Origin of the sequence: Streptomyces sp. NPDC052042 (genome assembly GCF_044548345.1) — a bacterium.
GTDB lineage: Bacteria > Actinomycetota > Actinomycetes > Streptomycetales > Streptomycetaceae > Streptomyces.
This window is the reverse complement of the sequence record NZ_JBIUBU010000037.1, coordinates 1-44,377: the sequence shown is the minus strand read 5'-3', so window position 1 is coordinate 44,377 and position 44,377 is coordinate 1. Positions and strand designations below refer to the sequence as shown.

Here is a 44,377-nt window from a genome sequence, read left to right as displayed (position 1 = left end):
TGACAGCAGGCCCTGTCCCAACTATCCCCATGACCAGGCATCCAGCACCCTGTCCCGCTGACACCCACCCAACGCCACCAACGCGCCCACTCACACCCCGAGACCGGGGAACTCATCTCGGACGCCGAAGTCGCCGAGATGCCCGCCTACACCGCCTTCGCGAGCCGCAAGAAGAGCGAGCAGGTCACTGCCCGGCTGATCGTGCGCCGGGTTCGTGACCTTGCCAGACCCGCCGTCGTGGGTGAGCAGGGCGAGTTGTTTCCCGTCTGGCGCTACCACCCGTTCTTCACCGACAACCCCGCACAAACCCTCCAGGCCGAGCGGGAACACCGCCACCACGCGGTGGTCGAACAGGTCATCGCCGACAGCAAAGCCTCCGCCCTGGCCCACCTGCCCTCCGGGCACTTCCACGCCAACGCGGCCTGGCTCACCCTGTGGGCCATGACCTACAACCTGCTGCGGGCCACTGGCGCGCTCACCTCCGCCTTCCACGCCAAGGCCACCACCGCCACCCTCCGCACCCACCTGGTCCAGATTCCGGCCCGGATCGCCCGCTCCGCACGACGTATCACCCTGCACCTGCCACACAACTGGCCCTGGCAGCAAGCCTGGACACACCTTTTCGACACCGCCCACGACCCACCCGCACCGGCCTGATCCCCCTGCCCGCCCCGCCCGCCAGGGCCCAACGGAACCGAACACGTGGAAACGCTGGGCAGACCAGCGGATACCACCTGCCCGCCCACAATCACCGACCCGAAACTGGCTCAGAATCAGTCAGAAGATCACTTTCAGACCACGTCGGTGGATCAAGGCTCAGCATCCGGCGAATACCCAGATCAGTGACCCAGTTCGAGGCACATGTTCGACGAACAAGCTCACATCGCAGGCCGACGCACCGTTTCGCCTTCGCTGGGGTCTGGGAGACAACGCTGTCGGGTGTGAGTGGTCAGTCTCCCTGGGACCAAGCGGCGCTCGGCAGTGACAGGTAGACGCCGAAGTCGACGAGCCCGGTTGCGGCGCGGATGTCCGCGTGGAGCGCATCCACACGCTTTTGGCGGTTGGCTTCCCTGCTGGCGGACCGCCGCATCTCGCGCCATCCGTACCGCTCGGTTAGCGGCGCGTTGTTGAAGCCCTTGGGCTTCTTGGGCGGCGCGCTGACCTGGTCGGGGAACTCATTAGCCAGGCCGCGGTAGCCCTCGTCGGCCTCGGCTTTCACCGTCGGGTGCAGCCGCAGATGCTCGGCGATGCCCTCGGTGCGGATCGCGGTCTGGTCGTGCATGCGGCCGGGCCGCACGGCGCCGGACCACAGGGTGCGCCCCTGGTGGTCGCTGATCGTGGTTGTCTTGATGATGTTCTGCTTGCGCTTGCCGGAGATAAAGGCCCACCGCCCGGGACAGCGCGCTTTCGGACGGCGCACCTGCGTCTCCGTACCGTCGGTCCGCAGCGTGATGTTTTCGGCCTCGGCGTAGGCGAACACGTCCTCCAGGGTTCGCAGCCGCACCCCAGGCCGGTCAGGCACGGCGAAGCCGCGCTCAGCCAGGAGCGGACGGACCTCGCCGATGGCCCGGCCGATAGTGGACGAACCCACCCTATAGATCACGGCCAGCGCCTCGTAGGTAAGGCCGGTGCGCAGGTGAACCAGAGTGACCAGGACCCGGTCGGTGAAGACCAGTTCGTACTTCGGCCCGGCCCCGGCCCGCCGACCGTGGATGCCCCGGCGCCGATCGTGCCGTCCGGACTCACAGCGTGTCGCCCAACGTGGCGCGAGTTCTTCGATCAACTCGTCGAGGTGCTGGCGTGTCAGGCCACAAAAGGATCGATGAGACATGACCGCGCGAACGTGCTTCTTGATCACACTCGAAGAACCCGCGCGGCCCTTGCCATGTCACGGGCTGCCTCGCGATCAATCGCGGGGCAGCCCGTTATCTCCAGGCGGAACAACGAGTAGCAGAAGTCAAGGATGTACTGACGACAGAACGTCAAAGGTCTCCTGAGCTCGCACACATCAATGCCTTTCGTCAAGACGCCCATGTTGGGTTTGGGGGCGTGTCGCGCTCGGTGGTGAAGTGTTCAGTGGCGGGGCAGCGCCTTGGCCACGGCAGTCTGGGAGGGGTCGATGGTGGTCCGCCCGTCCTCGATGCCCCACAGCGTGTTCTGCAGCAGCCGGGCCAGGGTCCAGGCGGCCGCGCGCTGGCGGTCGAGCCCGAGCGCCTCGGTCAGCAGGTCGAAGCGGCGCCGCATCACTCGGGGAGCGTCCCCGGTGGCGTGGTGCTTCTCCCAGCCGGTGTCCAGTGCCGGCCACAGGTCGAAGCCCGGGTCGCCGACGAGGGGTTCGGGGTCGATGGCCAGCTGGCGCGAGGCTTCCCCGTCCGCCGCACGGCCGACAAGGCGACGCCACTTGGATGGTTCGCCCCTCCTCACCGCTTGATGGCGTATGTCACCCCGGGGTGACACCCTCAAATAATCCTCAGGAAATCCGATAAACATGCTCTGAAATCACGGAAGTTACATACGTTGTGCACAGACCCGCCCAGCCAACTGGGCGTCATTTATAGGGGGAAGCTACGTGAGAAAAGCAACGATGTGGTACATTCTCACCCCGGCCACTGCCTTGGCTCTCACTGCGGCACTGGCTAGCACGGCCGACGCAGTAGAGCCCTCGACCGATGTAGCACCCGAAGTCGTCGCAGCCGACCAAATCGCTACACAGGAGTCAGCTGACAGCGTGCTGGAGGGTGGTTCCAAGTCGCCCGCCGAGACTGCCGCTGACCGCGCCCTTTCCGCTCTGCCCGAGGTGGGCGCCGAGGGGGACGTCGGACCCACGCGCTGCGACAATCCTTACAAAGAGTGGTACCAGGTGAGCAATAAGACGGCCACCCACGTGCCGGCCCGGTGGTTCGGCACGAGTTACAAGGACGGTCCGGGCGGAACGATGACGGTCACTGTCCAGAAGTCGGGCAAGCTCGGGGTCGAGATCAGTGGCACTGTGGGGGCCAGCGCCAGTGTCCTTCTTGCTGAGGTTAAGGCCGAGTACAGCGTCAAGGTGGTCGCGGAAGTGGGGATCACAGTGGGGCACACCTACTCCCACGCCATCCCTGCAAAGAAGTACGGTCACTTGCAGTACGGGTCTTGGGGCTACAAGGTGAATTGGGTGAAGTACAAGACCAGCGCGGACCGTTGCGGCAAGGTGAAGCTTGGCTCAGGCACTGCGAAGCTTCCTACCAAGGAGGTCGGATGGCGTTACTGGACGACAAGCTCATGACGTTGCGACCGCGCCCCTGGCGACGTAGCCTCGTTCGCTACTGTATTCCCGTACTGTCCGTTGTCTTCGCTGTCGGGTGCACGAGCGACTCCGACGAAGCAACCAGTCCGAGCATGCCGGAAAGCAGTCCGGGGCAGCATCGGGAGCCCTCCTCCGAAACGTCCGATCGCGCTGAGAAGAGACTCGGTAAGCAGGTCGAGGAAGCTCTCGGTACAGAGGAGGTGAGCGACGGCGATCCGGTGCTTGTCGAGGCTGGCCTTGAGCGAGTCGGCGACGGATTCCACACCGAACCGGAGTTGACGCGAGGGCGCTCGTACAAGTTGGCGGTCGTCTGCGCCGGACAGGGTAAAATCACCCTGTCCGTATCGCTGAAGGACCCCGTCCGCCAGACTGTGGACTGCGACGGCGTCTCCCACTACCAGCGCATCACGGCTTCCGCGGCCAAGGTCGCGATCGTTGCCGAAGGGATGTCAGGGGCCACGGGCATGGTTGGCTGGCGTCTGGACAAGGCCGACAAGTAAGCCGCAGGCCAACCGAAACGCAGCACTGTGCCTCACATCCACACGGTCGGATGTGGGGCACAGCCCGTTGGTGTCGGCCCTCAGCGCGAGTTGAACGCCCGTTGTGCTGCCCCAATGAGGTGGTGTGCATCTGACAGATCTGTTGTTGATCACTAACGGGCTGCCTCGCGATCAATCGCGGGGCAGCCCGTAAGCGCTGTCCCGCAACTGCTGGTCAGTGTGCCGTGAGAGCCCAAGGGGGCGGTGGATTACCTGCGGACGACTCCATGAGCGTCGTGGCAGACTCGTTGCCATGGTGCACCTGCGGGTTCTCACGACGAACGACTGGCCGTTGTGGCGGGAGGTTCGCCTCGCTGCGCTGAGCGAGGCACCACACGCCTTTAAGTCTCGACTCGCTGACTGGCACAACGGTGGGGAGGAGCGGTGGCGTGCGCGCTTGGCGATGCCCTCCACCTACAACGTTGTCGCGTTGCTGGAGGGTCAAACGGTTGGGGTGGCCGCCGGCCTTCGTGGGGACGCCGACGCATGCGAGCTGAGGTCGGTTTGGGTCAGCCCCCGAGCGCGGGGCCGCAGCGTGGGAGACCGGTTGGTAGCGGCAGTAGAGAAGTGGGCCCGGCAGGCGGGCGCTGCGACTTTGAAACTTGCGGTGATCCCGGACAACGAGCCCGCTGTCGCGCTGTATCAGCGCAATGGATTCTCCGACACGGGAGAACTCGGAGACCTGTTGTCCGACGGCAGGACCAGGGAGCGCCTGAGGGTCAAGGTGCTTCGTTGACGGGACGGTCACGGTTGGGATGATCTCGGTGTGGCTGGTGTGATCACGGCGTCGGAGCCGTCCTGGACAGGCCCCGTCCACGATCAGAACGGTGTCCTTGCGGAACCGCCTGTGCGGCTGAATCGCGAGTGTCGGCCCGAGGCGGCCGATGATGCGGTCGGCAGCCGACTTCGAGACGCCGAACAGCGGAGCCAGTGATTGCTTCGTCGACGGACATGCGCATCCTTGCCTCTCGGGCCGCCTCCGGTTCCAACCGGGCGTCTGGGAAAGGGGATACGAAGGTCCGAACCAGGGTCGGCGAGTGGGGTCGATGGTTCGGCAGGGCATCGGGCCGTGGCCAGGTCCCGTACTCGGCTGGGCGGTGCGGTGATGGGGGAGCTGACGGAAGACCGCGCCGTCGTGCTGCGGTGGAGTCGGCATCCGCGCTGTGTGGGGATGGCGCGGGCGGAGTTGACGTCAGGCCGGTGAGACCGGGGCCGGCCGGTGGGCCTCCGGCCATCGGCCGGCGCGCTCCCGGTCCGTCGGCCGGTTCCCCGGCAGGGCGGGGGCGCGTGGGCGTAGCCGTGCCGCCGGGGCCACCGGCGCGTTAGCATCGGCGCATGACCTACGCACCGTGCCGGAACTGGTGGCGCTCCTCCTAGGAGCGGCCACTCCACACGCACGGAACCAGGGCCGTTCGAAACGGACGGCCCTTCTCTCTGCCTCGTACGGGTGCGGATGCCGGTGATTCCGGCGGGCCGTCCTCCACCCAGTCAGTACCGCAGCACCCGCGAGGAGAGACAGCCCCATGAACCCCATGAACCCCGTGAACGCAGGCACCGCGACCGCCGAGGCGTCCGTCACCGACGCGCCTGCCGTCGACGGGCATGCCGCCGCCGACGACACCGCCCTGCGACGTACCGCTGAGCTGGAGAAGCTGATCCGGCAGGCCCCGGAGCGGTTCCGGGTGATGACCGGTGACCGTCCCACCGGGCCGCTGCACCTCGGGCACTACTTCGGCACCCTTCACAACCGCGTCCGGCTCCAGGACCTCGGTGTGGACGTCTTCGTGATTATCGCCGACTACCAGGTGCTCACCGACCGGGACATCGCCGACCGGCTCACCGAGCACATGGAGGCCATGGTCCTGGATTACCTGGCCATCGGCATCGACCCCGAGCGTTCGACGATCTTCAATCACAGCGCCGTGCCCGCGCTGAACCAGCTCATGCTGCCCTTCCTCAGCCTCGTCTCGGTGGCCGAGCTGAGCCGCAACCCCACCGTCAAGGACGAGATCGCGCACTCCCGGCAGTCGGCGGTGAGCGGGCTGATGTTCACGTATCCGGTGCACCAGGCCGCCGACATCCTGTTCTGCAAGGGCAATCTGGTGCCGGTCGGGCGGGATCAGCTGCCGCACCTCGAAGTGACCCGGACCGTCGCCCGCCGCTTCAACGAGCGGTACGGGCAGGTCTTCCCGGAGCCGGACGCGCTGCTCTCCGCCGCGCCGCTGCTGCTCGGCGCCGACGGCACCAAGATGAGCAAGAGCCGGGGCAACTCCATCGCGCTCGGCGCCACCGCCGACGAGACGGCGCGGCTGATCAAGGGGGCGAAGACGGACGCCGACCGGCACATCACGTACGAACCGGAGATCCGGCCCGGAGTGTCCTCGCTGGTGCTGCTGGCCGCGCTCTGTCTGGGCCGCGACCCGCGCGCTCTGGCCGAGGAGATCGGCGGCGGGGGTGCCGCCGCGCTCAAGCGGACGGTGACCGACGCCGTCAACAGTACGATGGCGCCGATCCGGGCCCGACGCGCCGAGTACGCGCGGGACATGGGCTACGTACGGTCCGTGCTGCGGGCCGGGAACGCGCGCGCCAACGAGATCGCCGGGGCCACGTTGGACGAGGTGCGGGGCGCGATGGGCGGGGTGTTGTAGCCCTCGGCTGTAGGCATCTGATGGGGCGTCACGCTGGTGGGCCACCCGGCGAGTTGGGCCAGGCGCCGCGGGCCATCGTGTCCAGGATCAGGGCCGCGATGTTCCAGGCGTCGTCGGCGCCGCTGTGGTGGCGGCCCTCCAGCGGGAGGCCGGCGATCTGCAGGGCCTGGGCCATGCCGGGGCGCTTGCGCAGGCCGTGGGCGGCGGTGAAGGGAACCTTGGCGTTGGTGTGGTGGTGGCCGAACGGGTAGCGGGTGCCGGTGGCCCGGCACTGGCGGGTGAACTGGTTGCGGTCGTAGTCGCCCCAGCTCGCCCAGGGGCGGACCCCTGCCGCGTGCTCCGACGCCAGCAGCCGGCACGCCTCGGCGAAGGAGACGCCCGTGTCCACCTCGGCCTGGGTCAGGCCGGTCAGCTCCGTGCAGAACGCGCTGACGGCCGACCGGGCCGGGCGGACCAGGATCCGGTGCCGGGCGATCCTTCCCCGAGCTCTCGACTCCGCTCGAGCAGGGGAGACCCCATCGGCCGCGCGCAGATCGACGACGGTCAGCCCGATCTCGATGATCTCGCTGACCGCGCCGGGCGGTGGCTGACCGTCCCAGCACGTCGCTTCGACGTCCACCACGTTCAGGAGATCGGGTTCGGCAGGCTCGGCAGGCATGGGACGAGGGTAACGACCTGGGGGCGATAGGGAGTGGATCAGGAGGCGTCGTCATGGGGCTTCGATTGCAAGGCGGAGGAGGGAGTCGATGCGGTGCATCGAAGACCGACGACAGCGCGGCAAGCGGAGTCGCAGGGCGGCGTGAGCGCGCTCCCTATCGGCCCCCAGGTCGTAAGCGGCGGGGCACGCTCGGGCATCCGGGATCCCCGGTCCTGGTGCCTGGGGTTCGGGGCGGTGTCGGGTGTCCGGGGCTCCGGCAGGGGTGGGCGCTACGGCCGCGGCGTCGGCACCCGGCGTCTGCGCAGCAGTTCGGCCAGGCCGCGCCGGGTCGCGGCGATCACCACGCGGTCCTGCGGTCGCAGCACGTACCCCGGGTGCAGGTCCCACACCAGCCCCGATGGGCGGTCCGGGTCGTCGGCGAGGGGGGAGGCCAGGGCCGGTCGGCGGTCCTCGGGCGGAGTGGCGTCCAGGGCCAGTACCCGCCACGCGCCCGCCTGGAACGCCTGCTCCACCGTGCGGCCCTCCAGTTGTGGATGCCCCGCCACCTCGACCGCCGCGAACAGCATGACCTTGCGCTCCACCGGTATGGCGCCCAGGATCTGACGCCCCATCATGGCGACCGCGAAGGACGGGGCGGCCAGGTGCGAGACGGACCGGGAACGGGTCACCGCCTGGGGGTGGGCGGTGCGCAGGGTGCGGTAGACCGCGGTCGCGAACTCGTCGTCGAACAGCCGCAGCGCCACCCGCAGATCCGGCTTGACCGAACGGGCGTAGAGAGCCGCCTCCAGGTTCGTGGTGTCGATACTGGTCAGCGCCAGCAGGGCGCGGGAGCGGTCGATCTTCGCCGCCTCCAGCACACCCTCCTGTGTGACGTCGCCGATGATCACCGGCACATGCAGCCGCCGGGCCATGGGGATGCCGCGTGCGTCCGGGTCGTCCTCCACGCAGACCACGGGGACGCCCATCTCGCGCAGCCGGACGAGGACCCGTGTACCGATCTTGCCGAGTCCGAGCAGCACCACATGACCCGAAAGGCCCCGGGGCGGGCGGCGCAGCGCCGACACCGTGCGCAGCGAGCCGAAGGCTTCCAGGACGGCCGCCACGAGCAGCGGGAGCAGCATCAACCCGGCGACGCCGGAAAGGAGTTGGATGAGCTGACGGGCCGTCTGTTCACCGGCTGCAGGGTCGCCCATCGCGAGCAGGTCCAGCAGCGTCAGATACGCGGCGTGCAGCGGGTCGTCGCCGGTGGTGAGCGTCGAGGCGACGGCCAGGGCGACGACGGACAGGCCGACGCCCAGCGCGGACCAGCGCAGCCGCCGCGAGAAGATCCGGCTCAGCGGTGCGCCCCTGCCCGCCATCCGGGGCGGCGGTGCCGCCGGGTCGGCTCGGCTCACCGTCTCCAGGACGATGGTGCCGCGACCCGTGGCCGCCTCCACCTGGCGTGCGTCCGGGAGGAGTTGGGGGCCCTCGGCGCCGCTGCTGTCGGAGCCCTCGGTGCCCGCCGGGTCGTGGGTGGTGGAGGACAACAGGGCGAGGGTGCACAGCCCGGGGTCGGCGATCCGGCCGTCCTCGGGCGGGGTGCGTTCGGCGGCGCGCAGCAGCAGGCCCTCCGCCTGGATCACCTTGCTGGAGCCGGTGAGCACGGTCGCGGCGAGGGCGGGCGCGGCGGTGTCGGCATCGGACAGGACGGTGGTGGAGGTGTCCAGCTCCGCCGGGTCGAGGCTAAGCACCCATGCCCCTCAGGGAGCCGGCCTCCCGCCATCTCACCACGAAGGTGCCGGGCAGGCGACCAGACCACCGTTGGGTAGCCGCGAAGCGCCGCGAAGTCTGGACCCGAGCTGTCCCGACCGCGGCTGGGCGGCTTCTGCTGTCGTGTCCGCATCCGCTGAGACCTTGTGTGCTGACAGAAGCCGACGAATGGAGGAGTCAGTGAACCGTGAGGAACGACGGCGTGCCGAGCGTGCCGCACGCCGGAACCGCGCGGGCCGGGAACCGGGACCGTCCTTCCAGATACCAGCCAGCCGGATCGCCCGGGCGGCGGTGTTCTCGCCTGCCGACGAAGAACGGCAACGCCAGGATTTCTTGGCCGGTGGCGTGTTCGTGGACGGTGCCGCAGTGCTGTTCCCCGAGGGTAACGGGCCTCGGCTGAGCCCCGTCTTCGTTGTCTACGTCCATGACGATGAGCGCACGTTCGGGCCAGCCCCCCAGTTGCGGACCGCTTTCGACCTGTTGGACGAGGTGGGATCGGTGGCCCTGCACGAACGGATGCCGGTGGCCACCTCCTGGTCGGGTATGAGCGGCAACAGTCCGTTGGTCAAACTGAAGCTGGGGTTCCCCGGGCCCCAGCCAGCCAAGGGATCGGTGGACCTAGGCCCTGTCCTGAGTCGTGATCAAGGTGTGGGGCGGAGACTGCGTATCCAGATCACCGCGCCGCGCAGGTGGAGGCCGGCGAGGTAGCTCTCGGGTGTCTTGTCGTAGCGGGTCGCGAGGCCGCGCCACGCCTTGATCTTGTTGATGCAGCGTTCAACGCTGTTGCGATCTTTGTAGAGCTCGGCGTCGTGGGAGGGGGGCCGTCCGCCTCGGCTTCCCTTCTTCTTCCGGTTCGCGGCCTGGTCGGCCTTCTCCGGGATGACCGCCTTGATGTTCCGTTTGCGCAGATGGGCGCGGTTGGCGCGGGAGGAGTATGCCTTGTCACCGGCGACCGCGTCGGGACGGGTGCGCGGGCGGCCGACCGGGCCACGGATCTTGATCTTGTCCAGGACCGGGACGAACCGGGGGCTGTCGGCGGCCTGCCCCTCGGTCAGGATGAAGGCGAGCGGGCGGCAGTGGGGGTCGGAGGCGAGATGAACCTTACTGGTCAGGCCGCCGCGCGAGCGCCCGAGCCGGGCGGCCTTCAGCCTTGATCCACCGGCCGGCGCCTTGTGGATAGCAGCTTGGAAAACGAGGAAGTGCCTTGTGACCTGCAATGATGGGAGTTCTTGAGGCTCCACCAGGCACGATCGGCAAGGCACTTCCGAGATGCAAGTTTCCCATACGTCGGCGGCGGTCTCCGCTACGTTCGATGACCCGAATCTGATCGCGCATGCCGGGCTCGTCCCGGTGATGCGGCTGGCCGAGAGATGCGGCCTTTCGCGTCTGGTGGCCAAGAAGGTGAAGCTGACCGGCGCGAGCAACGGCGCGGGTGCGGCGGCGGACGCCAAGGTCACCAGCATCGTCGCGGGCATGGCCTCAGGCGCGGACAGCATCGACGACCTCCACGTCCTGCGTCATGGTGCGATGCCGGCCGTGTTCGCGGGCATTCGTGCCCCGTCCACGCTGGGCACGTTCCTGCGCTCGTTCACCCACGGTCACGCCCTCCAACTCCACGCCGTGCACCGCAGGTTCTTGACCGCGCTGGCCGCACACACCCCGCTTCTACCCGGCGCGGGCGAGAGGGCGTTCATCGATGTCGATTCCACCCACAAACGGGTCTACGGCCGGGCCAAACAGGGCGCCGAGTACGGCCGGTTCAAGGGCATCCGCACCCTCCACCCCCTGCTCGCCACGGTCTGCACCCCCGGCTCCCGCCCGGTGATCGCCGGAGTGCGGATGCGTCGCGGCAAGGCAGCCGACTCCCGCGGCGCCCCGAAGTTTGTCAAGCACCGGGTTTCGTGGAGAGTGAGTTAGCTGGTTTTCTGGAGTGACGGGTGGGGTTCGGTGGCGTAGTGGGCGGCTTCGTGCTCGGCGGGGGTGACGTGTCCGAGCTCGCCGTGGAGCCGCTTCCGGTTGAACCAGTCGATGTATTCGACGACGGCGATCTCGACGTCGTTGATGCCGGTCCACGGTCCCTTGTTGCGGATCAGTTCGGCCTTGAACAGGCTGTTGAACGCCTCGGCGAGGGCATTGTCGTAGGAGTCGCCCCTGGAGCCGACGGAGGCCACGGCGTCGGCCTCGTCGAGACGTTCGGTGTAGCGAATCGCCCGGTATTGGACGCCGCGGTCGGAGTGGTGGACCAGGCCGGTCAGGTCGGCGCCTTCGCGGCGGCGTTTCCATATCGCCATGTCCAGGGCGTCCAGGGCGAGGTCGGTGTAGAGGCTGGTGGCGACCTGCCAGCCGACGACCATGCGGGAGAAGACGTCGATGACGAAGGCCGCGTAGACCCAGCCGGCGAAGGTGCGGATGTAGGTGATGTCGGCCACCCACAGCTGGTTGGGGGCGGTTGCGGTGAACTGTCGATCGACCAGGTCGGCGGGGCGGGCGGTCTCGGGAGCGGGGCGGGTGGTGCGCGGGCTCTTGGCCCGGATCACTCCGCGCAGGCCGGCCGTGCGCATGAGGCGCTCGACGGTGCAGCGGGCCACCTCGACACCCTCGCGGACAAGCGCGGCGTGGACCTTGCGGGCTCCGTAGACGTCGTAGTTGTCGGAGTGGATGCGCTGTATCTCCTTGGTGAGGTGCTCGTCGCGCGGGAGTAGCCCGTGGCCGACGGCTGGTCCTGTGGCGGCAGGACGTGGTCGACGACAGCCTTAAGGATGCGGCGGCATGTCGTGATGGCCTGCGACAGCTCTTCCGCAGTATCCCGGTCGGGAGAAATATCGGATGCTTCCTGGAGCCGCCGGTAGACGGGCATCGTCACCGGCAACCGCGTCACCCCCTCCGTCTACTCACGCTGACCCCGTCACTCGCTCGCCTTCCTGACCCACACCTGACGCGATCACCGCCGCGCCTTTTCCCGCAACGCTCACCACGAACGGCACTTAACCGACGCAGCCTGCGGTGGTTTGGAGCCTCCCCCTGCAGGGCGACCCCGGAGGACCTACCTCCATCTCTCGCACAGCACCGCTTCCGGAAGCTCCTCCATCGACGCCTCCTTCAGCGTTCGTGACACACGACCAGCACAAACACACACCGGACCTTTTAGCCCTGGCGCTACCTTCAACGAGCGCGGCCCCACTCAGCACAAACGGCACAACCCCAGCTCACACACCCCGGCCACCCCACCCGCCCCCCTCACCCTTCCTCTCAACCAATCAGCAACACACCAGGCCAGCCACCACCCCACACACCAACAAACCCCCCTCCGAGCGTCAACACGGCAGCACCTGGAGGAAGCCGGCGGCGAACTGCCTACCGAACCCGGTGTCGTCATGCACCGCGGCGAAGACCTCGGGCGATGGGTCAAGGCGCAGCGGCTGGGCTGGGAGAAGCTGACGACGGTGCAGCAGTGGATGTGCGAGCAGGTCCTCGGGATCACACCCGCAAGCGAGGACGAGAAGCCGAAGCCGCCCCGTACGCAGGCCGACAAGTGGACCGCGAACCTCGCGGCCGCCCGGCAGTTCTTCGTGCGCGAGGGCCATCTGAAGGTGCCTCGAAAGCATGTCGAGACTGTGCTCTGCGAGGACGGCTGGGAGCTCCAGTTCCGTCTGGGGGCATGGGTCAGCAACCAGCGGAGCAGGGCCGCCACGCTGTCCCCGGAGCGGGTGGAGCAGCTGTCCGAGGTCGGGATGCGGTGGTCGTGATGGGCATCGTCGTCACCGCGGCCGCCCTCGATCGCCGCGGACAGCTGGCCTTCCGCCTCGCGCAGGACGACATCGGCGAGCGCCCGGGCCCGCTGCTCTTCGGCAGCTGGTCGTCGCGGCGCCGTACGTCGGAGGCGACCGCGCGGGCGTGACCGGTCAGCTGGAGGCCGATCTGCTCCAGGTCGCGGGCCGTGAGCGTGTCCTCGCCGGTCCACGCGAGGACGGCCTTGACGAGGCACTCGTACGGTTCGCGATCGAGCGGGAGCCCGGCTTCGATCAGGCCGTCGGGGTCGTACAGGACCGTGTGGGAGCTGGTGTGCATGGCGGGCCTCGCTGCCGGAAGCGTCGTGTGCGGGTGGCCGGCGGTCACCGCAGGGGGGCCTCGCCGTTGGCTCCGTCGTCCTGGTCCTCGCCGTGCCGACCGAGGAACCGGGCGAAGCCGCGGTCCGCGCGGGCGAGCAGGGCCGGTAAGGGGACGCCGTAGGCGTGCGGCTGGAGGCCGCGGCCCTCCGGGGCCAGGGCGGTGGAGTCGGTGTGTGCGCGCATGAGGCCTCGCCTCTCCCGCTGGTGGTCCGTCGGTGCCGTCGACGCTACGCAGCTGTGGTCCACGCGCTCAACGAAGTTGCGGAGAATTGCGGAGGTTCACTCCAGGGTGTCGATCGCGGCCTGGATGAGGGCGCGGGCGGCGTCGCCGCAGACGGCCATTTCAGGCACGTTGGAGACCCGCGGGCAGCAGACACAGCCCCGTATCTGCCCTCGGAGCCCTTCCCTGACAGGCCGGCATACATGTTCTGTGGGTCTGGTCCGATCCGCACCTGCATCGCTGACACCGAAAGGCACCCCGTTGCCCTACCAAGGTCCACAGCCTGCAAAGCAGATACGCAGGCAACCCAACCAGACGACCTCGCCAGAACAGACCGTGATGACGCCTGTGGGGCTGATGGCACTCCAGGCCAGTGTCGGCAACGCCGCAGTCATCCAGATGCTCCGCCAGGCCGGCCATCCATGGGCTCAGCCTGAGAAGCACCAGCACACCGCCGAAAGCCGCCACCAACGGATCGGACAGAACACGCCCGCCGTGCAGCGCTCCGCCGTCCACGACGTCCTGCGCACCCCTGGCCGCCCCCTCGACGCCACCACCCGCGCCGACATGGAAGCCCGCCTCGGCGCCGACTTCTCCGACGTCTGCATCCACACCGACAACACAGCGAAGGACTCCGCCGCCGAAGTCGGTGCCCGCGCCTACACAAGCGGCAACCACATCGTCATCGGCGAAAACGGCGCCGACAAACACACCCTCGCCCACGAACTCACCCACGTCATCCAGCAGCGTCAAGGCCCGGTCGCCGGAACCGACAACGGTAACGGTCTAAAAGTGTCTGACCCATCGGACCGTTATGAACGCGAGGCGGAGGCGAACGCGCGCCGTGCGCTGAGCGGCAGTGCTCCCGCGATGGCGACGACCGGCACGGCATCCCCGCACTGCGGCGCCGAGGCCGATGCGGTCGTCCAGCGCCGCATCGACGTGGCCGTCACGCAGAAGGGCGTCGAGCTGCGCCGGGACGGCGACGCCGAGCGCCTGCCCAAAGACTTCAACATAACCGGGAACACCTACCGCCACATGTCACCGAAAGCGACTCGTATCGAGGCCGCCCAGTCGGCGCTGATGGAATTCCTGGCGAACCAGCCGGAGCAGCAGAAGAAGATCAAGGAAGTGGCCGACCTGGTCGCGGCTCTCCAGGCCCGGGCGGCCAGCTGGGAACGCTATACCGAGGACAAGAAAGACCAGTTCATAGGCGACAAGACGCGGAACAGCAAGCTTGCGGGCAAGGGTGACAAGAACCTCTACGACAGCATCTCCTTCGAGGCCCTACAGGCCAAAGGCGCCTACGAGTCCTGGCATCTCATGCAGGACGCCGGGGCACTGACACGGCAGTACGCGTACAAGCAGATCGCCCAGAACGGCGCCCAGCCGGTGCTGGCAAGAGTGCGGGACGAGCAACAAACGGCTCTCATCATGCAAGAAATCGAGCAGGAGGTGGATGTCTCGCTCAACAGCACCGGAGCCAAACTCGGCCTGACCCCGGCACACATCAACCAGACGGCCCACGACATACTGCAAATCCTCGGCGGCCAGGGCCCACAAGTCGTGATCGGGGTGGTGGAGGACGTAGCGAGTATGGCGATCAGAACCATGCACGAAGGGGAGTGGTACGGAAACCTCACGCAGGACGGGGAACCCCATGGCCAACACGTCCCCGATGTGCACGGAACGGCCTGGCCGTCGCCCCCCGGCCCCACAACACCTTGAGTGCGCCCGCCGGAGATCCCTCACCTCGGTGCCGGTCGGGTCGGTGACCGGGTTCACTCGGACGAATGTTCCCTGCCTGATCGGCGATCCGCGGGCCGGGAGGAACCCGTCGGGGTCCGGCGGCCCGTCGTACTCCTGCTGTACCGCCCCCTGTGAGGACCTGGCGGACCTGGTCGCTGCCGACACCCCACTCGGACCCGAACAGGCCGCCGTCTGGTACGCCACATGCACAAGCATGCCGACGCCGGCAACGCCGCGTTTGCCGAGCACATCGCCGCCGGACACGACTCCCTCTACCGCACCGACGCGGCACACATCGCTCGCCACGCACCAACCTTTACGGCAGCGTTGAGGCGAAGTGCCCCATCCACCAGGGGGAATAGCGCACGGTTGGAATAACCCCCTCCCGCCAGTACGCGAGGGGTACATCGAGCGCCTGGAGGCGTTCGTGGAGCAGCACCGCGCCCGTCTGGAAGAGATGCTGCGCACGCGCGGGCCGGGCAGCAGGCCCGCCTCGCACGGCCGGTACACGCTGATCGGGCAGCCCGAGACCCTGGTCATCGTGGAGCGGATGGAGACCAACCCGTTCGGCCTGCGCGGCCAGTGGGAGAAGGAGCTGGAGGACGTCTTGCTGGACGACCTCGAGTTCGCGTGGGGGCCGCGTATCCGCCTCAGCCGGTGAGCAGCCGACAACCAGCAGCGGGCCCGGACGGGGTGATCCTGTCCGGGCCCGCTGTCGTCGGTCAGCCGAAGTCGAGCGTCTCCTGAGCGAAGGCCGGGCTGGGCTGGGGCGGCGGTGCGACGTCCTGGCGGGCGGCCCTCCAGCGATCGGCCAGCTGTTCCTTCCAGCCCTTGGGCGGGGGCCACGAGACGCCCCAGGCGGCGAGCTGGTCGCGCTGCGTGCGGGCTGCTTCGACCTCGTCGGGCGAGGGCAGGGCGGGCATGGTCAGCGGCCGCCCATGAGGAACAGGGCCGACGCAGGGTTGGCGAGGCTCTTGCCCAGCTGCTCGCTGTCGGCCGCGACGGTCCGGAGCGCCGCGGTGGTCGTGGCCACCTCGGTGTTCACGTCGCCCTGCTCGATCGTGACCTTGCCGTTCTTGGCCAGGAGCTCCAGGACGTCGGCGGTCTGCTCGAATGCCTGCGGGAGCCGCTCGACCAACTGCTTGAGTGCCTGGATGGTCTCCGGCAGCTGTGGCGCTGACAGCGTTCGCGCGTCGTCCAGAACCACATGGTTGAGGTCCTCGATCAGGTCTCGGGCCTGACGCGCCAACTTCGCCGGGTCCGTCTTCGCCGCCATGCACTCGCTCCTCGCCGCTGAACTGGTGGCCCCAGTGTTCCAGAGCGGAGACAGCGGCAGGCCCGCGTTGAGGGGGTACGTGGAGGCCCTCGGACAACCCGCCCGCTGTTGCCTCCACGCTCTGCTACTCCTGGATCAGGTGCTCACCTCGGTGATGGTGTCCGCGATCAGGACGGGCAGGTGGTTGATCGCCCGTTCCAAGAGCCGCTCGATCGGGACCGAGTGCGGGCTGTCGTCAACGCTGATGAGCTTGCCCCAGACCGCGGGCTCGTAGCGGGCGAGCATGGACAGCGTGTATAGCACGGCCCACCAGGCCATCAGCGGGTGCAGCTCCCGCTTCATCCGAGGGAGGAGAGGCAGGAAGTACCGCTCCCCGGCGTAGCCGCGGGTCATGGCGCGCAGGTGAGCGAGCCGTTCGGCGCTGGTCGCCATTCCGTCGAATCCCGTGCCCACGCCCTGCGGCATGAGCCAGTTCATCACCAGTTCGCCCCCGCCGTGGTCGTAGCGGGTGTAGTCCGGAAGCGCCGCTGGCCCCTGGCTGAGGGCGCGGTTGGTCACGTAGCTCTCGTGCTGGGCGACGTTCGGGTACGCGGTCAGGAAGTCGTCCAGAGCTTCGCGGGTGCCGGCGTCGATGACTCGGTCCGGGATGCCGCACACGGGGATGCTCAGCAGGGAGTGCTCGTGCGTGCCGACACCGATTTCATCGAGGCGCCAGTCCTCGCCCTTGAGAGACCAGGCCGCCGCCGCGATGGCTCGGCCGGCCTGGCTGAGGCCGTAGAAGACCAGGACCGGGCGGGTGGCCGGCCCCACGACGGCGGCGGCCTGGAACAGCTGCTGAGCCTGCTCCAGGGCTGCCGAGTACGTCTTGCGGCGGGCACCGGTGTTGGCTCTGGCCGGTGGATCGGAGCGGCTGGCCCGCAGCCGCTCCCACGCCTCATCTGCGTCGAGATCGCTGTGCATGACCAAGGACGCTACTCGGCTCCAGAAGCCCGAGCGGGTGAATTTTCCCCTCACGTACGCGGGCGCGGATCTAAGCGAAAAAGTCCAACTTGCCAAGTTTTCAAGGCTCTTGACACCTTTCCAGGTGTTCTGTCACGGTCATGTTCGCCCGCTCCGGGCGGACCACGAGAGAGGAAGATCCCGGACGCGGTGTGGGGCGAGGGCGAGGCAATGGTGCCCATCGGACAGCACATGGCCAACCTCCGCCGGAAAAGCGGCCTCGGGAAGGACCCGAAGCGGGCCGCCGTGCGCGCGCAGCAGCTCGCCGCGGTCGACGAGGACTGGAACTGCCCGTGGCCGCTGAGCTGGCAGCGGCACTACCGCGTCCTGGTCGACGCCGACGGCGTCCTGCCCTACATCGCGCCGGGCGTCACGTTCGAGGGCGACGACATCGGCACCTGGAGGTGGCGGCAGCAGGAACCCGGCACCTGGGCACAGCTCATGCCCGAACAGCGCGAACGGCTGACCGCGCTGGGCGTACGGGGCGCCGCCCTCCCCGTGATAGCCGCCACCCCGGCAGTACGTGGCTCCTCTTCCCACCTCGTCGCGCCGCCTCAGGCGCCGGTAGACGCCCCAACGCCAAGCACCTGTGTGTCGTCGGCACGCCGGAGGTCGTCGGCGAACAACTGCCAGATCACGGAGTAGCCGTCTGCCAGCTCCGACACGGACTCCTTGCAGTGGGCTGGAATACTGGCCACGATACGGTGCCGGTCCCGTGCGACCGCAGCACAAGCGTCCAGCATCCGCAGAACGCTGCGGCCTGCCTCGTTCAGCCGCAGGGACGGATCGCGCCGCAGTGACTCGAAGATGGTCAGCAACTCGGCCGGATGCTTGACGCCGCAGTGCCGCTGGCTGTGGGTGATTGTCTTCGGGACGGACGGGACTGCGCGTAACGGCGGCCGCTCGGGAGGCTCTTCGTCCGGCGTCACGTCGGTTACCTGGACCGCCGTGAGGCGCTGGCGCGCCGGAACCGGGTCATCGCCGCGTCGCAGCCGGTCGCGTACGTCGGCCACGGTGGCCGGGGAGATACCAGCCTGTTTCGCGATCTGTCGCAGCGAAGCTCCGGGATTCTCGCGGATGAGTTTGCCAGCCAGTTCACGGCCGCGAGCGGAACTGAGAGGCCGGGCACGACCGTCGCGACCGATCCGGAGACCGGTCTGCGTGATGTCCGCGGTGTTGTGCCGACGTATCTGGGCCACTTTTCTTGCGGACAGACCCGTCACGGCCGCGACGGCTCTGTCCGACCAGTGTGGGTGAGAGGCGAAGATCTGCTCTGCTGCCGCAGTCCGGTCTTCCAGGGAGAGCGGACGCCCCTGGGCTACGTTGGCCGCCACTGAGAGAAGTGCGGCATCCGTCTCCGTACCGTCGAAGTACCGCACGGCGATGTGCTCACGAGCCTTGAGACTGGCTGCACGTAGCCGGTGAACACCGTCAATGACGGTCATGGTCGGGCGGTGTACGAGGATGGGCGGCAGTTGCGCCTCCGACTCCGCGAGGGTGCGCGCGTATTCCTCGTCCTCCCCTGCGACTCGGGGCATGTATGCCACGGCTAGGCGCTTAACTGGGACGAGTTCCACGGGGGCGTCCCGGAGTCCCTTGTCCCGCAGGGTGATCAGGTAGTCGGAGTTCTCGCTCTCGCTCGGGCTGGGCCCTTCACCGGTGTGCATACGACTCCTTGTCCTTGATCCTCGTGGATCCGCGTGGCCGATGACAGCGGACGCACTGCTCGCCGGCTCACTGCCAACCGGAGTCGTCTTCCTCCGACATGCCGAACGCCTGATGCATGGAGACGGACGCCGCGACCGTCCCGTCGGTAAACGGGCCAGTACCGACTGCGGCGGCGCCCACGCCAGCAAGGGCGAGCACAGTCGCCGCAGCAGCACCCAGGAGTGTCTTGTTGACCGTCATAGCGTCTTCCTCCGGTGTCGTGGTTTCGCTGACACTTCAGAGAGTGCCGTCTCACACGAGGCCTCGGAATGGGAAAATCGCAGGTCAAACCGTCCATGGCCTACTTAGGACACGCTTGACTGAGGTGGGGCGGACGGCTGGAACGATTTACAGCGGCCAGTCCGCGTCGATGGGGATCAGCGGGACTTCGGCTCGCAGCAGCGTCCAGGCGCGCAGCCAGTGGAGGTCGTTCAGGGCACACCGCCAGACGACCAACGCGATCTGCTCCGCTGCCTCCAGAGTGGCGGCACGCACATAGAGGCCGATTACCGGATGCGGGCGTGTGTCGGCATGCACGACGACATGCTCGAGGCCAGCCACGTCGCGCGCGCAGGCGGCCACGTCGTCGGCCGTCCCACTTGGCAGGAGGACGCCGTCCAAACGGGGCTGCAAGAGGACGTGGACGAGGTACATGGATGATTCCTGCCAGCATCGGAACCGTCTGCCGGTACACGCGGCAAACAGTGGGGATTTCACGTGGTTGCAACATGGCACGCCGCCGTTGCGACGTCTAATACGTCTGCCCGTGTTGAACACCGCACCTGAGGTGGCGTCAACGGGGTTGAATTCAGCCACTTCAGTCTTGGACTGGTCAGCCTCGGGTCAAAAGAGTCAAGTATTCAGTCGATCGCAGAAGGATCTCGACTAATCTCCTCCCCCTGCGGGACCGGTAATCGAGTCCGCTTCACCAACTCACTTGGCACGATCGGCCTGTCGGGGGAATACATGCTTGATCTTCTCGGGCTCGACTCCAGAACGGAAGCTGTCTACCGGGCGATGCTCGCCCATCCCCACGACGGGGTGGAGGAGCTGGTCTCCCGGCTGGGGATGCCCGGGAAGGAGATCCGGAAGGCTCTCGATCGGTTGAGCGAGATCGCGCTCGTCCGCGTCTCCACCGAAGACCCCACCCAACTACATGCGGTTAGCCCGCACCTGGGCATGGAAATCCTGCTGGCCCGCCAGCAGGCCGAGCTGGCCGCGCAGCAGCAGCGGGTCGAGGCAAGCCGCGCTGTCGCGGCTCGGCTGATCTCGGAGTTCGCCGACCAGAAGGCAGATGTCCCCGAAGCCGGGGTGCAGTACCTGCGGGGTCTGGAGTCCATACGCGACTACCTGACGGCGCTCAACCATCAGGTCCAACAGGAGTTCCTGACATTCGCGCCGGGCGGGCCGCAGACGGAGGCCAACATGCGGGCCTCCCGTCCGCTCAACCAGCGGCTGCTCGAACGCGGGGTGCAGATGCGGACGATCTACCTGGACAGCATTCGCCGAGATCCCGCCACAGTGGCGCACGCCGAGTGGCTGATGGAGAACGGCGGTCAGGTGCGCATGGTGCCGTCACTCCCGAACCGCATGATCATCTATGACCGGCAGGTGGCGATCATCGCGGCCGACGGCAATGACACCTCCGTGGGAGCCGCCGTGCTCAGCGCACCAGGCCTGATCGCTGCCCTGTGTGCGCTGTTCGAGAGTACCTGGCAGTCAGCGGAGCCCCTGGGTACGCCGGCACGGCGCGAGCAGCACGCCCTGTCCCGGCAGCAGACCGAAGTGCTGCACCTGCTGGCAGAGGGCCACACGGACGACGCGATCGCCAGGAAGCTGGGGGTCTCGACGCGTACCGCACGGCGCATCGCCAATACGCTGATGGCCCATCTGAACGCCCGCAGCCGCTTCCAGGCCGGAGTGCGCGCGGTGCGGTACGGCCATCTGCTGGCGACGCCCGACTAGGCCGTTGCCGCAGCGGGCACCGGGTGTCCGGCGCTGAGCTGGTCGATGGCCTCCTCGGCGTCCTGCGCGACCTGGATGAGACGCCGCTCCTCGGCTCTGAGGAACCCCTCCTCGACCAAGTGGTCCAGCATCTGCAGCATCGGGTCGAAGAAGCCCCTATGGTTGACCACGACGATCGGCTTGCGCATGATCGACAGTTGGTTCCAGGTCGCCACCTCCATCAGCTCGTCGAGCGTCCCGAGCCCACCGGGCAGCACCGCGAAGCCGATGGACAGCCGGTACATCAGGGCCTTGCGCTCGTGCATGGAGCGGACGACGAAGATGGCGCCCTGGGCGTTGTCGGCCCGCTCGCGCTCGTGCAGGCTGCGGGGGATCACCCCGGTGACGCCGCCGCCCGCCGCCAGCACGGCGTCGGCCACCGCGCCCATCACGCCCACACCGCCCGCGCCGTACACCAGGTCCAGGCCTCGGCGCGCCAGGGTGGTGCCGAACTGCTCGGCGAGCAGCAGATGTTCCGGGTGCACGCCGGGGCGCGCGCCGCAGAAGACCGCGATCTTGGCGCTCTTCTCAACTACGGTCTGCATCGAAATCCTCATGGGTCGGGTCACTCCAGGCGAGGGAGTGGCATACCAGGACGTCCGGGACGGTGCGCCCGGCGCTCGCCGGGGAGGGTGCCGACGGGTCAGCGGGTGGGGATGTGCGCAGCCTTGAGCGCGGTGCGCAGCAGGACCTCCGCTCCGACGACCAGGTCGGCGGGGGCGGTGTCTTCGAGCGGGACATGGCTGACTCCTCCGATGCTCGGGACGAAGATCATGGCGACGGGCGTGATGTCTGCGACGACCTGGGCGTCGTGGCCGGCGCCACTGGGCAGCGACCGGTACGGCACACCCAGCTCCAGACAGTTCTCCTCGATCAGGGCGCGCAGTTCGGGGCTGGTGGACACCGGCCCTGAGTGCGTACGGGCGACGACCTCGATCTCGGTGCCGGTCTGCCGGGCGACCTCCCTCAGCTCCTCGCACAGGGCGCTCTCGGCCGCGTGCATCCGTGCGACGACCGTGTCCCGCAGATCTGCGGTCAGCCTCACTGTGTCGGCGATGGTGTTCGGCGAGTTGGGGTGGATGTCGAGCCGACCGACGGTGGCGACCCGGCACAAGTCCCGTGTGCCTGCCAGGTGTTCGACGACTGTGACCGCCCGGGCGGCGGCGGCCAGCGCATCGCGCCGCCCCGTCATCGGGGTGGTGCCCGCGTGGCCGGCCGTGCCGCGGATCTCGACGGTCAGGACGGTACGTCCGGTGATGCCGTCGACGACGCCGATGCGGTTGCCGGTCCGCTCCAGCACCGGCCCCTGCTCGACATGGATCTCCAGATACGCGGCCACCGACTCGGGCAGCCACACCGCACTGCCCAGGGCGTCGAGGTCCCCGCCGGCCTGCGCCAGCGGGCCGCGCAGCGAACGGCCCTCGTGGTCGAGGGGTTCCCGGGGCAGGTCGGAGAGCCGGCCGACCAGCACGGACGACCCGAAGAACGGCTGCGGGAACAGCGCGCCCTCCTCGTTGGTAAAGGCGACGGCCATCGGCTCATACCGGCCGTGGCCACCGGACTCGGCGCACGCCTGTACGACCTCCAGCGCGGCCAGCACACCGTAGGCGCCGTCCAGTCGGCCACCGCCCACGACGGTGTCCAGGTGGGAGCCCATCAGCAGCGCGGGCCGCTCGGCGGTGGTCCCCGCGGGGCGGGCGCGGACGATGATGTTGCCCGCCGCGTCCACCGACACGGCGAGCCCGGCGGCGCGGGCCTCCTCGACGACGTATGCGCGAGCCTCCCGGTCCGCGGGGCTGAAGCCCTCGCGGGTGATGCCGCCGGTGGCCGCATCGCGGCCGATGTTCCCGAGTTTTTCGACACGGCGCAGCAGACGGCCGCCGTTGACGGCCGGTGGTGCCGTCCGGTGTTGGGCCACTGATTGGCTCATGGTTCCTCCAGGACCGGTCAGTTGGGAATGAGTACGTCGGGGCGTCGCGGCCCCGGCGGTGTCCTCGGGACGTGGCCTAGAGGTGGCGGCCCCACCAGTCGAGAATCGCCTCGAACCTCGCCACCCGGTGGCTCGGCAGACCCGAGCGCGACATCTCGTGGCCCTCGCCGGGGAACAGCAGCATCTCCACCGGCACACCACGGGTCTTGAGCGCGACGAACATCCGCTGCGCTTGTTCCATGGGGCAGTGCCGGTCCTCCTCCGACTGGATGAGCATCATCGGGATCCGTATCGAATCCACGTACGTCAGCGGGCTCTTCTCCGCCCAGCGGGACGGATCGGGGCCGTACAGGGCGATGGCGACGTTGACGCCGTCGTCGCTAGAGGCGGCATAGCTGTCCACCGCGTACAGACCGCGTTCGCCGATCGCCGCGCGGAACCGGTCGCCGTGGTGGGCCGCCATCCACGCGGACATGTAGCCGCCGAACGAGCCGCCCATCACACCGACCCGGCCGGCGTCCAGGTCCGGCGCCTGAAGTGCCTTGTCCAGGAGGGCCAGCAGGTCCGGAGCGGACTTGCGCGGCAGGTCGTCGGCGACGTACATGCCATGCGCCTGGCCGTAGCCGGAGCAGCCGCGCGGGTTGCCGAGCACCACGGCGTATCCGGCACTCGCGTACACCTGCGCCTCGTCGAAAGCGGCGGGCCCGTTGAGCGTGTAGCCAAACTGCGTGTACGGGCCGCCCTTGATCTGGAGCAGCACCGGGTGCGGGCCCTCGCCGCGCGGGCGGACGATCCAGCCGTGCAGCTCGTAGCCGTCGGGCGCAGTGGTGGTGAACTCCTCCATCGGCAGCAGGTCGGTCTGCTCGACGAGCCGCCGCCCGAAACCGGTCAGCTCGTGCTCCTCGCCCGCGCGCAGGCTGATCAGGTCGCCGGCGGTGCTGGCGCTGGAGACGACGGCCGCGACCGTCAGTCCGTCCACGCCGTCCACGGCCGCGTACCCGTTGACCTGGCGGGCGCCCGTGATCAGGGGCTTCGGCTCGCCGCCGTCATAGGGCACGAGGACCAGCCGGACCTCGCCGCGGTGGTCGGCAGCGAACAGCACGCCGTCGGCGACGGGGTGGATCATCTGGCTGGCGAAGCTGAGGTGGTAGTCCTCGCCGGTGATCCGGCGGGCGGGCGCCGAGCCGTCGACGGGCGCGGACCACAGCCCGTAACTCATGGTGGCGAAGGCGTTGTTGTTCTCGTCCAGCGGCTCGGCGGCGAAGCACACCGTGGTGCCGTCCGGGGAGAAGCGGGGGCAGCCGAGGATCAGTCCGCCATCGGTGAGGGACCGCAGACCGGTGCCGTCGGGGGCGCACACCCACAGGTCGTTGCGGAGGTCGTCGCCGGCCCCGGCGTGGCGGGCCGCGGTGAACGTCAGCAGCCGGCCGTCGGGGCTCCAGGCGACGTCCGCGTGGTCGTGGTTTCCGCCGGTGATCCGGGTTGTGGCGGCCATCGGGTCGTCGGCGAACGGGTCGGTGACGAAGACATGCCGCGGCCGGTCGACTGTGAAGCCGAACCCGTCGGCCCAGTAGCGGAGTTTGGTGATGCGGCGCGGCCCCTCGCTGTCCGGCGCACCGCGGTAGCGGCCGGGCTCGGGCACCCGTGCCGTGTAGGCGAGGAGCTTGGAGTCCGGGCTCCACACGGGCTGGCCGGCGCCGATCGGATGGCCGGTGACGACGCGGGCCTCGCCGCCGTCCATGGGCAGCAGATGCAGCTGGCCGGGGCCGCCCGGTACGGGTCGCAGAAAGGCGAGGTGGCGGCCGTCGGGCGAGAAGGCTGGGGCGGCGTCGTGCGGCCCGCGGGTCAGCAGCCGGGCCGGTGTGCTGCCGTCGGTCTCGGCGAGCCACAGTTCGGAGACGTATCCCTCGGCGGCGAGGTCGGGCCGGGTGACGGTGACGGCCGCGAACCGGCCGTCACCCGACAGCGTGGGCCGGCCGAGGACGGGAAGAAGGTCGATGTCCGTGGGCTTCATGCAATAAATTTATTTCCGCCACATTCCATAGGTCAACCGTATTCAAATTGAACAAAAATGACGCCAGGAAACCTCCTGGCGTCATTTCGAAAAGGGCACGAGGACACCCCACAAGGCGCTCTCGCGCCCACGTTTTTATCTCACATCAGAGAATTAAGAATTCTGGTCTGGAGAAGTCAACTGACCTTTTCGAGCCGCTGTTCGGTCGCCCTGGCCTCATTCAGCCGCCGTTGCAGCCGGTACAGGCTGAGCGCCTGTGCCCATGCGTCGCGGGCCTCGTCGAGCCGCCCCACCGCCGCATAGCTGTCGCCGAGCCGGTCCAGGGCGCCCGCCTCCTGGTAGGTGTTGCCGAGGTCCCGGCACAGACCGAGCGCGGCACCGTAGCTCGCCAGCGCCTCGTCGTGCCGGCCAGCCCGCTGGGCGAGCAGGCCCAGGCTGTCGAGCGCGGCCGCCTCACCTCCGTGGTAGCGGTGCTCACGGGCGATGCCGAGCGCCCGCGTGCAGTACTCCTTCGCCCGTACGAGGTCGCCGAGCCGGGTGTAGTACCAGCCCGCCGCGTTGAGCGCATCGGCTTCGGCGCCCCGTTCGCCAGCGCGCCGGAACAGCCCGGCCGCGCACACCGCGTGGCCGAGCGCCTCCTCGTCCCGCCCGGCCATCTCCTCGACCCAGGCGAAGATGTAATACGCCCAGGCCTGCGGGCCCGGTTCGCCGTGCCGCTCCGCGATCCGCACCGCCCGGCCCAGTTGGGCGACGGCCGCGGTGTGCCGGCCGGCGCGGCTGGCCGCCTGGCCCGCGTAACGGTGGGCTGTGATCTGCGCCTCCGGGTCGCCCAGGGCGTGAGCGGCGCGCACCGCGTCCGCCCACTGAGCCAGTTGCTCCTCGGTGTGGCCGCGCCGCACGTAGTGCCCGTTGAGACAGTTCGCGAGCTGGAACACCGCGAGGTGCCGGCTGGCATCCCGGGCGAGTCCGCGGACCGCGATCAGGGTGGTGTGCTCCGCGTCTAGCCATTCCAGCGCCGCTTCCCGGGACGCCGGCTCCTCGGGCGCGCAGCCCGCGCCCGCCGACGCAAGGGGCAGCTTGGGGCGGTGGGGGGCGATGATCCGGTCCGCCCGGTACGCGGTGTGCAGATAGTGGTCGACCAGTCGGCGCCGCGCCGCGCCGTCACCGCAGCCCGCGACCGCCCGGTGCGGGGCTTTGGGCCGGACCCGGAACCGGCCCGGCGCGGTCCGCTCGCACAGCCCGTCGGCCACGAAGCGGTCCAGCAGCGCGCCCGTGCGGTCCGCGTCGATGGCCAGCAGCGAGGCAGCCGCGGGCACGGCGATGTCCGGGCCGGGCACGCGGCGCAGCAGATGGAACGCATGCTGATAGGCGTGGCTGGTCGGCCCGTATCCCGGCGGGGTCCCTTCGTCGGCCGGGGTGGTGCCCCGGGACGCGTTCGCCCTCGCGGACACGGTCGTGTGTGCGGCGGCCATGATCTGCCTCCTCGTCGGCCGTCGGCCCTGCCGGGTCACAGCAACGTGAACCGGGCCCCGGGCCGGATGAACATGGGGTCGTTCTCGGTGACGCCGAAGGCCTCGTAGAAGGCCGGCACATGGCCGAGTACTCCATTGCAGCGGAACTGCGGCGGGGCGTGCCGGTCGTTCGCGAGCCGCTCCCGCATCCGCCCGGGCGTGCGCTTGGCCCGCCACATCGTGGCCCACAGGGCGAAGAACCGCCGGGTCCGGTCGGCCCGTTCGGCATCGGAGGCACCGCACACGTCCAGGTGGGCGGCGAACGCCGCGTGCGCGACGGTGAGTCCGGTGATGTCGGCGATGTTCTCGCCCACCGTCCGGGCGCCGCTGACGCTCTGACCGTCCAGGCCCTCAGGGACATAGCGGTCGTACTGCTCCACGAGCAGCGCGGTGAGGCGCGTGTACTCGGCGCGGTCCGCCTCGGTCCACCACTCGCGCAGCCGGCCGTCGCCGTCGTAGCGGGAGCCGCGGCTGTCGAAGGCGTGGGACATCTCGTGGCAGACGATCGAGCCAAACAGGGCGAAGTTCCGCGTCATGTCGCCGCCAGCGTCGAACAGGGGCGGCTGCAGCAGCGCGGCGGGGACGACCACCTGGTTGAGCCCGTGCCGGTAGTAGGCGGTGACCGCCTGCGGCGGGACCTTCCACTCCGTGCGGTCGACGGGCCCGCCGAGCCTGCGCAGTTGGCGGGCGAAGCGCCGGGTCCGGCCGCGGCGTACGTTGCCCAGCAGATCGGCGGGGTCGGTGCGCAGTTCGTCGTATGCGGCGGTGTCGCGCGGGTAGCCGAGCTCGAAGTGCATGGCGTCGAGCTTGGCGAGCGCCGCCGCGCGAGTGCTGCCGGCCATCCAACCGGCCTGCTCCAGGCAGCCGCGGTACGCCTGCACGAGCGCGTCCACCAGATCCTCAGCGGCCTTGCGGGCGCCGGGCGCGAGGTGCTCCTTGAGATAGCGCTCCCCCACCTCGTCGCCGAGGACGGTCTGGACGAAGGAGGTCGCCCGCATCCAGCGGGGCCGGGGCCGACGTGACCCGGTCAGCACCTGCCCGTAGAAGCGGAAGTTCTCCGCGAACGTCGCGCCGGGGCCGAACGGGGCCGCCTCGTGCACCCGCAGCCAGACCAGCCAGAGCTTCAGGTCCTCGAGGTCCGCCGCCGTCCACCACTTGTCAAGGGCGGTACGGAACGGGCCCGGGCGGAGCTGGACGGGTGCGTCGGACGGGATGTCGCCGAGCCCTTCCAGCCATGCGTCCCAGGGAAACGAGCCGCTGCCTGCGGCGAGTTCGGCCGCGGTGCAGACGTATGTCTCGGCCCTGATGCGGCCCGACGCGTCCGGCGGGGTGTGGGCGGCTGCGAGCGCGGTCTCGACGCGCAGGGCGGCGTCCGCCGCGTGCCGGGGCTCCGGCTGTCCGGCCAGTTCCATCATCCGCCGCAGATGCTCGGCGTACTGCTCGCGCAGCGGCGTACGGGCCGCATCAAGGTAGGGGGCCACGCCACCGGGCAGGGCCAGGCCGGACTGGGTGAGGGTGAGCAGATAGCCGCGGGTGCCCGCGGTGTCGGTGGCGACGGTCGCCTCGACGGGCCCGCCGACGCCCTCGCGCTGCAGCCGGCCCATCAGCCGGGCCAGGCCCGCGCGGCCGGTGACCGCGCGGACGGTGTCGAGCAGAGCGGCGAGATCGGCCGGGCCCCGTTCCTCGACGCCGGCCTCGTCCATGAAGCTTCCGTAGAGATCGGCGATCTGCCGGCCGGGGCTGTCCAATGCGGCGGCGGGGCCCGGGGTGCTGCTGCGGATCACGGCGACGACGTCGTCCTGCACCTTCTCGGCGAGGAGGGACAACATGGTGGCCTCGGCCCGGTGCTCGGGCAGCTCGAAGGCGTCCGCCCAGCGGCCGTTGACGTGGGTGTAGAAGTCGTCCTGCGGCCGGGTCGCCGGGTCCGTGTCGACGTCGTGCGCCGTGATCGCGCCGCTCACCGCGATGCGGCCTTGCTCAGCTCGGCCTGCGTCTGCGTGGCCGGTTCCGGGGTGACGTCGGCCTCGGCACCGTCGGCGGTCCGCAGCACTCCCCGGTGGAAGGTGAGCACGGCCACTAGGGCGCAGGCTCCCGCCACCAGGAAGGCATACCTCGGCTCCATGAAGCCGAGGATCACGCCGCCCATCAGATACCCCACGGCGGGACCGGTGTTGGACACCGCGCCGAGCGCGGCGAACGCCCGGCCGCGGTGGGTGTCGGGCACCCGTAGGTTGATGACGATATGGGTGACCGTGGCCTGGGCGCCGTTGCCGAATCCGCCGATCACGTAGAACGGCACGATCCACCAGGCGCCCGGGGCCAGCCCAGCGCCCAGGATGCCCACCACGATGCACAGGAACGAACCGATGAGGATCGCCTCGTGGTTGAACCGCTTGATCCGGCGCACCAGCAGCGCACCGGGCACCAGGCCCGCCATCCACGAGGACATGATCAGCCCGTACGTCTCCTCGGACGCGCCGAAGGTGTCGCGCACATAGAAGACGATAAGGACGTTAATGATGCTCGCCGCCGCCATCACCACGCCGCTGATCACGAGCACGGAGCGCAGGAAGCGGTCGGTGGACACCCGGTAGGCGGGCCGCTCCCCTGCCCTCTCGTTGCCAGCGCCCGCCGCCTTCGCGGGGTCCTTCTTGTGCAGCCGGGTGCGGATCGTCAAGGCACCCAGCACGACGACCCCGAAGGTCGCCGCGTCGAGCAGCAGCGAGACATTGACGCCGAAGCGGGCGGTGAGGAAGCCCGCGATGCCCGGGGCGATGACCATGCCCGTCATCGCGGTGGTCTGGGAGATCGCCGAGGCCCGAGGGACGTTCTCCTTGCCGACCATCGCCCCGGGCAGCCCGGCGAAGACCGGGTGGGTGAAGGCGAGACCGGTGGAGAGCAGGACGGCCAGGATGATCAGTAGGACCGGTGAGGTCGTCTGCGTCATCGCCAGACAGACGAGGATCTGCAGCGAGGCGACCGTGACGATGAGCCTGCGGCTGTCGAACCGGTCCGCGAACGCCCCAGTGACGGGCGCGAGCAGGGCGGGCGGCAGGACGGCCGCGAGCAGCATCGCCATGACCGCGTACGATCCGGCGCCGTTCGTCTGGAGCAGCAGGGTCAGGGCGGTGGCGGCCGCGATGTCACCGGCGAAGGACAGTCCCCGCATGCCGGCGAGGACGTAGACGTCCCGCCATGCCAGCGGGGACGTGGCGGCACTCGTGGGCGCTGGGGCCCCTTGTGTGGTGTCGGCCATGGTGATGGCTCAGCTCCTCGTGTGGTCGGCGGTTTCCAGCACCCCGAGACGGGTGAGCCCCTGGGCTGCGTGCAAGGACCGGGCTTCGGGGACTCCCGGGAAGAAGCGGGCCGCCGGGACCACGCCGCCGTTCTCCAGACCGCGCAAGGCGTCGGCGACAGCGTCCGGGACGGCGAGCCGGTGTCCGTTGACGAGCAGTCCGCTCTTCGTGCCGTCGCTCGGCCCGATCTCGACGGGCACGGCACTGCGGCGCAGCGGGGTGTCGGGGGCGAGCACGTCCGCGGACGCGAGCCGTTCGAACTCGCGGGACCGGCCGGCGCCGGCGCGGTGGCGGCCGGCCGCGAGCAGCCGCTCGGTCTCGGCGGCAGGATCGGCCCGCTCCAGCCGGTCGGCGAGCTGCCGCAGTATCCCGCCGAGGGCCGCCGCAGTGCCGTGCGCGTCCGCGCCGCCGCCCAGGTGGGGGAAGCCGTCGAACTCCGGTTCCTGGACCAGGTGTTCCACCGTCTCGCTCACGAGGTCGCGCCAGCGCCGTGGCTCGACGGTGACCGACAGGTGCAGGGACACCTCGGCCTTTGCGGCCGCCGCGTGCGGAGTCCCGTACGGCAGATACAGGACGTCGCCCGGGCGCAGCGTCGTCTCGATGACGGGCGTGCCGAGGTCCTCCGGCCGGTGGGAGGCCCTGTCCGCACGGCGTCCGGCGGGCGGCTCCCAGATCCGCCAGTCCTTGGTGCCCTCGATCTGGATGACGTAGACGTCGACCGGATCGTGGTGCGGGGCGTAGCCGTCCTTGCCGGCGGGGGTCAGGAAGGCGACCACCTCGCTGGGGCAGGCGAACGTTCGGGCGAAGACGTCCACCAGGTGCCGGGCGGACGGCAGGAAGTGGTTGAGCGCGTTCCACGTGATGGTGCCGCCGGACCGGAACAGCTCGTACACCTGCTCCGGGACGACCGCCTCGGTGAGCGCCGCGCCGCGGTCGGCAACGGTGCGGGTGTACGCCTTACCGGGTACACCGCGGCCGTCCTTGGCGACGCGCAGATACGAGGGTGAGACGGCTTCCATGGCGACGATGTCGTCGAGTTGCCGCACCGACACGAGGCTCCGGGTACTGCCTTCGAGCGCACCCCTGCGCAGCAGCGGCTTCTTGTTGAAGTGCTCCGAGAAGAAGACTCCGGCGTCGCCGACGAGGTCCTCGAAGCCGTGGGTGGTCGTGGAGGTGTCCACGCTCTTCGCCTCCAGCAGACGTGATGGTGGCATCCGTTGCTCCCGTTGCTCTCGTGTCGGTGCTCCCGTGCCGGACGCGGTCAGCGCGCCCCTGCAACCTCGAGCACGCCGAGCCGGGTCAGGCCCTGGGCGGCCTTCGTCGCACGTTCCGCGGGAACACCCGGGAAGATCTCGCCCGCGGGGACCGGCTCGCCGTCGCCGAGGCCCGCGAGCCTCTCGGCCACCGGGGCCGGCACGGCGATCTTGTGACCGTTGACGGTCATCTGGGTACGGCCGCCCTCGTTCGCGCCGAACTCCACGGCCGCCGCGGTACGGCGCAGCAGCGCGTCCGGGGTGAGTCCGTCCGTCGCGGCGATGGTCTGGAACGTGGTGCCGTGGGAGGTGCCCGGCATATGGCGGCCCAGGTCGGCGAGCCGGTCCAGCTCGTGGCCGGCGTCCAGGGACTCCATGCGGGCGGCGAGCGAGGTGATCTTCTGCCGGAACAGCGACTCCACGCTCGAGTCCCGCAGCTCCCCGATGTGCGGGTACTCGTTGAACTCCGGGTCGGAGGCGACCTGTTCGAAGGTCTCCCGCAGCAGGTCCTTCCACATGCGGGGGCGCATCATGATCGACAGGTGCAGCGACACCTGGTCCTCGGCGGCGGCCGCATGCGGGGTGTTGTACGGCAGGTACAGGACGTCGCCCGGTTCCAGCAGGACCTCGATGGCCGGCTCGCCGAGTTGCTCGTCGGTGTAGGAGGCGTTGTCGCCCAGGCGCTCGGCCGGCGGGTTCCACAGCTTCCACCGCTTGGTGCCCTCGAGCTGGACGATGAAGAGGTCGACCGGGTCGTGGTGCGGCAGGTAACCCCGCTTCTTGGTGGGGGTCATAAAGCCGACGACATCGGTCCTGACGGCCATCTTGTCGCTGATGACGCGGGTGAAGTCGCGCAGTTCGGGGACGATCTGGTTGAGCGAGCACCAGGTGACGGTGGCACCGGCGCGGAAGAGCTCGTAGATCTTCTCCGGCACGACCGTGTCGGTTATATTGACGCCCTGGACGACGACGCTGCGCGTGTAGCCCTTCTCGGGGACGCCGGAACCGTTGTGATTCACCTTGATATAGGGCGGCCGGACGACTTCGAGGTGCAGCAGTTCGTCGAGCTTGCGGATGGAGAGGATGTCGCGCACATCCCCCGGCATGGTGGCCTTCCGCAACATGGGCTTCTTGTTGAAGTACTCGGCAAAGAAGACCTTTTCGTCCCCCACCAGATCTTCGAACGTGTAGTTGTTCATCTTCTTTCCTTCCGGTGCGCGTTGGCGTGGAACGAACAACAGCCGCGCATGATGCGGCGGAGGGGCAGTGACGATGAATCCCGCCCCTCCGGCCGCAGCAGGCAATTACTGGATGTTGACGTAGTACGACGTCGCCAGCAGCTCGGCAGAGGTCTCGATGAACTCGATGTCGTCGAACTCCACGGTGTTCTCCATGTTGCTCACTCCTCTTTTCGTTTTCCGCCGCCGTTTTCGGCGGTGACGAAATATTCGCCCGGCAGGACCGCATGCGTCAATCGGCGGAAAGCTGAACAAGACAGCAGACTAGGCGAGTTGAACATTTCGGCGAACAGATCGGCGCACTGATTCTCAGAGTCCCTTGAAATGCGAAGTTGAATATGAACAGGGGCGCGCACATGAAAAATCGCGTCCAACTGCGGACGTACGCAGTTGGACGCGATGCGCGGTGGCCGGTGCGGCCCTGTGGTGCCGGGGTCTCAGGCCACCCAGTCGCTGCGGGAGCGGGCCGCGCCCGACACGGGCGGCGGATCGGCGTCCAGGGAAACCGCCAGCCGCCGTACGGCCTCCCCGAGCGCGGCGGGAGGCAGCGTGTACGGGATGCGCAGCCGGTGCTCGTAGAGCCCCGGTTCGCCGCCGAAGCGCGCCCCCGACCCGATGCGCACCCCGTGCGCGAGGGCCCGTTCGGCGAGGGCGGAGGCGACAGGCCGCCCCAGATCCACCCACAACGACAGACCGCCCGGCGGCAACCGCCAGGACCAGTACGGCAGATGGTGCTCCAGCGCGGTGACGAGTGCCTGGCGCCTGCGCCGCACCTGGTCGACCCGGTCGGCCAGCCAGCCGTCCCCGCGATCCAGCAGCGACAGGGCGAGCAGTTGGTCCAGCACGGAGCCCGAGACGTCCACCGTCGCCCGCAGCTCGGCCAGTTCGGCAACGAGCCGCGGTGAGGCGCGCAGCCAGCCGACCCGCAGCCCGCCCCAGTAGCACTTGCTGAGCGAGCCGACGGAGATGACGTGGTCTGCCCCGCCGCCGGCCCCGTACGCGGCGAACGGCGGCGGCGGCCCGGTGTCCAGAGCTATGTCGGCGAGTGTCTCGTCGACGACGAGCCAGGTGCCGGGCCGGCGGGTAGCGCAGAGCACCTCGGCACACTGGTCGGGCGGCATCAGGCTGCCGGTGGGGTTGTGGAAGGCAGGGATGAGATACGCCAGTCGCGGCACGCTCTGGCGCAGGGCGGAGGTGAGTACCTCGCCGTCCCAGCCGTCCTCGGTGACCGGCACCGGAACGGGGCGCAGATGGGCGCGCCGGATCGCGTCGAGTGCGTTCGGGTACGACGGGCTCTCCACGAGCACCCGATCGCCGGGGCCGCACAGCAGCGACACTGTGAGGCTCAGAGCCTGCTGCGCGCCCGCGGTGATGAGGATCTGCTCCCGGTCCGTGGGCAGGCCGCGGGCTGTGTAGCGGGCGGCGACGGCACTCCGCAGCTCGGGCAGCCCGTAAGGGTGGTAGCCGGGGGTGCGGGCGCGGTGCGGTAGCCGCAGGGCCGCCTCGGCGAGATCCCGGGCGAGCACATCCTGGGGCATCGACAGCGCGGCCGTGGCGAGGTCGACGACGCTCTCCGGCGGCGGCAGCAGCGCGGCGCTGCCCGGGGGGCGAAGCGGCGCGGCGTCCGGCTCCGATTCCTCTGCGGGAAGCGCCCCTTCGGGCAGTGCGGTCCAGGTGCCGGATCCGCGCCGGCTGCGGGCGTACCCGCTCTTGCGCAGCAGTTCGTAGGCGGCGCTGATGGTGGTGCGGCTCAGCGCGAGTGCGGGGGCCAGCTCCCGTTCCGCGGGCAGCCGGGCGTCGACGGCGATCTGGCCGTCGAGGATGAGCATGCGGACGGCCCCTGCAAGATGCCGGTAGGCGGGGCGTCCGGTGATCATGTCCGCCAGCAGCTCCCCGAGCCGCCCGGCCGAAATCACCGCACCCCGCACCTGCTGCTTCTGCCCCATCCCCGCGGCCCTCTTCCCAGGCATCAGCGCCCGGTACTCAACCTACCGATTCCGCCGACTCGGCCGCCTTGCCTGGAAGTTGAACACCATGCGCGCGCGTACGTGTTGGCCGCGGGGCGGGGTGGGAACGGCCCCGCCCCCGGTGGAGATGCCACGAGGGCGGGACCGAAGTCCCTGGAGGGCCATGGAGCCGGGGTCCGGCTCTCAGGCCGTCGGCTCCTCGCCGATCGCGATCTTCGCGTAGTTCGCGAGGGAGCGGTTGTAGCGCGGCAGGTGCTTGGAGAGCGCTCCCAGGGCCAGCGCGGCCGCCTCGCGTTCCCGGCCGGCGTCGATCAGCGCGAGCGCCAGGAAGGCGGAGACCGCATCGTCAAGGTGGTCGGAACCGTTGTCCCGCTCCGCGGTAAGCAGTTCGATGCTCGTCTCGGCGTCCCCGAGCGCGCGCAGCGTACTCGCCATCTGGATCACGGCCCGCCGCCTGCGCTCGCCGGTCAGCCCGGCCTCCAGCGCCTTCCGGTAGAGCGGTACGGCCGCCTCACCCTCGCCGGTCGAGTCGTTCGCCGACGCACGCTCGAAGTACGCGACCGGGTGGCCCTCGGGGAGTTCGTCGGCCAGCGCCCCGATCTTCGCGCGGAAGTCGGCGGGGGCGAAGCCGCCGATGGCGGCCCACAGGTCGGCGGAGCGCTGCTCCCATGCTGGTGTGGTGGTCATCGCCATAGCTTCACAGAGAAGTCCGATGTCCATCAAGGCTGTTCGAGTACACCCAGTCGCACCTGAAGCTGAAGAAGCTCCCCCAAGGGATGCGCAGGATCCCGTCACCGTGCAGGCGCATCGCGCCCAACGATCTTGGTGACAACAAGCCTGCCTGTGTGGCAGCTATCGAGCTTCGGCATACCCCGGCACAGCCGCGCGGCCCGAGACCAGGCCTTGTCAAAATGAGACATCGAAATAGTCGATGTCGGTGAGGGCGACCTCAAGGCCCGTGGCGCGGCGTCCGCCGTCCTTGAAGTACACCTCCTGCAGTCCTTCGGCGACGATGTCACGCATGTGCTGGTCGGTGGCACCCTGCTGCTGGGCGTCGAACAGGCGGCGGGCGTATTCCGGGGGAGGTGGACGGTCAGCCGGCGCATCCGGCCGTCGTCGGTGGTGCCGATCGGCGCGGTGTAGCCGAACCGGGCCCGAGTCTCCACGGTGATGCCAGCGCTGGTCGCGGCCCTCTTGCGGGCCTGCTGCCGTACGCGCGGCTGCCACACCTTGGCCGACTCCCGCTCCAGCGCCGCCTTCAGCGCCGGGCGGGGGTTCTTGGCCTGCCCGGCGAGATAGCGTTCCACCTGCCGCTGTGAGACGCCAAGACGGTGCGCCACCGCTTTCGTGGAACCTTTCTCCGCCTTCGCCAGCAGCCGCATCTGCGCGGGTGCGGTCTTCGGCGGCGGCTTGGTGATGTGCTCGTAGCCGGACTGCTCCAGGGCGTCGTCGATCTCTCCCGCCACGGGTCACTCCCCTTCGTCCAGGACGGCGTCGTGGCCGTCGCCCTTGATGTGGCGGGCGAGGTTGTGGCCCTGCTCGATCAGGTCGACCGCCCAGGCCATCTCAGCCACGCCCTCCAGCTTGCAGAAGCCCGGGTTCGCGCCAAGACGGAAGGTGCCATACACCGGGGTGCCGTCGCCGTTGGACGGCAGGAAGTCCAGCGGACAGGGGCCGCGGCTGGCGTAGACGGCACAGTCCGAATTCACCGCCAGCGGGTACAGCCCGGTCAGGGTGGCGAGCCTGGCCATCTTCCGGTATCACGTGCGCGCACGCTCTAGAGGGGGAAGAGAGATCGACGTTTCCGCAGGTCAGCGCATTTTTGGGGGCTCAGGAGTATCACCCCGGGGTGATAAATCAGGGTCCGGGTTATCACCCCGGGGTTGTAAAACGACCCTTGTTTGTGCCTCAGGTGCACATTGTGACGGCCAGGGTCTCGGTGGGCGTGATGCGGATTGTGCACGTGGGGCACAAACTGCGGGGCGGGGTCGCGCCCTGGTCGATGTGGAGGGAGGGGGGAGAAATCACCCCCGGGTGATAACGGCACGCGGAAAGTGCATCTGGGGAACAGGAAAGTGCAGGAGGGGCACAATCCAGTACGCTGCGGCCACACCTACTGATCATGAGGAGCGGAGCCACCCGATGACGGCACAGCCGCAGCAGCAGCCGCGGCGGAGGCCGGCCCCGGCCAACGCTCCTCCCCCGCCGCCCCCGAGTGCTTTCCGGATGCCCGGGGCGCTGCGGCAGGCGAACGTAGTCAACTTGCCGGACGGCTACCGGGCCTCGGTGGAGCCGCCGGTCACCAGCGACGGGTTCCTGGACGAGGACTTCGTCATGGACAGCCAGGTGTTTCTGTGCTGGCTCGCCGACTACTACCGCGACGACCTGGTGTCACTTCGGCTGATCGTGCGGATGATGGGCATGCAGAAGCCCGGTGGGACCGTCGAGGCGACGCAGACGGAGCTGGCGGAGCTGCTGAAGGTGAAGCAGTCGCAGATCTCCCGGTCGCTCAAGGAGGCCGGGCAGATCGGAGTGGTCGTCAAGCTCAAGGCGGGCACGTACCAGTTGCACCCCAGGCTGACGCTGAGGGGCGGCAGGGTGCCCATCGAGCCGAAGCCCGGTCTGCGTGTGGCGGGCACCATGAAGGTCGACCAGCTCTCGCTGCTGGACGCGATCGAAGAGAATGAGGACCTGCCAGACGCTTTCCGCGAGTTGCGGAGGCTGCCGGACCCGGAGAAGAAGCCGCCCCGGGAGGACAAGGCCCGAGCACGGGCCCGAGCTGCAGCCCGACAGGCGCGGCCGGAGGAGGATGGGACGTCATGACGATCTCCGTGGAAAGCATGATCCCCGAGTACGTCTGGACGGCCAACAACGCCCTCGCCTTCACTCCCAGGGGCATGCCGCCGGCCGCATACTCGGTCCTGCTGCACCTCCTGGGACGCCAGGAGCCCGGCGGGCGCTGCGTGGCCACTCAGGACGTCATTGCTCAGCACGTCGGGCTGAGCCGCTCGAAGGTCACCCGCGGCCTTCAGCACCTCGGCTTCGCCCAGATGGTCTGGAAGGAAGGGAACGGCGTCTACCGGCTCAGCCCCCTCATCGCCGGCTTTCGCACACCCGCGGACCAGCTGGCGGCGATCGGAGCGATGGACGACGACGACCGGTTCGATGACCCGGACTTCCAGGACGTCCCGGCGCAAACGCTGACCCTCTGAAGCAGTGCCCTGCGGCGTCGCACCCCTCGTGCGGCGCCGCTTTCGCGTGTGGGGAGACCCCGAGGACAGCGCCTCGCGGCCCGGCGGGGCGGTAGCACCAGGGCAACCACTTTGTTCTGGATCTCCAGAACAGTCGACGTCCGACCGGCCGCGTGCACGGCGGTTCCGGTGCTGGAAAGCAGAGGGCAACCGTTCCGTGCGGGGGCACTGCTGCTTCGCGATCCATGCAGCAGCTGTGAATGGATCTCACCCGGAACATCGCAGATCTGCGATGCTATGCAGCGGCCGCGACGGCCTTCGCATCCCCCGTTGTGGCTACGTAGGCGGGAACCGAGAACGCTTGTAGCTCAGTGTGGAGAGCACTTGCTCGTTGCGGGCGCCTGGAGTATCGGCGAGTTCTGAGAGCACCCTTCCGGCATGTCGCGTCAGAGGGTCTCTTTCGATTCTTGCCTGACCGAACAGCCGGGCAAGAATCGAAAGGGACGTTCTCCTGCCCTACCGCGTGGGGGCGTTCACCAGGGCCTCACGGAGGCGGTCGAGGAGCGCCTGGGCCGCAGGGCTCGCGGGTCCGGTGGCCGGCCAGGCGAGGACGATACGGGCACGTATCCGGGGCCCGACGATCTGCAGGGTGGGCAGCGGTCCGCCGAGGTCCGGTCCTTCCTCGCCGAGGGGCAGTACAGCGACGCCTAGCTAGGCGGTTTCCGCCTTCCGTCGTTCCTCCTGTCCGGTGTCCGCGGTCTCGGGGCGGAGGTCTCCCCTGGTCTTGGCCGCCAGGCCGCCGCCCGCCGCCCAGACGATCAGCGCGCAGGCCGCGAATCCGGCTCCGAGGAGGCTGGATCCGGCCCATCCGTGGGAGGTGAAGACGGAGGTGGTGGCGGCCGCGCCGAGGGCGGAGCCGAGGGAGTAGAAGACCATGTAGCCGCCGATGACACCGCTGGTGCGGTCCGGGTGGGCGGTGGTGAGCATGTGCTGGTTGCTCACGTGGACGACCTGGACGGCGAAGTCGAGGACGATGACGCCGACGACGAGCAGCCACAGGGACCGGGTGAGTTGCGCGGTCGCGGTCCAGGAGACGATGAGGAGGACCAGCGCGAGGCCGGCCATCGGGATCGCCCGTCCGGCGTCGACCCACCGTCCGGCGCGGGCGGCGCCGAGGGCTCCGGCGAGCCCGGCGACACCGAACATGCCGATCTGGCTCTCGCTCAGGTGCCAGGGTGCGTCCGCCAGAGGCAGGGACAGTCCGCTCCACAGCGTTCCGAACGACGCGAACAGGAAGAACGCGATGAAGCCGCGGGTCAGGAAGAGCCGCTGTCCGAACAGGCCGCCGAGGGAGACGACGGCCTGCCGGTACCCGGTAGGGCGGCGGGCGGCGCCTTCGGGGGGCAGGGCGCGCAGGACGAGGGCGGCGAGGCCGAGTGCCAGGACGCCGAGGACGGCGTAGATGCTGCGCCAGCCCCAGTGGTCGGCGAGGAGTCCGGTGACGACGCGGGCGCCGAGGATGCCGACCACCACGCCGGAGGTGACGACGCCGATGTTCCGGCCGCGTTCCTCGGGGGGTGAGACCGAGGCGGCGTAGGCCACCGTGGTCTGTACGACGACCGCGAACATGCCGGCCAGCGCGAGGCCCGCGAACGCCATCCAGGCGGCCGATGCCGTGGCCGTGAGGATGAGGCCGACCGCAATGATCGCCAGGTGTACGGCGATGAGCTGGCTCCTGTTGGCGACCACGTCGCCGAGCGGTACGAGCAGGACCAGTCCGGCCAGGTAGCCGAACTGGCCGACCGAGACGATCCATCCGAGTTGTCCTGCGGAGACCCCGAGGCTTTCGCCCATCGGTGCCAGCACGGGCTGCGCGGCGTAGACGCTCGCCACCGCGACTCCACAGATGATCGCCAGCAGTAACCGTCGCCAGACGTCCATCGCACTCCCATCCGAGATAAGTAGCAAAGTGAAACCAATTTGACCGTAGGGCATGATGGTCTCGATACGCAACTCATCTAGGAGGTGTCATGCCGCGCTCCTCCACCGGCGCTCCGAGCCCCGCCTGGACCGACCCCGACTGTCCTGTCGCCCGTACGCTCGACCTGGTCGGCGACCGCTGGAGCCTGCTGGTCATCCGGGACGCGATGGACGGGGCGCGTTCCTTCACCGAGTTCCAGCGGCGCACCGGCATCGCCCGCAACATCCTCAGCGACCGGCTGCGCAAGCTCAGCGCCCACGGCGTCCTCACCCAGCAGACCGCGCCCACGGGCCGTCGGCTGGAGTACGTGCTCACCGACAGCGGACGCGATCTCTTCCCCGTACTGCTCACGCTGCGCCAGTGGGGGGAGCGGCACGCCTTCGATCCCGGCGAGCCGCACTCCACCCTGGTCGACGAGCACTCCGTCCCGGTGCCCGAGGTGACCCCGACCGGTGCCGGCGGCGCGCTCCTCGGCGCCGACACCACCCACGTACGGAAAACCGAGGGAAATCGGTGAGGTGTTCGTGAGGTGATGGTCAGCGTCCGGATCCACGCTCGCGGAGCGAGGAGACGGCGCCGACCTGCTCACGGGCCGCGCCCGGGGGCCATACGACCTCCACCGGGATGCCCCGGGCGCGGGCGTAGGCCACCAGATGGGCGGTGGCGTCCCGGCCGCTGGACGGCGAGCCGTCCCAGACGGCCAGCAGCCGGGCGCAGCCGCCGACGAGCTGTTCGTCCGCGCTCACGCGGGCGTCCCGGTCCAGCGGGTCGAAGGGCAGCATCCGGATCCCCTCGGCGAGGGCCAGCAGCTCGCGGTGGGCCTCCCGGTCGCGGGGCGGCGCGTCGGCGAGGACCTCGGACCGTTCCGGGAGGAGGACGACCAGGCGTCGGCCGGTCTCGCGCATCAGGCGCCCGAAGACCGGCGGTACTCCGGCGCCCGCGCGGACGAGTCCGGTCGTGTCCTGCGGGAGCCCTTCCAGGCGTTCCCGCAGTTCGCCCCGTATCAGCTTCCAGGTGTCGGGGGTCAGGTCGGCGTGGCCCACCGCCGCGATCGTCCGTTCGCTCGTCTCCCCGCCCTGGGGTGTGCTCGCCGGGGGGCCGTGCGGGCGGGGTCCCGGGCGGTGGCGGTCAGTGGGCACGGTCCGCACGCGTCAGTTCGGTGCGCAGCAGGTCCAGGCCCATCGGCCCCAGGTTCAGGGCGTGGTGGTGGAAGCGTGCGAGGTCGAAGGAGGCGCCGTCGCGGCGGCGGGCCGCCTCGCGCGATTCCAGCCATACCTTCTCGCCCAGTTTGTAGGCGAGGGCCTGGCCGGGGCGGCCCAGGTACCGGTCGATCTCGAAGGCGACGAAGGAGGGCGGGCCGAGACCGCAGTGTCCGGTGAGGAACGCGTGGGCCAGTCGGGGGGTCCAGCGCTCGCCCTCGTGGAAGCCGGTGCCCGCGGGGATGGGGAGGCGCAGGTGCAGTCCGATGTCCAGGACGACTCGTGCGGCGCGGAGCAGTTGTCCGGTGGCCAGCATGCCGAGGCGGTGGGCGGGGTCGGCGAAGTGGCCGAGTTCCTCCATGAGCCGTTCGGCGTACAGGCCCCAGCCTTCGCAGTGGCCGGGGTGGAGTTCGCTGGAGAGTCGCTGGAATCGGTTGAGGGTGGTCGTGTTGAGGGTGGTGGTGCCCAGTTGGAGGTGGTGGCCCGGGACGCCCTCGTGGAACATGGTGCCCGGTACGGTCCAGGTCGGGACGGGGGCGTCGGGGTCGGGGCGGGACCACCAGATCGTGCCGGGGCGTGACAGGTCCTCGCTGGGGGCCAGGTAGACGGCGGGGCCGTCGCCGGGGGCGATCCGGCAGTCGATGCGCCGCAGGGCCCCGGGGATGGCGAAGTGGGTGCCGTCGAGGTCGGCGATAGCGGTGTCGGCGAGTTCCTGGAGCCAGTCGCGGAACGCCTCGGCGCCCGTGATCCGGTGGCGTGGGTCGTGGTCGAGGGCCGCGAGGACGGCGGGCACGGGTTCGCCGGGGGCGATGAGGGCGGCCGTGGCGGTCATCTCCCGCTGGATCCGGTCGATCCGCCACGACGTCGAAGGAGACCCAGCTCGTCCTGGACGCCCTGGAGATGGCGCTGTGGCAGCGCGACCGCGATGAACACCCTCACGTTCGCGGCGAGTTGATACACCACAGCGACGCGGGCAGCCAGTACACCAGTTTCCGGCTGGCCGAGCACCTGGACGCGGCCGGCATCGCGGCCTCGATCGGCTCCGTCGGCGATGCATACGACAACGCCCTGATGGAGAGCACGATCGGCCTGTTCAAAACCGAGTTGATCAAGCCGCAGCGGCCTTGGAAGACCCTCTCCCAGGTCGAACTGGCCACCGCCGAGTGGGTCGACTGGTACTGCCACCGACGCCTGCACGGTGAGATAGGCCACGTCCCACCCGTCGAGTACGAGACCAACTACTACACGGAACTGACAAAACCCCAGGTCACAACCACAATCTGAGATCTCTACCGAACCCGGGGCGGTTCAGTAGCGGCGGATCATGCTTCCCTGTTCCTTGTGGCTGGTGTGGTCGGTGCCGTCGAGGGTGAAGTAGCGCAGGGCGGTGAACTGGGCCTCGATCCGGTTGAGCCAGGAGCTGTTGGTCGGGGTGTAGGCGATCTCGACGTTGTTCGCCGCCGCCCACGTCGCGACCCGCTGGCATCGTTTCGTCGTCAGGTGCGGGGAGTAGTTGTCACAGACGATCGCAATGCGTACGTCTGTCGGGTGCAGTGAGCGCAGGTAGCGGCAGAACTCTAGGAACTTCGATCTGTTCTTGGTCTTCTTGACGTGCCCGTAAAGGTGGTCCTTGGCGAGGTCGTAGGCGGCGAACAGGTGCCGGACCCCGTGCGGGCGGGTGTAGGTCGCCCGCCGCCGGGGCCGGGGCTCACGGTGGGGGTCCTTTCCCTTGCCGCCTCGTTCGGCCCACTGTCGGCCGGGGTGGGGCTGGAGGTTGAGCGGCCCGAACTCGTCCATGCAGAAGACGACTTCGGGCTCGTCTTCCTCGGGTATGACCTCGCCGTCGGCGATCGCGTAGAGATGCTCGATGCGGGCCTTCTTGGCGGCGTAGTCGGGGTCGCGGGAGGCCTTCCAGGTCTTCACGCGTTGAAAGGAGACGCCCTCCTCGCGGAGCAGGGCCCGAAGGCCCTCGTGGCTGATGTCGTCGACCACCCCCTCGGCGACCAGGAAGTCGGCCAGTTTGACCAGGCTCCAGACCGAGAACGGCAAGCCGTGCTCGATCGGCCTGGACTTGGCGATCTTCTTGATCTCCCGGCGCTCAGGAAGCGTGAAGGTTCTCGGCCGGCCGCCCTTGTACTTCGGGTAAAGCGCCTCAAAGCCGTCGGCGTTGAAGTTGTGGATCACGTCCCGGACCCGGTCCGCGCTGGTGAATGTCACCTCGGCGATCTTCGCCACGGACATGCCCTGCGCGGACAGCAGCACCATCTGGGCCCGCCGCCAGGTCACCACCGAACCGGTACCCCGGCGGAGGATCCGCAGGAGACGTTTCCCCTCGTCGTCACTGATCTCACGAACACGCACTCGTTCTGCCACCAGCACAGTTTCGCTGCCACACGCCAGCCGAGAGCATTCATTCCGCAGGCGTGCCCACGCGCAGCCGGTTACCGTCAGGATCACGCAGCTCAATCTCGCGCGCCCACGGAGCGACCTCCGCCTGAACACCGAACTCGTCCGCGATGGCGTCGACATCACGGACGCGGAGGTACACCAACGTATCGGGGCGGGCGTCGCCGTTGTGCTCCGACAAGAACAACCTCACCCGGCCACGGGCCACCTCCACGAACGCGGGAAGTCCCGGTTCGAAGCGATGTTCCCACTGCTGGATGAAGCCCAGACGGTCGTACCACGCAACCGCCACAGCGGCATCCTTGACGTGAAGAATCGGGATGACTTCCTCGTCCATGTGCCCCATCATCCCAGAGCAGCCGACAGGGCGAACGTTGCCTGCCGCGGCACTAGTGTGATGCGCCGGAAATCCTAAGGGTTAGTTCTGCTCTGTTGGCTGGCCGGTGGTTCCGACCTTGGTGAGGTAGTCGGCGAGGGAGTTGAGGATCTCGTCGGCAGTCTTCGTCCAGGTGAAGGGCCGCGGGTTCTCGTTCCAGGTGTCGATCCACGCGGTGATGTCGTGCTCCAGAGCCTTCACGGACTTGTGGACGCCGCGGCGGATGAGCTTGTCGGTCAGCAGGCCGGACCACCGCTCGACACCACAGCAGAAGGGCCCGGATGCGACATGGCAATAGGGTATTTAATAATCCTCAGGATTTCCGGCGCATCACACTAGAGAGACTCAGGGCACTAGGATCGCTCCCTCGCCCAGTGCTGAGCAGGCTCCGACGGCTCGCAGGACCTCATGGCCGGCCAGCCGGCACTCCCTACGAGACACCAGCTGCTGCCCAGGTTCACGAGGGTGCTACTGGTACCCGTGCGCCATTTCTGGCCGGCCGCGGAGCCGCAGTCGGCCATTCGCAGCATGCCCACGGCAGTCAGACACTGGCGGGCGGACTCGTTGTACAGCTGGTAGGAACCGCCCGAACCAGCCTTTGCGGTCCAGTTGGTTGCCGGGCTGTCCGCGCAGGTGGCGAACACGGCGCCGCCGAAGTTCACGGCCAGGCACTTGCCGTTGTCGACGTTCCTCAGCTGGAAGTAACCGCTGGGCGCGGGCGGTTTCGGCGAGGTCGCCCCACCAGACGTCCCACCGGAACCGCTGGAACCGTTACTTCCGCCCGAGCCGCCCGAGCCGCCGGAGCCGCCCGTGTCACCCGACCCGCCGGTGGTCTTGCCCCCGGTGGTGTTGCCGCCGGACGCATCACCGGATGCATTCCCGGATGAGCCCCCAGTGGTGTCGTTGCCGGATGAGCCGGCGCCGTCTGCGCCACCGTTCGACGAGTTACCGCCATGCGCGGGTCCGCCCCCGGCTGCGGGCGGCGTTGTGGGAGTGCCAGCCGAAGTGGTGTCGCTGGGACGGCTCGCGGCGGAGCCGTCCGCTGAGGCCGCGGGGGCCGGGCCCGGGCTT

At 69.1% G+C, this 44,377-nt stretch carries 41 protein-coding genes and 9 pseudogenes; 15 read left to right on the top strand and 35 right to left on the bottom strand.

Translation table 11 applies throughout. The features are described from left to right. Positions 1 to 138 precede the first annotated feature (138 nt). Positions 139 to 657 carry a transposase gene (locus ACIHCL_RS33970; RefSeq protein WP_399868094.1) on the top strand — a complete coding sequence of 173 codons (519 nt, stop codon included), beginning with the start codon at positions 139 to 141 and terminating at the stop codon, positions 655 to 657. A gap of 292 nt (positions 658 to 949) precedes the next feature. Here the strand turns inward: ACIHCL_RS33970 and ACIHCL_RS33965 are convergent, their stop codons facing one another. Continuing rightward, positions 950 to 1,858, bottom strand: coding sequence for a transposase family protein (locus tag ACIHCL_RS33965; RefSeq protein ID WP_399868092.1), 909 nt, complete (start codon positions 1,856 to 1,858; stop codon positions 950 to 952). A gap of 215 nt (positions 1,859 to 2,073) precedes the next feature. Next, positions 2,074 to 2,475: pseudogene (locus ACIHCL_RS33960) on the bottom strand (aminoglycoside phosphotransferase family protein); the annotation flags it as partial. A 109-nt stretch (positions 2,476 to 2,584) separates the two neighbouring features. On the opposite strand from ACIHCL_RS33960, the gene ACIHCL_RS33955 reads away from it, so the two are divergent. From ACIHCL_RS33955 to ACIHCL_RS33945, 3 genes are all read left to right on the top strand, one after another. After that, on the top strand, positions 2,585 to 3,265 hold the full coding sequence (locus ACIHCL_RS33955) for a hypothetical protein (RefSeq protein WP_399868091.1): 681 nt from the start codon (positions 2,585 to 2,587) through the stop codon (positions 3,263 to 3,265). Then, on the top strand, positions 3,238 to 3,786 hold the full coding sequence (locus ACIHCL_RS33950; protein WP_399868089.1) for a hypothetical protein: 549 nt from the start codon (positions 3,238 to 3,240) through the stop codon (positions 3,784 to 3,786). Before ACIHCL_RS33955 ends, ACIHCL_RS33950 begins: the two co-directional genes overlap by 28 nt. Before the next feature lie 292 nt (positions 3,787 to 4,078). After that, on the top strand, positions 4,079 to 4,561 hold the full coding sequence (locus tag ACIHCL_RS33945; protein ID WP_399868087.1) for a GNAT family N-acetyltransferase: 483 nt from the start codon (positions 4,079 to 4,081) through the stop codon (positions 4,559 to 4,561). Between the two features lie 36 nt (positions 4,562 to 4,597). Here the strand turns inward: ACIHCL_RS33945 and ACIHCL_RS33940 are convergent. Next, positions 4,598 to 4,768, bottom strand: a pseudogene (locus ACIHCL_RS33940) (IS5/IS1182 family transposase); the annotation flags it as partial. Positions 4,769 to 5,357: 589 nt separating this feature from the next. On the opposite strand from ACIHCL_RS33940, the gene trpS reads away from it, so the two are divergent. After that, positions 5,358 to 6,473: a tryptophan--tRNA ligase gene (gene trpS, locus ACIHCL_RS33935; RefSeq protein ID WP_399868100.1), complete on the top strand. Its 1,116-nt coding sequence runs from the start codon at positions 5,358 to 5,360 to the stop codon at positions 6,471 to 6,473. A 28-nt stretch (positions 6,474 to 6,501) separates the two neighbouring features. Here trpS and ACIHCL_RS33930 read toward each other — a convergent pair whose 3' ends face one another. From ACIHCL_RS33930 to ACIHCL_RS33915, 4 genes and pseudogenes are all read right to left on the bottom strand, one after another. Then, positions 6,502 to 7,131, bottom strand: a complete 630-nt coding sequence (locus ACIHCL_RS33930; RefSeq protein ID WP_399868085.1) for an exonuclease domain-containing protein — start codon at positions 7,129 to 7,131, stop codon at positions 6,502 to 6,504. Positions 7,132 to 7,400: 269 nt separating this feature from the next. Then, positions 7,401 to 8,852: pseudogene (locus ACIHCL_RS33925) on the bottom strand (potassium channel family protein); the annotation flags it as partial. Between the two features lie 205 nt (positions 8,853 to 9,057). Further along, positions 9,058 to 9,390 (bottom strand): hypothetical protein, encoded by a 333-nt coding sequence (locus ACIHCL_RS33920; RefSeq protein ID WP_399868083.1) that lies wholly within the window; start codon positions 9,388 to 9,390, stop codon positions 9,058 to 9,060. Positions 9,391 to 9,521: 131 nt separating this feature from the next. Beyond that, positions 9,522 to 10,121, bottom strand: a complete 600-nt coding sequence (locus ACIHCL_RS33915) for an IS5 family transposase (protein WP_399868081.1) — start codon at positions 10,119 to 10,121, stop codon at positions 9,522 to 9,524. A 28-nt stretch (positions 10,122 to 10,149) separates the two neighbouring features. Here ACIHCL_RS33915 and ACIHCL_RS33910 point away from each other — a divergent pair, with 28 nt between their 5' ends. Further along, positions 10,150 to 10,797, top strand: coding sequence for a transposase (locus ACIHCL_RS33910; protein ID WP_399868079.1), 648 nt, complete (start codon positions 10,150 to 10,152; stop codon positions 10,795 to 10,797). Here the strand turns inward: ACIHCL_RS33910 and ACIHCL_RS33905 are convergent. Beyond that, positions 10,794 to 11,561, bottom strand: a pseudogene (locus ACIHCL_RS33905) (IS3 family transposase); the annotation flags it as partial. The gene ACIHCL_RS33910 and the pseudogene ACIHCL_RS33905 sit on opposite strands and share 4 nt — an antisense overlap. 693 nt (positions 11,562 to 12,254) lie before the next feature. Here ACIHCL_RS33905 and ACIHCL_RS33900 point away from each other — a divergent pair. Further along, positions 12,255 to 12,626, top strand: coding sequence for a helicase associated domain-containing protein (locus ACIHCL_RS33900; RefSeq protein ID WP_399868077.1), 372 nt, complete (start codon positions 12,255 to 12,257; stop codon positions 12,624 to 12,626). 23 nt (positions 12,627 to 12,649) lie between these two features. On the opposite strand, the pseudogene ACIHCL_RS33895 reads toward ACIHCL_RS33900, so the two are convergent. Both ACIHCL_RS33895 and ACIHCL_RS33890 read right to left on the bottom strand, forming a co-directional pair. After that, positions 12,650 to 12,948 (bottom strand): annotated as a pseudogene (locus ACIHCL_RS33895) (DUF6415 family natural product biosynthesis protein); the annotation flags it as partial. 44 nt (positions 12,949 to 12,992) lie between these two features. Beyond that, a complete protein-coding gene (locus ACIHCL_RS33890) occupies positions 12,993 to 13,172 on the bottom strand; it encodes a hypothetical protein (RefSeq protein ID WP_399868075.1) in 180 nt (59 codons plus the stop codon). Positions 13,173 to 13,548: 376 nt separating this feature from the next. Between ACIHCL_RS33890 and ACIHCL_RS33885 the strand changes: the two genes are divergently transcribed. Both ACIHCL_RS33885 and ACIHCL_RS33880 read left to right on the top strand, forming a co-directional pair. Next, positions 13,549 to 14,937, top strand: coding sequence for a DUF4157 domain-containing protein (locus ACIHCL_RS33885; protein ID WP_399868098.1), 1,389 nt, complete (start codon positions 13,549 to 13,551; stop codon positions 14,935 to 14,937). A 448-nt stretch (positions 14,938 to 15,385) separates the two neighbouring features. Next, positions 15,386 to 15,619 carry a hypothetical protein gene (locus tag ACIHCL_RS33880; RefSeq protein WP_399868074.1) on the top strand — a complete coding sequence of 78 codons (234 nt, stop codon included), beginning with the start codon at positions 15,386 to 15,388 and terminating at the stop codon, positions 15,617 to 15,619. A 61-nt stretch (positions 15,620 to 15,680) separates the two neighbouring features. Here ACIHCL_RS33880 and ACIHCL_RS33875 read toward each other — a convergent pair whose 3' ends face one another. The 3 genes from ACIHCL_RS33875 to ACIHCL_RS33865 all read right to left on the bottom strand — a co-directional run bounded on the left by ACIHCL_RS33875 (position 15,681) and on the right by ACIHCL_RS33865 (position 17,194). After that, positions 15,681 to 15,881: a hypothetical protein gene (locus ACIHCL_RS33875; RefSeq protein WP_399868073.1), complete on the bottom strand. Its 201-nt coding sequence runs from the start codon at positions 15,879 to 15,881 to the stop codon at positions 15,681 to 15,683. 2 nt (positions 15,882 to 15,883) lie between these two features. After that, positions 15,884 to 16,234 carry a hypothetical protein gene (locus ACIHCL_RS33870; RefSeq protein ID WP_399868071.1) on the bottom strand — a complete coding sequence of 117 codons (351 nt, stop codon included), beginning with the start codon at positions 16,232 to 16,234 and terminating at the stop codon, positions 15,884 to 15,886. Between the two features lie 135 nt (positions 16,235 to 16,369). After that, entirely contained in the window at positions 16,370 to 17,194 is an 825-nt protein-coding gene (locus tag ACIHCL_RS33865; protein WP_399868070.1) for a YaaC family protein, read from the bottom strand. A 183-nt stretch (positions 17,195 to 17,377) separates the two neighbouring features. On the opposite strand from ACIHCL_RS33865, the pseudogene ACIHCL_RS33860 reads away from it, so the two are divergent. Further along, positions 17,378 to 17,758: pseudogene (locus ACIHCL_RS33860) on the top strand (helicase associated domain-containing protein); the annotation flags it as partial. A gap of 29 nt (positions 17,759 to 17,787) precedes the next feature. On the opposite strand, the gene ACIHCL_RS33855 reads toward ACIHCL_RS33860, so the two are convergent. The 3 genes from ACIHCL_RS33855 to ACIHCL_RS33845 all read right to left on the bottom strand — a co-directional run bounded on the left by ACIHCL_RS33855 (position 17,788) and on the right by ACIHCL_RS33845 (position 19,477). After that, positions 17,788 to 18,900 (bottom strand): winged helix-turn-helix transcriptional regulator, encoded by a 1,113-nt coding sequence (locus ACIHCL_RS33855; RefSeq protein ID WP_399868068.1) that lies wholly within the window; start codon positions 18,898 to 18,900, stop codon positions 17,788 to 17,790. 67 nt (positions 18,901 to 18,967) lie between these two features. After that, positions 18,968 to 19,141 carry a hypothetical protein gene (locus ACIHCL_RS33850; RefSeq protein ID WP_399868066.1) on the bottom strand — a complete coding sequence of 58 codons (174 nt, stop codon included), beginning with the start codon at positions 19,139 to 19,141 and terminating at the stop codon, positions 18,968 to 18,970. Positions 19,142 to 19,288: 147 nt separating this feature from the next. Continuing rightward, positions 19,289 to 19,477: a hypothetical protein gene (locus ACIHCL_RS33845; RefSeq protein WP_399868065.1), complete on the bottom strand. Its 189-nt coding sequence runs from the start codon at positions 19,475 to 19,477 to the stop codon at positions 19,289 to 19,291. 429 nt (positions 19,478 to 19,906) lie between these two features. On the opposite strand from ACIHCL_RS33845, the gene ACIHCL_RS33840 reads away from it, so the two are divergent. Beyond that, entirely contained in the window at positions 19,907 to 20,905 is a 999-nt protein-coding gene (locus ACIHCL_RS33840; RefSeq protein WP_399868064.1) for a LuxR C-terminal-related transcriptional regulator, read from the top strand. Here ACIHCL_RS33840 and ACIHCL_RS33835 read toward each other — a convergent pair. The 12 genes and pseudogenes from ACIHCL_RS33835 to ACIHCL_RS33780 all read right to left on the bottom strand — a co-directional run. Continuing rightward, the gene (locus tag ACIHCL_RS33835; protein WP_399868063.1) at positions 20,902 to 21,489 is read right to left on the bottom strand and encodes a TIGR00730 family Rossman fold protein; all 588 of its coding nucleotides are present in this window, start codon (positions 21,487 to 21,489) and stop codon (positions 20,902 to 20,904) included. The genes ACIHCL_RS33840 and ACIHCL_RS33835 overlap by 4 nt on opposite strands. A gap of 98 nt (positions 21,490 to 21,587) precedes the next feature. After that, the gene (locus tag ACIHCL_RS33830; protein ID WP_399868061.1) at positions 21,588 to 22,874 is read right to left on the bottom strand and encodes a Zn-dependent hydrolase; all 1,287 of its coding nucleotides are present in this window, start codon (positions 22,872 to 22,874) and stop codon (positions 21,588 to 21,590) included. Positions 22,875 to 22,950: 76 nt separating this feature from the next. Next, the gene (locus ACIHCL_RS33825; RefSeq protein WP_399868059.1) at positions 22,951 to 24,888 is read right to left on the bottom strand and encodes a S9 family peptidase; all 1,938 of its coding nucleotides are present in this window, start codon (positions 24,886 to 24,888) and stop codon (positions 22,951 to 22,953) included. A gap of 176 nt (positions 24,889 to 25,064) precedes the next feature. Beyond that, a complete protein-coding gene (locus ACIHCL_RS33820) occupies positions 25,065 to 26,360 on the bottom strand; it encodes a tetratricopeptide repeat protein (protein ID WP_399868057.1) in 1,296 nt (431 codons plus the stop codon). A 35-nt stretch (positions 26,361 to 26,395) separates the two neighbouring features. After that, positions 26,396 to 28,360, bottom strand: coding sequence for a M13 family metallopeptidase (locus ACIHCL_RS33815; protein ID WP_399868055.1), 1,965 nt, complete (start codon positions 28,358 to 28,360; stop codon positions 26,396 to 26,398). Further along, complete coding sequence (locus ACIHCL_RS33810) at positions 28,357 to 29,655, bottom strand: MFS transporter (protein WP_399868054.1); 1,299 nt, start codon at positions 29,653 to 29,655, stop codon at positions 28,357 to 28,359. The genes ACIHCL_RS33815 and ACIHCL_RS33810 overlap by 4 nt, the downstream gene beginning before the upstream one ends. 9 nt (positions 29,656 to 29,664) lie before the next feature. Continuing rightward, positions 29,665 to 30,909: a cupin domain-containing protein gene (locus ACIHCL_RS33805; RefSeq protein WP_399868053.1), complete on the bottom strand. Its 1,245-nt coding sequence runs from the start codon at positions 30,907 to 30,909 to the stop codon at positions 29,665 to 29,667. A gap of 47 nt (positions 30,910 to 30,956) precedes the next feature. Beyond that, positions 30,957 to 32,147, bottom strand: a complete 1,191-nt coding sequence (locus tag ACIHCL_RS33800; protein ID WP_399868052.1) for a cupin domain-containing protein — start codon at positions 32,145 to 32,147, stop codon at positions 30,957 to 30,959. A gap of 476 nt (positions 32,148 to 32,623) precedes the next feature. Further along, positions 32,624 to 34,156 carry a PLP-dependent aminotransferase family protein gene (locus ACIHCL_RS33795; protein ID WP_399868050.1) on the bottom strand — a complete coding sequence of 511 codons (1,533 nt, stop codon included), beginning with the start codon at positions 34,154 to 34,156 and terminating at the stop codon, positions 32,624 to 32,626. 180 nt (positions 34,157 to 34,336) lie between these two features. Next, a complete protein-coding gene (locus ACIHCL_RS33790; RefSeq protein ID WP_399868049.1) occupies positions 34,337 to 34,840 on the bottom strand; it encodes a tetratricopeptide repeat protein in 504 nt (167 codons plus the stop codon). 219 nt (positions 34,841 to 35,059) lie between these two features. Continuing rightward, positions 35,060 to 35,619: pseudogene (gene tpg / locus ACIHCL_RS33785) on the bottom strand (telomere-protecting terminal protein Tpg). 3 nt (positions 35,620 to 35,622) lie between these two features. Beyond that, positions 35,623 to 35,892 (bottom strand): annotated as a pseudogene (locus ACIHCL_RS33780) (transcriptional regulator); the annotation flags it as partial. Positions 35,893 to 36,415: 523 nt separating this feature from the next. On the opposite strand from ACIHCL_RS33780, the gene ACIHCL_RS33775 reads away from it, so the two are divergent. Both ACIHCL_RS33775 and ACIHCL_RS33770 read left to right on the top strand, forming a co-directional pair. Next, a complete protein-coding gene (locus ACIHCL_RS33775; RefSeq protein ID WP_399868047.1) occupies positions 36,416 to 36,976 on the top strand; it encodes a hypothetical protein in 561 nt (186 codons plus the stop codon). After that, a complete protein-coding gene (locus ACIHCL_RS33770) occupies positions 36,973 to 37,365 on the top strand; it encodes a helix-turn-helix domain-containing protein (protein WP_399868046.1) in 393 nt (130 codons plus the stop codon). The genes ACIHCL_RS33775 and ACIHCL_RS33770 overlap by 4 nt, the downstream gene beginning before the upstream one ends. 690 nt (positions 37,366 to 38,055) lie before the next feature. Here the strand turns inward: ACIHCL_RS33770 and ACIHCL_RS33765 are convergent. Further along, on the bottom strand, positions 38,056 to 39,285 hold the full coding sequence (locus ACIHCL_RS33765) for an MFS transporter (RefSeq protein ID WP_399868044.1): 1,230 nt from the start codon (positions 39,283 to 39,285) through the stop codon (positions 38,056 to 38,058). Positions 39,286 to 39,374: 89 nt separating this feature from the next. On the opposite strand from ACIHCL_RS33765, the gene ACIHCL_RS33760 reads away from it, so the two are divergent. Further along, on the top strand, positions 39,375 to 39,842 hold the full coding sequence (locus ACIHCL_RS33760; RefSeq protein WP_399868042.1) for a winged helix-turn-helix transcriptional regulator: 468 nt from the start codon (positions 39,375 to 39,377) through the stop codon (positions 39,840 to 39,842). 19 nt (positions 39,843 to 39,861) lie between these two features. On the opposite strand, the gene ACIHCL_RS33755 is transcribed toward ACIHCL_RS33760, so the two are convergent. Together ACIHCL_RS33755 and ACIHCL_RS33750 are read right to left on the bottom strand one after the other, a co-directional pair. After that, positions 39,862 to 40,368, bottom strand: coding sequence for a hypothetical protein (locus tag ACIHCL_RS33755; RefSeq protein WP_399868040.1), 507 nt, complete (start codon positions 40,366 to 40,368; stop codon positions 39,862 to 39,864). 85 nt (positions 40,369 to 40,453) lie between these two features. Continuing rightward, positions 40,454 to 41,368, bottom strand: a complete 915-nt coding sequence (locus ACIHCL_RS33750; RefSeq protein WP_399868096.1) for a DUF885 domain-containing protein — start codon at positions 41,366 to 41,368, stop codon at positions 40,454 to 40,456. Positions 41,369 to 41,424: 56 nt separating this feature from the next. On the opposite strand from ACIHCL_RS33750, the gene ACIHCL_RS33745 reads away from it, so the two are divergent. Next, complete coding sequence (locus tag ACIHCL_RS33745) at positions 41,425 to 41,808, top strand: integrase core domain-containing protein (protein ID WP_399868038.1); 384 nt, start codon at positions 41,425 to 41,427, stop codon at positions 41,806 to 41,808. 27 nt (positions 41,809 to 41,835) lie between these two features. Here ACIHCL_RS33745 and ACIHCL_RS33740 read toward each other — a convergent pair. From ACIHCL_RS33740 to ACIHCL_RS33725, 4 genes and pseudogenes are all read right to left on the bottom strand, one after another. Beyond that, positions 41,836 to 42,897 (bottom strand): annotated as a pseudogene (locus tag ACIHCL_RS33740) (IS630 family transposase); the annotation flags it as partial. 37 nt (positions 42,898 to 42,934) lie between these two features. Further along, a complete protein-coding gene (locus ACIHCL_RS33735) occupies positions 42,935 to 43,267 on the bottom strand; it encodes a glyoxalase superfamily protein (protein ID WP_399868037.1) in 333 nt (110 codons plus the stop codon). A gap of 81 nt (positions 43,268 to 43,348) precedes the next feature. Next, positions 43,349 to 43,507 (bottom strand): hypothetical protein, encoded by a 159-nt coding sequence (locus ACIHCL_RS33730; protein ID WP_399868036.1) that lies wholly within the window; start codon positions 43,505 to 43,507, stop codon positions 43,349 to 43,351. 152 nt (positions 43,508 to 43,659) lie between these two features. Next, on the bottom strand, positions 43,660 to 44,377 hold a 718-nt coding region (locus tag ACIHCL_RS33725), incomplete at its 5' end, for an RICIN domain-containing protein (protein WP_399868035.1).

Coding starts and splice junctions, on each gene's coding strand:
- ACIHCL_RS33970 (WP_399868094.1), top strand. CDS start 139: ATGCCCGCCTACACCGCCTTCGCGAGCCGCAAGAAGAGCGAGCAGGTC.
- ACIHCL_RS33955 (WP_399868091.1), top strand. CDS start 2,585: ATGTGGTACATTCTCACCCCGGCCACTGCCTTGGCTCTCACTGCGGCA.
- ACIHCL_RS33950 (WP_399868089.1), top strand. CDS start 3,238: ATGGCGTTACTGGACGACAAGCTCATGACGTTGCGACCGCGCCCCTGG.
- ACIHCL_RS33945 (WP_399868087.1), top strand. CDS start 4,079: ATGGTGCACCTGCGGGTTCTCACGACGAACGACTGGCCGTTGTGGCGG.
- trpS (WP_399868100.1), top strand. CDS start 5,358: ATGAACCCCGTGAACGCAGGCACCGCGACCGCCGAGGCGTCCGTCACC.
- ACIHCL_RS33930 (WP_399868085.1), bottom strand. CDS start 7,131: ATGCCTGCCGAGCCTGCCGAACCCGATCTCCTGAACGTGGTGGACGTC.
- ACIHCL_RS33910 (WP_399868079.1), top strand. CDS start 10,150: ATGCAAGTTTCCCATACGTCGGCGGCGGTCTCCGCTACGTTCGATGAC.
- ACIHCL_RS33900 (WP_399868077.1), top strand. CDS start 12,255: ATGCACCGCGGCGAAGACCTCGGGCGATGGGTCAAGGCGCAGCGGCTG.
- ACIHCL_RS33890 (WP_399868075.1), bottom strand. CDS start 13,172: ATGCGCGCACACACCGACTCCACCGCCCTGGCCCCGGAGGGCCGCGGC.
- ACIHCL_RS33885 (WP_399868098.1), top strand. CDS start 13,549: ATGACGCCTGTGGGGCTGATGGCACTCCAGGCCAGTGTCGGCAACGCC.
- ACIHCL_RS33875 (WP_399868073.1), bottom strand. CDS start 15,881: ATGCCCGCCCTGCCCTCGCCCGACGAGGTCGAAGCAGCCCGCACGCAG.
- ACIHCL_RS33870 (WP_399868071.1), bottom strand. CDS start 16,234: ATGGCGGCGAAGACGGACCCGGCGAAGTTGGCGCGTCAGGCCCGAGAC.
- ACIHCL_RS33865 (WP_399868070.1), bottom strand. CDS start 17,194: ATGCACAGCGATCTCGACGCAGATGAGGCGTGGGAGCGGCTGCGGGCC.
- ACIHCL_RS33855 (WP_399868068.1), bottom strand. CDS start 18,900: ATGCACACCGGTGAAGGGCCCAGCCCGAGCGAGAGCGAGAACTCCGAC.
- ACIHCL_RS33850 (WP_399868066.1), bottom strand. CDS start 19,141: ATGACGGTCAACAAGACACTCCTGGGTGCTGCTGCGGCGACTGTGCTC.
- ACIHCL_RS33840 (WP_399868064.1), top strand. CDS start 19,907: ATGCTTGATCTTCTCGGGCTCGACTCCAGAACGGAAGCTGTCTACCGG.
- ACIHCL_RS33835 (WP_399868063.1), bottom strand. CDS start 21,489: ATGCAGACCGTAGTTGAGAAGAGCGCCAAGATCGCGGTCTTCTGCGGC.
- ACIHCL_RS33830 (WP_399868061.1), bottom strand. CDS start 22,874: ATGAGCCAATCAGTGGCCCAACACCGGACGGCACCACCGGCCGTCAAC.
- ACIHCL_RS33825 (WP_399868059.1), bottom strand. CDS start 24,888: ATGAAGCCCACGGACATCGACCTTCTTCCCGTCCTCGGCCGGCCCACG.
- ACIHCL_RS33820 (WP_399868057.1), bottom strand. CDS start 26,360: ATGGCCGCCGCACACACGACCGTGTCCGCGAGGGCGAACGCGTCCCGG.
- ACIHCL_RS33810 (WP_399868054.1), bottom strand. CDS start 29,655: ATGGCCGACACCACACAAGGGGCCCCAGCGCCCACGAGTGCCGCCACG.
- ACIHCL_RS33805 (WP_399868053.1), bottom strand. CDS start 30,909: ATGCCACCATCACGTCTGCTGGAGGCGAAGAGCGTGGACACCTCCACG.
- ACIHCL_RS33800 (WP_399868052.1), bottom strand. CDS start 32,147: ATGAACAACTACACGTTCGAAGATCTGGTGGGGGACGAAAAGGTCTTC.
- ACIHCL_RS33795 (WP_399868050.1), bottom strand. CDS start 34,156: ATGCCTGGGAAGAGGGCCGCGGGGATGGGGCAGAAGCAGCAGGTGCGG.
- ACIHCL_RS33790 (WP_399868049.1), bottom strand. CDS start 34,840: ATGACCACCACACCAGCATGGGAGCAGCGCTCCGCCGACCTGTGGGCC.
- ACIHCL_RS33770 (WP_399868046.1), top strand. CDS start 36,973: ATGACGATCTCCGTGGAAAGCATGATCCCCGAGTACGTCTGGACGGCC.
- ACIHCL_RS33765 (WP_399868044.1), bottom strand. CDS start 39,285: ATGGACGTCTGGCGACGGTTACTGCTGGCGATCATCTGTGGAGTCGCG.
- ACIHCL_RS33760 (WP_399868042.1), top strand. CDS start 39,375: ATGCCGCGCTCCTCCACCGGCGCTCCGAGCCCCGCCTGGACCGACCCC.
- ACIHCL_RS33745 (WP_399868038.1), top strand. CDS start 41,425: ATGGCGCTGTGGCAGCGCGACCGCGATGAACACCCTCACGTTCGCGGC.
- ACIHCL_RS33735 (WP_399868037.1), bottom strand. CDS start 43,267: ATGGACGAGGAAGTCATCCCGATTCTTCACGTCAAGGATGCCGCTGTG.